At 57.7% G+C, this 56,294-nt stretch carries 56 protein-coding genes, 2 tRNA genes, 1 pseudogene and 2 riboswitches (2 of these 61 running past the window's edge); of the genes and pseudogenes, 36 read left to right on the top strand and 23 right to left on the bottom strand.

The window, feature by feature from the left end:
- Positions 1–1,510: the 3' portion of a cobyric acid synthase gene (locus H522_RS0103365; RefSeq protein WP_245577996.1), read on the top strand. It extends 227 nt beyond the left edge of the window; 1,510 of the gene's 1,737 nt are visible here — the last part of the coding sequence; the start codon falls outside the window, past its left edge; the stop codon is at positions 1,508–1,510.
- Between the two features lie 79 nt (positions 1,511–1,589).
- The gene (locus H522_RS0103360; RefSeq protein ID WP_026961224.1) at positions 1,590–3,065 is read left to right on the top strand and encodes a potassium/proton antiporter; all 1,476 of its coding nucleotides are present in this window, start codon (positions 1,590–1,592) and stop codon (positions 3,063–3,065) included.
- Between the two features lie 92 nt (positions 3,066–3,157).
- Here H522_RS0103360 and H522_RS0103355 read toward each other — a convergent pair whose 3' ends face one another.
- The gene (locus tag H522_RS0103355) at positions 3,158–4,096 is read right to left on the bottom strand and encodes a GNAT family N-acetyltransferase (protein ID WP_026961223.1); all 939 of its coding nucleotides are present in this window, start codon (positions 4,094–4,096) and stop codon (positions 3,158–3,160) included.
- Between the two features lie 705 nt (positions 4,097–4,801).
- Here H522_RS0103355 and H522_RS0103350 point away from each other — a divergent pair.
- Positions 4,802–5,119 carry a hypothetical protein gene (locus H522_RS0103350; protein ID WP_026961222.1) on the top strand — a complete coding sequence of 106 codons (318 nt, stop codon included), beginning with the start codon at positions 4,802–4,804 and terminating at the stop codon, positions 5,117–5,119.
- A gap of 45 nt (positions 5,120–5,164) precedes the next feature.
- Here H522_RS0103350 and H522_RS0103345 read toward each other — a convergent pair whose 3' ends face one another.
- Positions 5,165–5,353: a hypothetical protein gene (locus H522_RS0103345; protein WP_026961221.1), complete on the bottom strand. Its 189-nt coding sequence runs from the start codon at positions 5,351–5,353 to the stop codon at positions 5,165–5,167.
- A 177-nt stretch (positions 5,354–5,530) separates the two neighbouring features.
- Positions 5,531–5,734 carry a hypothetical protein gene (locus H522_RS17315; RefSeq protein WP_035452345.1) on the bottom strand — a complete coding sequence of 68 codons (204 nt, stop codon included), beginning with the start codon at positions 5,732–5,734 and terminating at the stop codon, positions 5,531–5,533.
- 155 nt (positions 5,735–5,889) lie between these two features.
- Between H522_RS17315 and H522_RS0103335 the strand changes: the two genes are divergently transcribed.
- From H522_RS0103335 to H522_RS0103325, 4 genes are all read left to right on the top strand, one after another.
- Positions 5,890–6,489 carry a DedA family protein gene (locus H522_RS0103335; protein ID WP_026961220.1) on the top strand — a complete coding sequence of 200 codons (600 nt, stop codon included), beginning with the start codon at positions 5,890–5,892 and terminating at the stop codon, positions 6,487–6,489.
- Positions 6,490–6,614: 125 nt separating this feature from the next.
- Complete coding sequence (locus H522_RS20915; protein ID WP_081411827.1) at positions 6,615–6,830, top strand: PhzF family phenazine biosynthesis protein; 216 nt, start codon at positions 6,615–6,617, stop codon at positions 6,828–6,830.
- A gap of 88 nt (positions 6,831–6,918) precedes the next feature.
- The gene (locus H522_RS21805) at positions 6,919–7,059 is read left to right on the top strand and encodes a hypothetical protein (RefSeq protein WP_169726623.1); all 141 of its coding nucleotides are present in this window, start codon (positions 6,919–6,921) and stop codon (positions 7,057–7,059) included.
- A gap of 219 nt (positions 7,060–7,278) precedes the next feature.
- Entirely contained in the window at positions 7,279–8,679 is a 1,401-nt protein-coding gene (locus tag H522_RS0103325; RefSeq protein ID WP_211230638.1) for a cobyrinic acid a,c-diamide synthase CobB, read from the top strand.
- 140 nt (positions 8,680–8,819) lie between these two features.
- On the opposite strand, the gene H522_RS0103320 is transcribed toward H522_RS0103325, so the two are convergent.
- Positions 8,820–9,692: a MetQ/NlpA family ABC transporter substrate-binding protein gene (locus tag H522_RS0103320; RefSeq protein ID WP_026961218.1), complete on the bottom strand. Its 873-nt coding sequence runs from the start codon at positions 9,690–9,692 to the stop codon at positions 8,820–8,822.
- Positions 9,693–9,818: 126 nt separating this feature from the next.
- Positions 9,819–9,916, bottom strand: a riboswitch (SAM riboswitch).
- A 155-nt stretch (positions 9,917–10,071) separates the two neighbouring features.
- Positions 10,072–10,183: riboswitch (SAM riboswitch) on the top strand.
- A 79-nt stretch (positions 10,184–10,262) separates the two neighbouring features.
- Between H522_RS0103320 and H522_RS17305 the strand changes: the two genes are divergently transcribed.
- Positions 10,263–11,393, top strand: a complete 1,131-nt coding sequence (locus H522_RS17305) for a methionine ABC transporter ATP-binding protein (RefSeq protein WP_081411841.1) — start codon at positions 10,263–10,265, stop codon at positions 11,391–11,393.
- Positions 11,390–12,046, top strand: a complete 657-nt coding sequence (locus tag H522_RS0103310; RefSeq protein WP_026961217.1) for a methionine ABC transporter permease — start codon at positions 11,390–11,392, stop codon at positions 12,044–12,046. The genes H522_RS17305 and H522_RS0103310 overlap by 4 nt, the downstream gene beginning before the upstream one ends.
- 183 nt (positions 12,047–12,229) lie before the next feature.
- Here the strand turns inward: H522_RS0103310 and H522_RS20295 are convergent, their stop codons facing one another.
- Positions 12,230–12,985, bottom strand: coding sequence for a L,D-transpeptidase (locus tag H522_RS20295; protein WP_051343774.1), 756 nt, complete (start codon positions 12,983–12,985; stop codon positions 12,230–12,232).
- 187 nt (positions 12,986–13,172) lie between these two features.
- On the opposite strand from H522_RS20295, the gene H522_RS21400 reads away from it, so the two are divergent.
- The 4 genes from H522_RS21400 to H522_RS20290 all read left to right on the top strand — a co-directional run bounded on the left by H522_RS21400 (position 13,173) and on the right by H522_RS20290 (position 18,270).
- On the top strand, positions 13,173–13,349 hold the full coding sequence (locus tag H522_RS21400) for a hypothetical protein (RefSeq protein ID WP_155836154.1): 177 nt from the start codon (positions 13,173–13,175) through the stop codon (positions 13,347–13,349).
- Between the two features lie 211 nt (positions 13,350–13,560).
- On the top strand, positions 13,561–13,995 hold the full coding sequence (locus H522_RS0103295) for a DUF1284 domain-containing protein (protein ID WP_026961216.1): 435 nt from the start codon (positions 13,561–13,563) through the stop codon (positions 13,993–13,995).
- 92 nt (positions 13,996–14,087) lie between these two features.
- Positions 14,088–15,140, top strand: coding sequence for a thioredoxin domain-containing protein (locus H522_RS17295; RefSeq protein WP_051343772.1), 1,053 nt, complete (start codon positions 14,088–14,090; stop codon positions 15,138–15,140).
- Positions 15,141–15,657: 517 nt separating this feature from the next.
- A complete protein-coding gene (locus tag H522_RS20290) occupies positions 15,658–18,270 on the top strand; it encodes a peptidoglycan-binding protein (RefSeq protein WP_155836152.1) in 2,613 nt (870 codons plus the stop codon).
- 146 nt (positions 18,271–18,416) lie between these two features.
- On the opposite strand, the gene H522_RS0103280 is transcribed toward H522_RS20290, so the two are convergent.
- A complete protein-coding gene (locus tag H522_RS0103280) occupies positions 18,417–19,325 on the bottom strand; it encodes a 1,4-dihydroxy-2-naphthoate polyprenyltransferase (protein ID WP_026961215.1) in 909 nt (302 codons plus the stop codon).
- A gap of 215 nt (positions 19,326–19,540) precedes the next feature.
- Here H522_RS0103280 and menB point away from each other — a divergent pair, with 215 nt between their 5' ends.
- From menB to H522_RS17275, 6 genes are all read left to right on the top strand, one after another.
- Positions 19,541–20,359 (top strand): 1,4-dihydroxy-2-naphthoyl-CoA synthase, encoded by an 819-nt coding sequence (gene menB, locus H522_RS0103275; protein ID WP_026961214.1) that lies wholly within the window; start codon positions 19,541–19,543, stop codon positions 20,357–20,359.
- A 168-nt stretch (positions 20,360–20,527) separates the two neighbouring features.
- On the top strand, positions 20,528–22,015 hold the full coding sequence (locus tag H522_RS0103270; RefSeq protein ID WP_035452341.1) for an o-succinylbenzoate--CoA ligase: 1,488 nt from the start codon (positions 20,528–20,530) through the stop codon (positions 22,013–22,015).
- Positions 21,997–23,400, top strand: coding sequence for an isochorismate synthase (locus tag H522_RS17285; RefSeq protein WP_081411826.1), 1,404 nt, complete (start codon positions 21,997–21,999; stop codon positions 23,398–23,400). Before H522_RS0103270 ends, H522_RS17285 begins: the two co-directional genes overlap by 19 nt.
- Entirely contained in the window at positions 23,397–25,175 is a 1,779-nt protein-coding gene (gene menD, locus H522_RS17280) for a 2-succinyl-5-enolpyruvyl-6-hydroxy-3-cyclohexene-1-carboxylic-acid synthase (RefSeq protein WP_051343766.1), read from the top strand. The genes H522_RS17285 and menD overlap by 4 nt, the downstream gene beginning before the upstream one ends.
- Complete coding sequence (gene menH / locus H522_RS0103255) at positions 25,172–26,017, top strand: 2-succinyl-6-hydroxy-2,4-cyclohexadiene-1-carboxylate synthase (RefSeq protein ID WP_026961212.1); 846 nt, start codon at positions 25,172–25,174, stop codon at positions 26,015–26,017. The genes menD and menH overlap by 4 nt, the downstream gene beginning before the upstream one ends.
- 96 nt (positions 26,018–26,113) lie before the next feature.
- A complete protein-coding gene (locus H522_RS17275; protein ID WP_051343764.1) occupies positions 26,114–26,647 on the top strand; it encodes a TlpA family protein disulfide reductase in 534 nt (177 codons plus the stop codon).
- Between the two features lie 92 nt (positions 26,648–26,739).
- On the opposite strand, the gene H522_RS0103245 is transcribed toward H522_RS17275, so the two are convergent.
- The gene (locus tag H522_RS0103245; RefSeq protein ID WP_026961211.1) at positions 26,740–27,396 is read right to left on the bottom strand and encodes a sulfocyanin-like copper-binding protein; all 657 of its coding nucleotides are present in this window, start codon (positions 27,394–27,396) and stop codon (positions 26,740–26,742) included.
- Positions 27,397–27,663: 267 nt separating this feature from the next.
- Here H522_RS0103245 and H522_RS17270 point away from each other — a divergent pair, with 267 nt between their 5' ends.
- The 4 genes from H522_RS17270 to H522_RS17265 are packed head-to-tail and all read left to right on the top strand — an operon-like array spanning position 27,664 to position 31,265.
- Complete coding sequence (locus H522_RS17270) at positions 27,664–28,827, top strand: MGDG synthase family glycosyltransferase (protein WP_051343762.1); 1,164 nt, start codon at positions 27,664–27,666, stop codon at positions 28,825–28,827.
- 5 nt (positions 28,828–28,832) lie between these two features.
- Positions 28,833–29,543 carry a polysaccharide deacetylase family protein gene (locus H522_RS0103235; RefSeq protein WP_035452338.1) on the top strand — a complete coding sequence of 237 codons (711 nt, stop codon included), beginning with the start codon at positions 28,833–28,835 and terminating at the stop codon, positions 29,541–29,543.
- Positions 29,543–30,151: a YkoP family protein gene (locus H522_RS0103230; protein WP_026961209.1), complete on the top strand. Its 609-nt coding sequence runs from the start codon at positions 29,543–29,545 to the stop codon at positions 30,149–30,151. Before H522_RS0103235 ends, H522_RS0103230 begins: the two co-directional genes overlap by 1 nt.
- Positions 30,152–30,161: 10 nt before the next feature.
- Positions 30,162–31,265: an MGDG synthase family glycosyltransferase gene (locus tag H522_RS17265; protein ID WP_051343760.1), complete on the top strand. Its 1,104-nt coding sequence runs from the start codon at positions 30,162–30,164 to the stop codon at positions 31,263–31,265.
- Positions 31,266–31,268: 3 nt separating this feature from the next.
- On the opposite strand, the gene H522_RS0103220 is transcribed toward H522_RS17265, so the two are convergent.
- The 6 genes from H522_RS0103220 to H522_RS0103195 form a co-directional block, all read right to left on the bottom strand.
- Entirely contained in the window at positions 31,269–31,757 is a 489-nt protein-coding gene (locus tag H522_RS0103220) for a flavin reductase family protein (protein WP_035452336.1), read from the bottom strand.
- 112 nt (positions 31,758–31,869) lie between these two features.
- Positions 31,870–32,529 carry a CoA transferase subunit B gene (locus H522_RS0103215; RefSeq protein ID WP_026961207.1) on the bottom strand — a complete coding sequence of 220 codons (660 nt, stop codon included), beginning with the start codon at positions 32,527–32,529 and terminating at the stop codon, positions 31,870–31,872.
- 50 nt (positions 32,530–32,579) lie between these two features.
- Complete coding sequence (locus tag H522_RS0103210; RefSeq protein WP_026961206.1) at positions 32,580–33,281, bottom strand: CoA transferase subunit A; 702 nt, start codon at positions 33,279–33,281, stop codon at positions 32,580–32,582.
- 478 nt (positions 33,282–33,759) lie between these two features.
- Positions 33,760–34,959: a 5-(carboxyamino)imidazole ribonucleotide synthase gene (purK, locus tag H522_RS0103205; protein ID WP_026961205.1), complete on the bottom strand. Its 1,200-nt coding sequence runs from the start codon at positions 34,957–34,959 to the stop codon at positions 33,760–33,762.
- Complete coding sequence (gene purE / locus H522_RS0103200; RefSeq protein ID WP_035452412.1) at positions 34,949–35,416, bottom strand: 5-(carboxyamino)imidazole ribonucleotide mutase; 468 nt, start codon at positions 35,414–35,416, stop codon at positions 34,949–34,951. Before purE ends, purK begins: the two co-directional genes overlap by 11 nt.
- Positions 35,417–35,603: 187 nt before the next feature.
- Positions 35,604–35,798, bottom strand: coding sequence for a hypothetical protein (locus H522_RS0103195; RefSeq protein WP_026961203.1), 195 nt, complete (start codon positions 35,796–35,798; stop codon positions 35,604–35,606).
- Between the two features lie 309 nt (positions 35,799–36,107).
- Here H522_RS0103195 and H522_RS0103190 point away from each other — a divergent pair, with 309 nt between their 5' ends.
- On the top strand, positions 36,108–37,604 hold the full coding sequence (locus H522_RS0103190; protein ID WP_026961202.1) for an MDR family MFS transporter: 1,497 nt from the start codon (positions 36,108–36,110) through the stop codon (positions 37,602–37,604).
- Positions 37,605–37,823: 219 nt separating this feature from the next.
- A complete protein-coding gene (locus H522_RS0103185) occupies positions 37,824–38,108 on the top strand; it encodes a hypothetical protein (RefSeq protein WP_026961201.1) in 285 nt (94 codons plus the stop codon).
- Positions 38,109–38,201: 93 nt separating this feature from the next.
- Here H522_RS0103185 and H522_RS0103180 read toward each other — a convergent pair.
- The 3 genes from H522_RS0103180 to H522_RS0103165 all read right to left on the bottom strand — a co-directional run bounded on the left by H522_RS0103180 (position 38,202) and on the right by H522_RS0103165 (position 39,737).
- A tRNA-Leu gene (locus tag H522_RS0103180) sits at positions 38,202–38,288 on the bottom strand.
- A gap of 387 nt (positions 38,289–38,675) precedes the next feature.
- Positions 38,676–38,762: transfer RNA gene (locus H522_RS0103170), tRNA-Leu, on the bottom strand.
- A 123-nt stretch (positions 38,763–38,885) separates the two neighbouring features.
- Complete coding sequence (locus H522_RS0103165; protein ID WP_026961200.1) at positions 38,886–39,737, bottom strand: bifunctional 5,10-methylenetetrahydrofolate dehydrogenase/5,10-methenyltetrahydrofolate cyclohydrolase; 852 nt, start codon at positions 39,735–39,737, stop codon at positions 38,886–38,888.
- Between the two features lie 233 nt (positions 39,738–39,970).
- Here H522_RS0103165 and H522_RS0103160 point away from each other — a divergent pair, with 233 nt between their 5' ends.
- The 5 genes and pseudogenes from H522_RS0103160 to dapF all read left to right on the top strand — a co-directional run bounded on the left by H522_RS0103160 (position 39,971) and on the right by dapF (position 42,790).
- Positions 39,971–40,735: a beta-ketoacyl-ACP reductase gene (locus tag H522_RS0103160; protein ID WP_026961199.1), complete on the top strand. Its 765-nt coding sequence runs from the start codon at positions 39,971–39,973 to the stop codon at positions 40,733–40,735.
- Positions 40,736–40,800: 65 nt separating this feature from the next.
- Positions 40,801–40,938: pseudogene (locus H522_RS20910) on the top strand (SDR family NAD(P)-dependent oxidoreductase); the annotation flags it as partial.
- A 37-nt stretch (positions 40,939–40,975) separates the two neighbouring features.
- Entirely contained in the window at positions 40,976–41,413 is a 438-nt protein-coding gene (locus H522_RS0103150; RefSeq protein ID WP_026961198.1) for a MaoC family dehydratase N-terminal domain-containing protein, read from the top strand.
- Between the two features lie 13 nt (positions 41,414–41,426).
- Positions 41,427–41,846, top strand: a complete 420-nt coding sequence (locus H522_RS0103145) for a MaoC/PaaZ C-terminal domain-containing protein (RefSeq protein WP_026961197.1) — start codon at positions 41,427–41,429, stop codon at positions 41,844–41,846.
- Between the two features lie 65 nt (positions 41,847–41,911).
- Positions 41,912–42,790: a diaminopimelate epimerase gene (gene dapF / locus H522_RS0103140; RefSeq protein ID WP_026961196.1), complete on the top strand. Its 879-nt coding sequence runs from the start codon at positions 41,912–41,914 to the stop codon at positions 42,788–42,790.
- 41 nt (positions 42,791–42,831) lie between these two features.
- On the opposite strand, the gene H522_RS0103135 is transcribed toward dapF, so the two are convergent.
- Positions 42,832–43,521 (bottom strand): hypothetical protein, encoded by a 690-nt coding sequence (locus tag H522_RS0103135; RefSeq protein ID WP_026961195.1) that lies wholly within the window; start codon positions 43,519–43,521, stop codon positions 42,832–42,834.
- A 93-nt stretch (positions 43,522–43,614) separates the two neighbouring features.
- On the opposite strand from H522_RS0103135, the gene H522_RS0103130 reads away from it, so the two are divergent.
- Entirely contained in the window at positions 43,615–43,869 is a 255-nt protein-coding gene (locus H522_RS0103130) for a hypothetical protein (RefSeq protein WP_026961194.1), read from the top strand.
- 56 nt (positions 43,870–43,925) lie between these two features.
- Here H522_RS0103130 and H522_RS0103125 read toward each other — a convergent pair whose 3' ends face one another.
- A complete protein-coding gene (locus H522_RS0103125; protein WP_026961193.1) occupies positions 43,926–44,786 on the bottom strand; it encodes an MBL fold metallo-hydrolase in 861 nt (286 codons plus the stop codon).
- A 230-nt stretch (positions 44,787–45,016) separates the two neighbouring features.
- Between H522_RS0103125 and H522_RS0103120 the strand changes: the two genes are divergently transcribed.
- The 5 genes from H522_RS0103120 (at position 45,017) to H522_RS0103095 (ending at position 52,141) form a co-directional block, all read left to right on the top strand.
- Positions 45,017–45,817 carry an HAD-IIA family hydrolase gene (locus H522_RS0103120; RefSeq protein ID WP_026961192.1) on the top strand — a complete coding sequence of 267 codons (801 nt, stop codon included), beginning with the start codon at positions 45,017–45,019 and terminating at the stop codon, positions 45,815–45,817.
- A 240-nt stretch (positions 45,818–46,057) separates the two neighbouring features.
- Complete coding sequence (gene nrdR / locus H522_RS0103115; protein WP_026961191.1) at positions 46,058–46,582, top strand: transcriptional regulator NrdR; 525 nt, start codon at positions 46,058–46,060, stop codon at positions 46,580–46,582.
- Between the two features lie 31 nt (positions 46,583–46,613).
- Entirely contained in the window at positions 46,614–49,829 is a 3,216-nt protein-coding gene (locus H522_RS0103110; protein WP_026961190.1) for an adenosylcobalamin-dependent ribonucleoside-diphosphate reductase, read from the top strand.
- 225 nt (positions 49,830–50,054) lie between these two features.
- Positions 50,055–50,588 carry a YceI family protein gene (locus H522_RS0103105; RefSeq protein ID WP_026961189.1) on the top strand — a complete coding sequence of 178 codons (534 nt, stop codon included), beginning with the start codon at positions 50,055–50,057 and terminating at the stop codon, positions 50,586–50,588.
- Positions 50,589–50,881: 293 nt separating this feature from the next.
- Entirely contained in the window at positions 50,882–52,141 is a 1,260-nt protein-coding gene (locus tag H522_RS0103095) for a beta-ketoacyl-[acyl-carrier-protein] synthase family protein (protein WP_026961188.1), read from the top strand.
- A 181-nt stretch (positions 52,142–52,322) separates the two neighbouring features.
- Here H522_RS0103095 and H522_RS0103090 read toward each other — a convergent pair whose 3' ends face one another.
- From H522_RS0103090 to H522_RS0103070, 5 genes are all read right to left on the bottom strand, one after another.
- Positions 52,323–53,069: an SDR family NAD(P)-dependent oxidoreductase gene (locus H522_RS0103090; RefSeq protein ID WP_026961187.1), complete on the bottom strand. Its 747-nt coding sequence runs from the start codon at positions 53,067–53,069 to the stop codon at positions 52,323–52,325.
- Positions 53,069–53,929 carry a CoA-transferase gene (locus tag H522_RS0103085; RefSeq protein WP_026961186.1) on the bottom strand — a complete coding sequence of 287 codons (861 nt, stop codon included), beginning with the start codon at positions 53,927–53,929 and terminating at the stop codon, positions 53,069–53,071. The genes H522_RS0103090 and H522_RS0103085 overlap by 1 nt, the downstream gene beginning before the upstream one ends.
- 31 nt (positions 53,930–53,960) lie before the next feature.
- Positions 53,961–54,824 carry a CoA transferase subunit A gene (locus H522_RS0103080; RefSeq protein WP_211230637.1) on the bottom strand — a complete coding sequence of 288 codons (864 nt, stop codon included), beginning with the start codon at positions 54,822–54,824 and terminating at the stop codon, positions 53,961–53,963.
- Positions 54,825–54,942: 118 nt separating this feature from the next.
- Positions 54,943–55,740 (bottom strand): SDR family oxidoreductase, encoded by a 798-nt coding sequence (locus tag H522_RS0103075; RefSeq protein WP_026961184.1) that lies wholly within the window; start codon positions 55,738–55,740, stop codon positions 54,943–54,945.
- Positions 55,737–56,294, bottom strand: the 3' portion of a protein-coding gene (locus H522_RS0103070) for an SDR family oxidoreductase (protein WP_026961183.1). Its footprint extends 234 nt past the window's final position; the window shows 558 of its 792 coding nt (coding positions 235–792); its start codon lies beyond the right edge, outside the window; it ends in the stop codon at positions 55,737–55,739. The genes H522_RS0103075 and H522_RS0103070 overlap by 4 nt, the downstream gene beginning before the upstream one ends.

The following is a 56,294-nucleotide window of genomic DNA, read 5'->3' as shown; positions in this document are numbered from 1 at the left end:
CAACGTCGGCAAGAGTGTATTGGCGACGGCGCTGTGTCGGATTTTGCGTCAGGACGGTTGGGACGTGGCTCCCTTCAAGGCGCAGAACATGGCGCTCAACTCGGCGGTCACCCCGTCTGGGCGGGAAATCGGCAGGGCGCAGGCGGTTCAGGCCGAGGCGTGCGGCATCCCAGCCAACGAACACATGAACCCGGTGTTACTCAAGCCGACCGGAAGCCAGGCCAGCCAAATTGTCCTGCAGGGACAGGTCTATGGCTCGGTAAGCGCCCGGGCGTACTTCACGGATGAGAAAACCGCCTTGTGGCAAGCCGTAGAGGAGAGCTATGCGTACCTGGCCGAGCGCCACCAGGTGATTGTCATTGAGGGCGCGGGGAGTCCGGTGGAAGTCAATCTCAAGTCGCGCGACATCGCAAACTTTCGCACCGCCGCCATGGCGGATGCGGATGTGCTGTTGGTGGCGGATATTGATCGCGGCGGCGTCTTTGCCGCGATTGTCGGGACACTACAGCTGCTCGACCCGTCCGAGCGTGCGCGGGTGAAGGGCATCCTTATCAACCGTTTCCGCGGCAACCCTGGTTTATTTGAAGAGGGGGTGCGCTGGTTGGAACAACACACCGGCATCCCGGTCGTCGGCGTTATCCCTTACATCGAAGACCTCACCATTGATGAAGAGGATTCGGTGTCCTTGACTTCACCCCGCTATCGCAGCCAGACGGGAGATGACTCCACGGATGGGGTCAGGCGTGTACGGGTGGCCATCATCCAGCTTCCACACATCGCGAATTTTACGGACTTTGACCCCTTGTTTCTCGAACCGCAGGTGGAGGTGTGCTATTGCCGACACGCATCGGAATTGGCGGATGCGGCGGCGGTGGTGTTACCTGGAACGAAGAGCACGCTATTGGATTTGGCTTGGCTCCGCGAGCAGGGGTTCTTCTCGGCGCTTCGGCGTCATGTCGAGGCGGGCGGATGGCTGCTGGGGATTTGCGGTGGATTTCAAATGCTGGGGACGCAAGTGGCCGATCCGCACCGCATCGAGGGTGGTACGGTTTGTGAGCCGGGACTCGGCGTACTCCCCATGACGACACAAATCGGACAAAGCAAGCGGACCGTGCAGGTGTCCGGGGAATTGTTGGGGCGGTTTGCCGGCATTCGGGTGCGCGGGTATGAGATTCATATGGGTCAAAGCCAGGTGGACGACGAAGCGAACCAGACTCGGGATGGGGCGGTGCGGCCGTTTGCCCAGACGTGGGTTCGAGACGATGCGCATCGCAAGGAGGAAGGTTGCATCACACTGGATGGGCGTGTGATTGGCACGTATTTGCACGGCATCCTGCACAACGACGAGTTTCGGCGGGCATGGCTGCGCGAAATCTGCGCTGCTCAGGGTATCCCATACACCCCTGCCTCGGTCACGGTCGACGAGGCGCGGGAGGCGGCGCTGAATCGGCTGGCCGCGGTGGTGCGGAGACACATTCGTATGGACTTGATTTATCAATGTTTACGGTAAACATCGGGACTTGCCGTTGTAGACGTAATTGGACAATCTAGACGTGGTGTGGCGTTCACTGCCTTTGAGGAGGTGGAATATGGAAGTCGGATTACTTGTTTTGGCATTGGTTCTGGTTGCAGGCGTATGTTCAGCCCGCGTGAACGCGCGCATCGGGTTTCCCGCGTTGATTGGCTTCGTGTTGATTGGGGTCCTCATCGGTCCGCATGGATTCGACATTGCCCCGCGGATTAGCGCACACCTCGCTCAGTACCTCGGTTATGTCGCACTGATTCTCATCTTGTTTGAGGGGGGTCTGCACACCTCGTGGAACCGTATCCGTAATGCTTGGGCTCCGTCCCTCTCGCTGGCGACACTGGGCGTGATCATCAGCTCGGCCATTATGACCGTACTGGCCGCAGGCTTGCTCCATCTGCCGTTTTATGCCGCCGCCTTGGTGGGGGTTGCGGTCAGTTCGACCGACGCCGCCTCTGTGTTTTCGATTCTTGGCGGGGCGGCACTCCGGCGCCGTTTGGTCGATATCCTGGAGGTGGAATCGGGTACGAACGACCCGATGGCGTTCTTTCTCACCATCATCCTGATTCAATGGGCGGAAAGCGGCATCGGATCGGTCGGTCAGGCGACCTTGCACGTCATCGTCCTGTTCAGTTTGCAGATGCTGGTGGGCTTAGCGGCTGGCATTGCGATGGGGTATGTGGGCTCGTTCGTCAACCAGCGCATCAAACTGGATACGGGTGGGCTCTATCCGACCTTGTCCTTAGCGTTTGCCTTGCTGGCCTTCGCGGTGGCCGATTTGGCCCACGGCAGCGGTTTTTTAGCCGTCTACGCGGCGTCTGTCTGGATGGCCAATCACCGTTTGGAGCACCGTTACAGCATCCTCCGCTTCCACGAAGGCGTATCGTGGACCATGCACATCCTGATGTTTGTCGTTTTGGGCCTGCAGCTTCATCCAGCGGGTGTGGCGCACATTGTCCTGCCTGGATTGGGTCTGGCGGTCGGGGCGCTGTTTGTGGCAAGGCCCACCGCAGTCTGGTTGTCCACGCTCGGCATGGGGCTCGATTGGCGGGAAAAGGTGTTCCTCAGTTGGGCTGGCCTGCGCGGAGCGGTGCCCATTGTCCTCATCTTGACCGCGATGCTGGCGCCGGTCTATACTCCGGAAACGATGTTCGATGCGGTCTTCTTTGTCGTACTAGCATCCACCTTGGTGCAGGGCTTGACGGTGGTTCCGTTTGCTAAGCGCCTGGATTTGTTCGATCCGTCTCCCTCCGAAGGTCTGTTTGAGCTCGTCGCCATCGCCCGTGAGAACGCGATTGTACTGCCGGTAGAGATTACGCCGGATTCCCAGCTGGTGAACAAGAAGATGGTCGAGGTTCCATTTCCACCGAACACCCTCTGCTATGCCGTCGTTCGGGGAGAGAGCGTGCTTGTTCCGCGTGGGGCGACCCGCCTTAAGGCGAACGACCATCTGTTGATCCTCTCCGACAGGCACCACGTTCCGGATTTGCGGCGTTTGTTCGAGCAGGAATACGTGGGTAATCCCCAATTTCTCCCGTAATCACCGCGACAACATGTCCCAACGCGCAACCCTTTGTGCAACGGGTGTTTTGCATCCGTATATGTTTGCCGCAGAAGCTCCAGGCTGCCCGCCTAGCCGAGGGCGGGATCGAGCAATCCGTAGAGCAGGTGCCGCTGTCCGGGTAAGGGAGTGCCATGCCAGGTCATCAAGGGCGAGTGCATGACTAGTTGCCACCCAGTCTGTTCAAGCGCGTGTCGGAACGCCGTTTGACTACCGGGCACGTCGATGCGGAGCACCCCATGGGTCACGCGCTGAACCGCACTCAGCAGGGCCAAGGCCTCGGGCAGGGAGGCGGCGATGAGCGGGCCAACGGCCAGGGCGCCTGGTTTGGCTGTGACGAGTGCGACTCCGGAGAGCCTGCCGTCGGGAGCGAAGGAACCGAGGGCCGTCTGCGACCGCGTCGGTGTGGAATCAGGGGTTGCCTCTATGGACGAGATATACAGGCGCGACCGATTCGCGCCGACTGCGATACGGTCGAGGTCGACCAAGTCGGTCCACTGTTCCTCACGAAGACAGACACAGCGAGTCGTGTGGCGTGCGTGGTCCGCATGGGGTGCGGTACCGAGCCGGTGACGGGCGGTAGACCCAGCCCCGTTCTCCGTGACCTTCTCCAGACGCAGCTGGTATCGATACACCGTATCCAGCGTTTCAAACCCGAGGGATTGATAGAGCGGGTAGCCGGCCGCCGTGGAGACCAGCGATATACACTGGGTATGGTCTCGTACCCGTTCCAGGCATGCAGAGACCAAACGCCGACCAATCCCCTGCCTTTGTACGTCCGGATCGACCATGACCATACCCAGGGAGGCCCAGGCTTCATCGTAATGGAAGACGGCTGCGGTCGCCAGGAGTTGGGTGTTGCGGCGAAGGCCAATCACCCAGCCCGCCTGGAGCAGGGAGACGGTTTGTTGACGGCGGAACGCCCATCCCAAGCGAGCTGCCAGGGACTCCACGGCCGGAGCTGCAGTCACATTCAGAAGTTCCCAATCGTCGCTGGGCATAATCGGCATCGTATCCTTTTCTCCCCTTGGTCGGTATCGTCGAGCTTCATTCTATCACGAAACCCCGCATGGATTTTCTCATAGGTTCCCCGTCAGTCCTTACAGCCAGGCATAAGGCGTGGGCGTTTCGTGAACATTGTACTTGTTACAGGGATGCGGCCCGATTTTATCACGGTGGATGGGGGTGAGGGTGGAACCGGGAATTTCCGGCTGAGTTCCGACCTGACTACGTGGTCTACAAAGACGTGCGGGGGAAGGGGTGGACGCTGGATGAAGTTGCGGACGAGGCGTTTGCGACGACGGGCCGCTAAGGGGTAGGCTGTCTAACGGCCCGTTCTGTTTCCGGCACCTCGTTTAAGGACGCCAGTAGAGGGAGTGGTCATGGAGGCTTATGGGCGCAAACGGAATATGCGGGCGTTGTGCTGGCGTAGGGGGAGGGGGTGGTGGTGCAAAGAGTCCGCGGCGCTTCGCTCCTTGGTGAGCAATCTTCACCAGCTCACGTACCTTTTCGTCTTGTGCCACATGGAAAGCGAGTGACCCCAATTTGATGAAGGTGTCCAGTTTCATCTCTATCCACCTTTCTCGGTCGATCTGAACACCAAGCACAAGAGGTGTATATCATCAACGGTATTCATCTGTGGGATGCAGGGTTGTTGGCAAATGTCCAATAGGGGGTGCCAACAGACCGGGATCAAACAAGGAGGCGGCGTACTGATGCAGGCGCAGGACCCACAGGAAGTGTTGGAGAAATTGGTCCATTTTGAGTTCAAGGATTTCGTGGACACGGATTTCGAAGGCAGAGAAAGGGTAGAGGAGGTGCCTCGACAAGGGTACCTTCTGTATAATGGGCATCGCAAAGATTTCGGTTTTGGGGCCTTTCGCACGTCGGACTCGTATACCATTGAGGCCGATGTATTGAACCGGATTCGCGAGGAGCATCCCGAATTTTTGTCGTATATCGAGGAAACCGGCGGTTTCCTCATCGGCGGCAGGTGGTGTCCGGTGGACCAGGCGGGACGGGTGCGCCACTAGCGCACCCGTGTTTTGCCGATACCATAGCTGCCTAGCCGCAGCCATTTAGCGGGGGCTTTCATCGTATTCGTCCCAGACCAGTTTGGTGACCGGCGTGTAATTCCCGCGCACCACTTCTTCTCGTGTGGCGTCCGCTTCTAAAGCGTCCGTATCTCCTGGGGCCATCGAAGGCTTGGATGGCCGGGGTTTCTTGGTGTCGCCATCGGATCGACGAGTATTCGGTGATTCCTTCATAATTTCCGGGTGTCCACTTGTTCTAGAACAGGGACGTATGGGTCTTAGCATGGCGGATCACAGACTGTCTCATGCAAATGGGGTCTGCACAGCCGCGACGTGAGTCTGCCCTGCGACATCGGCAGCACCTCCGGCTCAACGGTTTTTGAAATGAAAGTAAGTGACCGTGTCACCGATTTATTCAAACATGTGATTTTGTTGCTTGGCCGTCGCTTGCGCCTGTTGCATTGCCTGCTGGGCTTGTTGCAGCCGCTGCTGAGCCTGTTGGAGTTGTTGCGGATTGGTGTTTTGCTGGGCCTGCTGGACAGCTTGTTGGGCCTGTTGAACCGCCTGTTGTAGCTGCTGTAGTTGCTGTTGCTGCTGTGCGCTGAGTTGTGGCATCTGAATCCCTCCTTTGGTTTGTGCGGCATGAACCTCATGCCACCCTTAGCATGGGTGAAGAATCGAGAATTATCCGCTCAGGTATGGCCTATCCGTTTTCGCGTCAGACTGATAAGGGCTTTGCATCCAAGCGATAAAATTTCAGGAGAGTTCACGTGCACATTGATATTCAAGGCTGGTTGCACCAGTACGGCTATTTCGGGGTCTTTTTCATCTTATTATTCGAGCCGATTGGCATCCCTTTTCCCGCCGAAACGACACTTACTGTCGCTGGCATCGAGTGGACCCACGGGGTATTTCGTCTGTTGCCGCTATGGACGTCGGCGGCGGCAGGGAATATTGTCGGGTCAAGTGTAGCGTACGGGCTTGGCCGTTACCTGGGTCGGCCGGTCATTTTACGTTATGGTCGTTATGTCGGCATCACCCAAGACCGTTTGAATGCAGCTGGAGAGCAATTCAACCGGTATCAAGGATGGATTGTGCTTGGTTCGAAGTTTCTTGCCGGTATTCGGGTCTTGGTTCCGTATGTAGCGGGGATTGAGCGAATGTCCATGCCCCGATTCAGTATGTATAACGTGCTGGGGGCGTGCATTTGGTCCGGCGTGTTTATCATCCTTGGGCGGACTCTGGGCCTTGAGTGGGCACGGTATCATGTATGGGTTGACCGGCATTTATACCTGGTGTTGGTCGTCGCTGGGGTGTTAGTCATCTGCTTTATCGGGTGGCGGGTGTATCGACGAACGGCCTCCCGCTGATCTTTCTAATTTTAAGATGGTGCTGCATACTATACCTACCCGATGGAATCATTGTGAGAGTTGTGCCCATGTTCTGTCGATAGCCAACGAATTGAGAATCCAGGCAGGCTCGTCTCTGTCAATCCTTGGGGGCCGCGACCATCCACCTGTTTTGTTTTGACCCCATACTGGCGGGTTCACACGTGCATACAAGGGACTTTGCCCCGGCTGTCGGTGTCCTCGAAGACCCGCACACCGGGACAGCTAACGGGGCTCTCGGGGCATACCTAGGTCATCTGGGGCTTTTGCGTCCAGGTGTCTATTCGTTTGAACAAGGGTGGACCCTTGTGATTTCAGGGTGATTTCGGGCGATCAGGCCGTGTGATTTGTCCTTACTCCATCATCCCTCCATACATACCATACATCATCTCTAAAGAGGGGGTGTGTGCGTTGTACGGAGTCTTTGGAGGGTACACCCGTTGGGCGGTTGTGTTTCTGATTATCTTCGTGTTGTTCTTCCTCTTGGTCCCAGGCGCCTACGGTGCCTATGGCATGGATGGTGCCGCAGCGGCACCGGGAGCTATGTATTAAGACACATGGACGACAGGGCATGCCTTGGTCATCTTGGAGCGCGATCGTCGCGTTCCAGGATGCCAAACAGGCCGCAAGGGGGTTCCCGCTTGCGGCTTGCTTGGTATTAGAAAAGGCTCGGAGTAACCGTGAAGACGGCCGAACAGATTTTGCGGTGTACTCCCGTCGGGCGATAGCGATGGCGGCCGTCTGGGGGGACAAGCCCATTAAATCCGGGAGGTGGCTGCGATAAAACCACGTTTGGTCATCGCCGCGCCCTGGAGCGGCAGTGGCAAGACAACCGTAACCTTAGGCCTGATGGCGGCGCTGAAGCGGCGAGGCCTGAAGGTACAGGGCTTCAAAGTGGGGCCGGACTACATTGATACGAGTTACCATTCGACGGTTACTGGACGATCCGCGAGGAATTTAGATACCTGGATGCTCACTCGAGATTTCGTGCAGCAGACGTTTTATCGGGCTTCCCAAGACGCAGACATCTGCCTCATTGAAGGAGTGATGGGGCTATTTGACGGCGTGGTGGGGGAGTCCGACACGGGAAGTACGGCGGAGGTCGCGGCGCTCTTAGGAGCTCCGGTTCTGTTGGTGCTCGACGTCTCGCGGATGGCCCGCACCGCCGCAGCGATTGTACACGGGCTAAGAAACTTTCGCAAGGACGTGCGGATCGCCGCAGTTATTGCCAACCGGGCCGGCGGTTTTGGCCATTACGAAATCATCCGCTCGGCGGTAGAGTCGGCCTGCGGAATCCCGGTTATTGGCTGGCTGCCGGAGGATGCGGACCTTGAACTGCCAGAGCGTCACCTCGGGCTTGTTCCCGCCATGGAACGCGGAAATATTGAACCCTTGTTGGCGCATTTGGCAGATGTGATGGAGGCGCAGGTTGACCTGAATGCGCTCATTCGGATAGCTCAGTCCACGCCGGCGATGTCTGGGTTCGTTGCGGTACCGGAAGAAGACCGGGCGGCTTGTCGGTCGGATCGTGTTGTGATGGTAGTGGCCAGGGACGCGGCGTTTAACTTCTACTATGAAGACAATTTGGATATGCTTCGTCGATCCGGTGCGGAGATTCGGGAATTTCGCCCGTTGGAAGGGGAACCTGTGCCTCAGGAGGCAGATGGGTTGTACCTTGGGGGCGGTTATCCGGAGGAATTTGTGGCTCGACTGAGTCAGGCGGACGCGGTCAGAGCGAGTATTCGCAGCCGCATTCAGGAGGGGCTGCCCACCTTGGCGGAGTGCGGGGGCTATATGTATTTGAGTGAAGCCATGGTAGACGATGAAGGACACGTGTGGCCGATGGTGGGTGTTATCCCTGGTGTCGTATCCATGACCCGGCGACTCACGGCGATGGGTTATCGGGAGTTAATCGCGCGCCGAGATTGTCTGCTGCTTAAGAGCGGGGAGTCTCTACGCGGTCATGAGTTTCATTACTCGCGTATGGACTGCCACTGGCCCCGCAGTGAAGATATTTATACCGTACGGGCAGGGCAGCGCGAGTGGAGTGAAGGTTACGCCCATGGGCGCCTGTTGGCCACGTACATACACGTTCATTTTGGTTCCAATCCTGCCGTGGTGCACCGATGGCTGGATGCGTGCCGTGCCTACCGGCGTGAACGGATGACGTAGTTTGGAATAGTCAGAGGCAAGAAAAGGGGCCGCCCCAAGCAGGTCTTTGGGGCAGCCCAACACGGAGTCAAATTGCTCGTTCGACTCGATTCGGTTTGGTATGAACCTTATCGAGGACAGAACCTGATGGGGTAGTCAACTTACTTTGTCGCGATTGGTTTTCCAAATTCCGCAACCACGGAACCGTGATAGTGCTGATCAATAAACTTCTTCACGCTCGGGGAGTTAAGGGCCTTGTCTAGCTTTTCAATGGCTGGATTATTTTGTTCCCCGTCCCGGACGACGACCACGTTCGCATAGGTCTTGGCCGCCTTGGAGTCGGCCTTTTCCACAGCCAAGGCGTCCGAAACCTGATATCCGGCCTGAATGGCGTAGTTGCCGTTAATGACCGCATAGTTGACATCCTTTACGACGCGGGGGATGGCCGCTGCATCCAGTTCCTCAATCTTGAGGTGATGCGGATTCGAGACAATGTCTTGCGGGGTCTCCGCCAGACTGTTCGGGTCCTTCAACTTGAGAAGTCCATTATCCGCCAACAACAGCAATGCCCGTCCCTCATTCGTCGTATCGTTGGGAACCGCGACGGTGGCCCCGTCCGGGATGGCTTTGAGCGACTTGCTCTTGCCCGGATACAGGCCCAGGGGCTCAAAGTGCACCATGACTGTGGGCACCAGGTGGGTATGGTTTTTCTCGTTGTATTGCTGCAAATACGGAACGTGCTGGAAGTAGTTCGCGTCCAGCTGACCGGAAGCCAGTGCGCGATTAGGCTGGACATAGTCATTAAATTCTACGACCTTTAGGTCCACGCCCTCTTTCGCCAAAATGGGCTTCACGTAGTTCAAGATCTCGGCATGCGGGACCGGCGTGGCACCCACTTTCAGAACCGTCTCTTGCTTTCCAGAACCGGCAGTTTGGTTCCCTGACGCGGAATTGGGATTGCCACCGCAGCCTGCAACCAAGGCTGCGCCTACGCCTAGAGCGGCAGTGAAGCGAAGGATGTTGCGAGTTTTCATAGGAATCTCCTCCTAGCAATCGATTCTCTCTGTCTGTTGCGTCCGGACACAACGTGTGACCCCGTTGGTGTTCCTCACTTCGGCACAAAAAAACCTCTTTTCCAAGCGAAAAGAGGCGGTGTGCACCTCTTATCTCTCGGAATCATCCGCAGGAGTTAGCACCGTGCACGTGGCCGGTTGCCGGGCATCATAGGGCCAGTCCCTCCGCCTACTCTGGATAAGAGTTTAGACAGATGCAGTTTGCAAATCCTTTTATACTTGACGCATCCATGCTTGTCAACCATCAAAATCTTAGCTTGTCAAATGGTGCGGATCTTACTAGAATAGAGACTCGAGCCGTCATCGGACAGTGCTTGACGTGAAAATTCACGGACTATGATTCTCATCGAGAGTGGTTGAGGGACGGGCCCGATGAAACCCGGCAACCGAGTTCGACTCGGTGCCAATTCCTGCGCAGATTGTACCGGATTAAAGTCTGCGAGAGATGAGAAGTGTGTGCGCAACCGGCGCGCCCTTCTCGGGGCGCGTTTTTTGCTGCGGGCATCTGAGCACGGGGAGGGAACCGCGACGATAGAGTTGCACGGCATTCGCAAGGATTATGGTTCTCCCAAGCGGCCCGTTGTGGCCTTGGATGAAATTGACCTAGAGGTCAAAGCGGGAGAAATCTTCGGATTGATTGGTTATTCGGGCGCAGGCAAGAGCACCCTTTTGCGCTGCATCAACCTGTTGGAGCGGCCGACGGCGGGGGAGGTCTGGGTCGATGGGCAAGAGTTGACCCGGATGAACAAACGTCAACTCCAGGCGGTTCGACGGCAAATCGGGATGATATTCCAACACTTTCATCTGCTCTCCTCGGCGACCGTAGCGGAGAACGTGGCGTTTCCGCTGCGGCTGGCAGGGGTCCGTGGGGACGCGGAACGCAACCGAGTCGAGGAGTTGTTAGCCTGGGTCGGTTTGAACGATCACGCCCACAAATACCCATCCGAGCTTTCCGGCGGCCAGAAACAGCGCGTGGCCATCGCGCGGGCGCTCGCCACACGCCCGAAGATCTTGCTCTGTGACGAGGCCACTTCCGCACTGGATCCGGAGACGACGCGGCAAATCTTAGAACTCATTCTGCGCGTCAACCGGGAATTGGGGGTCACCGTGGTCGTGGTGACGCATGAAATGGCCGTGGTTCGGCAGCTGTGTGACCGCGTGGCGGTGATGGATGACGGTCGCATTGTGGAGAGCGGATCGGTCGTGGAGACGTTCTTGTCACCCCAGCATCCATTGACAAAGCGCCTATTGGCTGTGGATGGAGAGGGTGAACTGGGTGGCGAGTTGTTGGCGGTCGGCGCGAGTGCGTCCGTACCGGGGCCAGGTCAGCGCCTGCGGGTGGTGTTCAGCGGCGATGCTGTGTATCGTCCCATCCTGGCTGAGGTCGCGGCCCAAACCCAAGGTCGCTTCAGCATCCTGCAAGGAACCGTGGATGCGATTAAGGATGTACCCTATGGGCGGCTGCTTGTTCATTGGTACGGGGATGAATTGGCGGTGGCAGAAGCTGTGGCCGCATTGGAGGAGCGCGGATGCCGGGTGGACATCCTGACTGGGCCACAAAGCGGCGAGTATGTCCACGCCAGGCGCGGTGTCGATCCGTCAGCGGCTCGGAATCAAGCAACAGTTTCGACCTATCCAACGGCAGGAGGGGATGAGGGATGAGTGGCATCGCGTGGCCGGAAATCCTGCAAGCAACCTGGCAAACACTCTACATGGTGGGCGTTTCGACATTTTTAGCTGTGGTCTTGGGGCTGCCAATGGGCGTGTTTTTGGTCTTGTTCTCAACGCGAACCTTGATTCCTACCCGTTGGGCATATCAGGCGTTGGCGGTCGTCGTCAACATCGTGCGGTCTGTACCGTTCATCATCCTACTCATTGCCATCATTCCGTTGACAGAATGGATTGTGGGCACCTCCATCGGTGTGAACGCCGCCATCGTACCGCTTACGGTGGGAGCGGCGCCGTTTTACGCTCGGGTGGCCGAAACGGCGCTGCGCGAGGTCGACTCGGGTGTGATTGAAGCGGCGCAAGCGATGGGGGCCTCCGTCTGGCAGATTGTTTTCCGTGTACTGCTCCCGGAAGCGCGCCCAGGCTTGATTGCCGGGATCACAATTACCGCGGTTACTTTGGTCAGTTATTCGGCCATGTCCGGCGTCATTGGGGGAGGCGGTCTTGGCGATCTCGCTGTGCGTTACGGGTATGAGCGGTTTGAGACGGGGGTTATGCTGGTTACGACGGCGATTCTCGTCGTCATCGTGCAATTCATGCAGATGTTGGGAGACAGGTTGGTAAGGCATTACGCTCGTCGCGCCTAAATGACCTTTAAGCTAAGGCCAAGCCTGAGAGGTACCTTACCTTTGCCCGGACTTGTTATGCGGTCGTGGGCATGACCTTTGCGGCTTGGCCTTGATTCCATCCTTACTTCATCAATAGTTCAAAATACACAGAACCCTCACCGTGTTGCGTGAAATCCCGCCTGTCAACGTGAACCTTGGTGGTCAGTCGTGGATGACCACTTTCGTTCCAGTCGGGATGTGCTCATAGACCCATTTTGCATCCGGGACGGTAAGGTGAATGCATCCATGGGAGTCTTCCCGGCCCAGCTTCTCGGCGTCTTTTAGGATGACGTGCCCGTTCTTGTCCATTGGCATGCTGTGAAACAGATACTGTCCGTGGTTCATCCACGACACCCAGTACTTGGCCCCTTCGTGAAAGCGTGGCGTGTAAAACCAGGTTCCGCGTTCCGGCTGCACGTAAAACGTTCCACGTGGGGTATAGGTAGCCTTGCTTCCGTCGATTCCAGAAGAAATGACCATGGTGTAGAGCGTTTTTTGACCGGACTTGATGTACATCCGTTGCTTGGAAATGGAAACGTCAATCCAAACCGCTTCATTCGGATGCAAGTGGGGATAGGGTCCACCAGAAGGCTTGTCCCATCGGACGACCGGCTTTTGTACCGCCTTTTCCGGAAGCGATTTGGTTGCTGTGGTCGAGGCGGATGACGAAGCCTCAGGTGCAGTGGGCGATGCATGTGCAGCGTCTGCTCCATCCGGCGAACGCGGTGGGAACGACTGGTGGACTGGGACATTCTGGCCGCCCGCCGCATGGCCATAAGTCTCCCCGCTTTGTGCGGCGGAGCTACTGTTTCTATCGGTCTGGCTCAAAGTCCCTGTGGATTCCGTGGAGCCACAGGCGGTGAGGAGTCCGCCGGACACCAAGATGGCCACGGCGAGACGGAAGAAGGCAGATTGCATGAATGTCTCTCCTTGTCTCATGGCTCCTCTCAGTATACGGGATTCTCTGTTGTAAGCCAATCCGTTTCGACAAGTTTCGATGCTTTAACGATATCTGAGGTGGGTAGCGTGGACCAAACCCGGGCCGACTGGTATATCCCAGTGGGGAGATCCGTACGCTACAAGGGAGATCAAGGGGGGCACCTGTGTGGATTCGTTGCATGAATTGATTGAATCTCTCAACGATGAGGAACGTGATCTTGTTCGCCGTTTTATTCTTCGCTTGCGCGCCGGCGAAATCGATTACAGTGGACTTAGGAACAGCCTTTATACCGGGGAGTTTCCGGATTTAATTGGCGGCTTCTGGCCGAAAGACGGTGTTTAAGGTTCGGGGCCGGCCAACCATTTTAGGGGTGAACCGTTGCCGCAGGTGCGTTATGCTTGGCATAATCGTTTCGTTGGCTGAGTATAGGCCGTATACGGGCGATGCGGGTGGCGGATCGGCATAGGAGAGGTAGCCCAGTTTTGGCATAGCCGAGTAGTCTGCCCCATTCGCCTGCAGTCGGTCGACGTGGACGTGAGGGGGAGTAGAAGGAGTGTCGACTTGGGCACGGCGCCCCATCCGACTGCGCGGGCATCACTTATTATGTCTGCTCGGGTACCGGGGCATGGGCTACTCGGATGCGTACGTCGCGAACATGACGAAGGTACACCGTCAACTGCGGCGGCACAGGCAAACGTTAATACAAATTGTCCGCGGACCCGACGACTTGTGTAGATGGTTTCCAGACAACCAACCCTATCATTGTGACGGATGCACGGTCTACGAGCGGGATGATCAGGTTTTGGAGTTTTTAGACTTACACCCAGGCAAGGTTTTGCCCTGGTCGGAAGTTGAGGCCAGAGTGGCCAGGTCTTTACATGCTCACGATATTCCTAGGTTGTGTGCCACTTGTCCCTGGCTTGCCTATGGCGTGTGCGAGGAGGGAATTGAGCGGATACGAATGGGCAAGGGGCTGTGGGAGGTCTAGGACTGCGATGCCCACGGAGCATCAACAATGTGACCGGGATTTACCTCCGGTTTTGGAGGAGTCGGCGCCGCATTTATGGTTGCTCTGAATCAATGGAAGCGGGGTTTCTTTACGCCGTATCTGAAGGAGGAAACTTTGCCCGCCGCAGCATTCCCAACCTTCTTCAGTGTCCCGAGGAGCAGCTTAACGAGCTGTGGGCACGGCCCGAATCTGACGCGGCGAAGACGGTGCGCGGCTGGAACGAAACCCTCCGACAGGCACGCGAAGAGCGCGTACGGCCGGATCGGGACGATAAAATCCTCACCGCGTGGAACGGGCTGATGATGGCCGCCCTGGCCAAGGCGGCGCGCGTGTTTGACAACGGTACATTCCTGGGCGCGGCGCAACGGGCCTTGCTGTTTTTGGAGCAGTATTCGGTAGACGAGGCCGGGCGCCTGTGTGCTCGTTTTCGCGACGGCGAGCGCGGTCAAGTGGGCTACGTGGATGACTACGCGTTTTTCATCTGGGCGTTGTTGGAGTTGTACGACGCCACGTGGGACCCCATCTACTTGAAGAAGGCCGTGCATTGGCAAAGACAAATGATGCAACGGCTTTGGGATCCGGACCAGGGAGGGTTTTTCTTATATGGCCGAGATGCGGAAGCCCTCATTATGCGTCCGAAGGAAATCTACGACGGAGCGACTCCGTCTGGCAACTCAGTGGCGGCACTTAACCTCTTCCGACTTGGCCGGCTGTTGGCTGATGAAGAGTGGATAGCGGCCGGGCGGAAATTTTTAGAGGCCTTTGCAGGGGAGGTCACCCGATATCCGGCCGGGTACACGTTTTACACCATGGCGTTTCAGTATGCAAGCCAACCAAGTCGAGAGATCGTCATCTTGACCGATGCACCGGATGTATCCGCAGGTAAAGTCGGAAGCGAAGAGGCTCGGTTATTGCGGGAGCTGAAAACTCGATTTCTCCCAGATACGGTGGTTTTGATACGACCGCTTCACGCCCTCGGGCCATGGGAGAACCTGGCCCCCTATCTGGCCGACTATAAGCCGATAGAAGGCAAACCCACGTTCTACCTGTGCCAAAATTACGCCTGTCAAGCCCCTACGACGGACGTCAACCAGGTTATCCAGGCTCTCGACAGGAGGGAGTGACGCGACCTTGTCACGTTGAATCTTCCTCGGCCACGTCTGAGCCTTAGTCGTGCCTGAGGCGGTCTTGCTACAGCATGCAAGGCCGTGCTCAGGCACGGTTTCTTCAATCACCCTCATGCCTGAAAAACAGCTATAGGCGAGCATTTTCATCTTTCGGATGGTGTCGATCCGGCGGCATGGGGGTTAGTCTCGTTTTCCGATCCGCAAAGTTTGGTTTATCTGACCAATCCAGCGAGATTTTTTGTTGAACTGGATAGGAAATCCGCAAATCTTGTAGAACTCTTATCTTCATCGCGCCTCACATACATAGATCTCTTATCTCATCCGTATTGGCACTGCTAGAAACGGTTCGTTGTCCGCATGCTGTGGCATGTCGGGATGAAGGGTCTCGTCTTATGCATGTTTGGTAACGGCGGGGGTGCGATGGGCTCGTAGCGGCGGTAGCTTCTTCCGGGGAAAAGGGACGACTTGTCAGGGTTGGGCAACGCCGATTGTCCAACAAGGGGGTAAGGTTGATTTGAATCGTAGATTATTTATGGCAATTTGGACAGCGGCGGGCCTGTTCGGATCGGCCGGGGTGGCAGCGGTGACCCCGACGACCGCCTATGCGTCTTCAAGCCAAGCAACCCTCCGTATGGGTGCTCATGGCGCCTCGGTTTCCGATTTGCAGCGCAAACTGAATTCCCTCGGATACGCGTGCGGAAAGGTCGACGGGGTTTTTGGATTGAAAACCCTGGCCGCCGTGAAGAAGTTTCAAGAGGCTCACCACCTTATCGTAGACGGGATTGTGGGTCCAAAAACTTGGACCGTGTTGGACGGGACCAAGGGCTCCTCGCATTCTACTCCTGTGAGCCACTCCAGTCGTACGTCCTCCAAATCATCTTCGAAAGCGCCGGCAAATCGCTCCTCGGGGACGTCGGCGAGCGTGAAAATCGCGTCGACGCCAACCCTGCGCACAGGCAGCAGTGGGGCGTCTGTAAAGACCTTGCAAACGGCGTTGAACCAGTTGGGGTTTGCGTGCGGGAAAGCGGACGGCGTATTCGGGAGCCGCACGGCGAGTGCTGTACGAGCTTTTCAAAAGAAGCATCACTTGACCGCTGACGGCATTGTCGGCAGCAAAACGTGGGCGGCGCTGAAGGCGGCGCTCAAGTCTGCGGATACGCCGGCATCGCGCGGAGGCTCGCCGCCGACCAAGGTGACCCAGCCCAACACGGCGCCGTCAAAGCCACAAAAACCGAGCGGATCGAGTGGCTCGAGTGGGACGGGAAAATCAAGCGGCAGCTCGAACCAGGTGATGTTGCAATATAACGACAAGGGTCCACTCGTCAAACAGGCGCAGCAACAGTTAATCAAGCTGGGTTACCTGCCGGCGAACGGGGTCGATGGAGATTTCGGACCGCAGACCTTGGCCGCGGTCAAGGCATTTCAACGTGCCAATCACCTGGGCGCGGACGGTGTTATCGGGCCGCAGACGTGGGGTGTACTGTTCTCTGGTCACGCTGTGAAGGCGAGCAAGCCGACGAATCCGGCGCCGAAACCGACTCAGAAGACTCGATACGTGCTTTATTCTTCAGATCAGAATGGAAATCTTGTCTCTCAATCGTTTACGGATCGGACGAGTGCGGATGCAGCCTACGATACGCTGAACGCGCAGGCGGTGCGGAATCATACCGAAGGCGGTTATGTGGTCGATCTTGCGACCAAGGCCATCGTCGATATGCCGAAACGGTATTACTTTGAACAGGACGGTCAATGGTATGCGTATGTCAATGGCTACACGTATTGGGAGGCCAGCAAGGCCCCGTCCTGGGCGAAGAGTGGTGCGCTTTATTATGCGACGGACGGTGCGCATTCTCTCCATCACTACGCGGACTATTACCTTTTGAGTGACCACACCAGCCAACAAGGTTCCGTGCGTATTTACAGTGGACAACAGATGGGGACTTGGGAAAGTCCGTTTCGAACCGTCGACCTGCGTTCGAACGCGTCCGTCACGGCAGGTCAGATAGACAACTGGTTGAAGACTCGCGGCTATGCGCTGCAGGGGCTCGGGAGTTCCATGTTGGATGCGCAGAAAGGATATGGCGTTAACGCGATTTATCTCATGGCGCACGCGGTCGAAGAGAGTGCGGGCGGACGGAGTTCCATTGCATTGGCCAAAAACAATATTTATGGGTACGGGGCTTACGACAGCGACCCGGGGAATCTAGCCGGTGTATTTCCATCGGAGGATTACGCCATTCACTATCAAGCCTATACGGTACGCTTGAGTTACTTAGAATCTCCGACGATTACCGGCTTATCTTCAAGTCATTACATCTCTCCGAATTTGGATGGAATGAATCAGAGTTATGCGAGCGATCACGATTGGTCCCCGAACATTGCGGCGATTGTCGACGATTTTACGACGGATGAGCACGTGCATTTTGCGGCCAATACCAATGTTCCTTCGGCATCATTCGTGAAGGAGCAGGGAGAACCGGAGTACGTCTTCAGCGGCGCCAGGGCACAGTGGGCTGTCACCAACCTGAACAGGACTCTCCAACAGGGAATATCGGGTAACGATGTACGCGTCCTACAGGCGCTGTTGATGATGCAGCATTATGATGTTGGGGGTACAGGTAGTCAAGGGACGGACGGCGTCTTTGGCCCCGCGACAGCCGGTGCCTTGCAGAAGTTTCAACAGAATTACAATAAAAATCACGATTCTGTACAACTGCGCACGGACGGTATCTGTGATGCGGCCACCTGGAAAGCACTCATGTCTCCTTATTCGACTGTCAATGTTCAAGCGATGCGGATCGGTTTTGCGGGTGGACAGGTCACGGACGAGTTGAAGGTGAATGGGTATTGGATTGATGCCCGTGCTCTGCACCTGCTAAACGTGTATCGTGTCGTGCCTACGGTGAATCCGTCGGATACGAAAGACTACGCGAACCTGGCCAACATTGGCAACGGGCTGCACGCGGGCGACTGGGTGGTGGCAACGAGCCAAACCTCAAGTCAAGTGCAATATTGCGTCCAACAGTACAATTCGAGTGCAAAATCGAATCAGGCCGTGACAAAGCAAACCACGATTAATTCACACTATAAACTGGTTCCGTACGACAGTTCGCCGTCCACGTGGTGAGCCACCCCATCACCATTTTGGCGACCGGATCGGTCAGTAGTCAATCGCGTTGGTATCCAAAAATGAAGGGGCTGTCCCAAACCCGTCGTGAGACGGGGGACAGCCCTTCCGAATGTATTCTATTCAAGCGAGCATGCACCTGCTTACTACCGTACCGGTATCCACACCGAAACTAACAGCCCAACGAACATCAACGCGCCGAAGCGCAGGAGCTGCATGGACGTTCCTTTAAACGCGAGCTGCATTTGCTGGGCGTCGCTGCTCTGAAACCAACGACGCACCACGGAATATGCCGATGGTACGGTGAGGAGGACCAGCAGCGCCCAAGGGGTCAGTTGTCCAATGGCAATCAACGCGAGGACAATCAGGTAGGTGATTGCATAGACCACCGCGAACAGGATACGTCCACCGGCTTTGCCCAGCAGGATGGCAATGGTGCGACGTCCGCCCGCAATGTCATGGTCCAAGTCGCGAATGTTGTTCCCAAGCAGCAGTGCGCCAATCAACAATCCAATGGGCAGTGAGGCAATCGTGGCTCGCGCTGTGATCTCGTCCGTTTGAATGTAGTAGGCTAACAGAACAATCACTGGACCCATCGCCACGGATGCAGCCAACTCCCCGAACGGGGTATAAGCCAACGGCTTGGGACCTCCCGAATAAAAATACGCGACGCCAATGCAGGCAGCGCCAACCACTGCAATCCACCATGTGGTCATCATACAAATATAGACGCCGAGACCGGTGGCGATGAGAATGAATAGCCACGCTAACCCCAATACGGTGCGTGGGCGCACTCCGTCACGGACGATGGCGCCCGCAATGCCGACCATCTCTTTTGAGTCCAAGCCGCGGCGAAAATCAAAGTACTCATTGAACATGTTGGTCGCCGCTTGAATCAGCAGACACGCCAGGAAGAAACTGATAAACAGGGAGGTATGGAAGCTGGCCTTTGTCAGCGCCAAACCCGTTCCCACCAGGACAGGGACGACAGACGCCATCAGGGTAAACGGCCGGGCCAGCCGCCAACCAATATCCAACCGTTGTTTCCAGGTCATCTGGGTTACCACCTGCCTCTCTGGAAGAATGCCGTAAGTAGAACTCCAGTCGTCCGAATGCCAGGAGTGGATACGATTCCAGTCGAAATCATAGCAGACCGCGCCACATGGCGGCAACGGGAGGTTGCGGTTGGTTTGGGTGTGTACAGGTCGAGTGTTATACTGAAAGAGATGTGAACCGGGTCGTCGCTAAGCCATTGGAGGAGGAGCATCTCATGACCTTGAAATGGGAAATTGTTAAACCATACGAAGACATTATTTATGAACGGGCGGAAGGGATTGCGCGCGTCACCATCAACCGTCCCGAGGTACATAACGCGTTTCGGCCGGAAACGGTCAAGGAGATGATTGACGCGTTCAATCACATCCGGGATGACGAGACAACAGGGGTTGTCCTGCTGCGCGGCGCCGGCGACAAGGCATTTTGTTCGGGGGGTGACCAGCGTCACCGTGGCCATGGCGGCTACGTTGGTGAGGACAATGTGCCGCGCCTGAATGTGCTGGATTTGCAGCGGCAGATTCGGGCCCTGCCGAAACCCGTGATTGCGGTGGTCGCCGGGTACGCGATTGGCGGTGGGCACGTTCTGCACGTGTGCTGCGACCTGACCATCGCGGCGGACAACGCGATTTTTGGACAAGCTGGTCCCCGCGTAGGCAGTTTCGATGCCGGGTACGGATCGGCCCTGCTGGGACGCATTGTCGGTCACAAGAAGGCTAAAGAGATTTGGTTCCTCTGCCGTCAATATAATGCCCAAGAGGCCTTGGAGATGGGGCTGGTCAACACGGTGGTACCGTTGGATCAGCTCGAAGAGGAATCGATTAAATGGGCCAAGGAAATCTTGGAGAAGAGTCCGATTGCCATTCGTTTCCTGAAGATGGCCTTCAACGCCGATACGGATGGCTTGGCTGGTCTGCAGATGCTCGCCGGCGATGCGACGATGCTGTACTACATGACCGATGAGGCGAAGGAAGGCAGCCGGGCGTTCGTGGAGAAGCGCAAGCCGAACTTTAAGCAGTTCCGTCGCCTTCCATAATATCTAGTGGAGCCCCGAGACGAATTCCACAGGTGCGGTGTACTGAGCGAATGGCGATTTACAAAATGGGGCGGCGTTCCGACGCGAGCGTTGGATCGCCGCTTCCTTGTGTGGATGTCCTAAGCAACATGCACGGGACAGTCAACTTACCAATGGGAGATGAAGTTCATGACGGCGGGCGCGGACGTATTGCTGCCCGATTGGCTGGGGCGGCGCGTGTCGAGCGGAGCCGAGCGGACGGCGCTCAAGACGCAGGAGCGCACCTGGTCATACCAAGAACTCTACGAAGCGGCTACACAAATGGCGGGGGCCTTGCAGCGCCGTGGTGTGGATAAGGGTGAACGGGTAGCCTTGATTGCCTTTAATGGAGAATGGTTTGCCCTTGCTGTGCACGCGCTCATGCAGGCCGAGGCCGTATTGGTCCCCATCAATTGGCGCTTAACCGCCGCAGAAATCGCGTGGCAGATCCAGGATGCGGGTGTACGCTGGATTTTGTGCGATGAGGCGGGGATGGATTTAGCCCAGCAGGTAGGGCGCCTGCAGACAACCGCGACGGACGTAGTGCTGCTAACGGATCTGGCACGAGAAAAGGCTCGGCCTTTGGCACGGACGGAAATCCATACTCAGGACGTACATGCCATCATTTATACTTCGGGTACTACGGGACAACCGAAGGGGGCGATGATCACCTACGGCAATCACTGGTGGTCCGCGATGGGATCCGCCCTGCAGCTTGGGCTCTCGGAGGCGGACCGGTGGCTGGTGCCGATGCCGCTGTTTCATGTCGGCGGGCTGGCCGTCCTCATGCGCAGTCTCATCTATGGAACCACGGCCGTGGTGCACGATAAATTCGACGTGGACGCGGTGCACCAGGCCATCGATGACGAGGGGGTTACCCTTTTGTCGGTGGTGCCGACGATGCTCCGGCGCATGGTCGATGCCCGCGGTGATGTTCCGTACCCGCCCAGCCTGCGTTGCATTCTTCTTGGCGGCAGTGGTGCGCCGCGGCCGCTTCTTGAGCGGGCCTTGGCCCTGGGCGCCCCGGTGGCCCAGAGTTACGGGCTGACGGAAGCAAACACCCAAGTCTGCACGTTGCGTCCGGAAGATGCCTTGCGCAAACTGGGGTCGTCCGGGAAACCCCTGATGCCGACGGAAATTGCGATTGAGGTCGACGGACGTCGGGCCAAACCTCGAGAGGAAGGGGAAATCATTGTCCGCGGACCCACGGTCATGGCCGGGTACCTCAATCGCCCCGACGCCACACGGGAGACGATTGTTGATGGGTGGCTGCATACAGGTGACATCGGGTACGTGGATGAAGACGGTTATTTGTTTGTATTGGACCGGCGCAAGGACCTGATTGTCAGCGGCGGCGAGAACATTTATCCGGCTGAGGTGGAATCGGTTCTGCTTCGTCATCCGGCGGTTGAGGACGTGGCGGTGGTCGGCGTGGCGGATGCCTACTGGGGTCAGTCCCCGGTCGCTTGTGTCGTTCTCTCCGGCAGCGTCGAAGATGAAGACCTCATCCAGTTCTGTCGCCAATCCTTGGCTGGCTATAAAATTCCGCGGCGAATCGAGCGCGTGGCGGAGTTGCCGCGAAACGCTTCGGGGAAACTGCTGCGAAGAAAACTGCGGGAATGGCTGGAAGCAAAATGACGATTCAACAGATTGTGGCGCGGTTGACGGAGGACATTCAAACGGCGCGATGCCATCAGCCGGATTCCGGTTGGTACGCGGCCACCTGTACGGGGGGATGGGAGTGGGACGTATTCTTGGCCCGCTTCGGGCAGGTTTCGCTTCCGGAGGCGGATTTTCTCTTCATGAAACCCCAAGCCCAGTTTGGGCTGCTGGGCTTCGGCCGCACGGTCCGCGTGCGCGCAGACGGCGCTACACGGTTTGCGGGGCTCCGTTCCTCACTGCGGAGAGTGATCCAGGATTTGGGCTTCACGGTCGATGCTCGGCCACGTTGGTTGGGCGGCTTCTCCTTCGCCCCGGGTCCGCATGGAGCACCTTGGCGGGAATGGCCAGACTGTGAATTCCGCCTGCCCCGATGGCTCGTAGAACGGTCCGGGGAGAGGGTGTGGTTGACCTTGACCCTGACGGCGGAAGAGGCGTCTCGTTTCGATTTGGAGCATCAACTGGCTCGGGAACTCAGCCGGTGGCTGGAGAACGACAGGCCAGTCCAGCCCGTGTACCTGGCGGGCGGTCCAGAGAGTCGAGTCATCTGGGATGAGGACGACGCCTTGGCCAAGTGGCAGGCGGCCGTCTCCCAGACCGCTCTGGAGATCCAGAGCGGCGAGTACCAAAAGGCGGTATTGGCCCGATCCGTTCGCGTTCAAGGCGGAGCTGTAAAGCTGGCTTTGGTCATCGAGCGGCTTTCGGCTATGTACCCCGAGGCTTATGTGTTCGCGGTTCGGCAGGGAAGCGAATGGTTTGTTGGAGCCACTCCGGAACGCCTGGTCTCGGTACGGGAACGTCAGGTGCACATCGATGGGCTGGCCGGGACCACCTCACGTGGCGAGACCGAGGCCGAAGACCGGCGACTTGCGGCGGAATTGTTGGCCAGTGCCAAAAACCGACAAGAACACCGGGCGGTCGTGGACTGGATTGCAACCAGCATCGCTGACGCGGTCGCGGAAATGCAGATTCCCCGTGAACCGCAGATCCGCCGCTTGGCGAATGTTCAACATCTATATACGCCGGTGACCGGCTACCTGCGAGCGAATATGAACGTGCTTGATTTGGTGGAACGGCTTCATCCCACTCCCGCAGTGGCCGGGGTTCCAAGAACGAAGGCCTTGTCCGTGATTGCCCATCGGGAATGGTTTTCCCGCGGTTGGTACGCTGGACCGGTAGGATGGATGACCTTAGCCGGCGACGGGGAATTTGCGGTGGCGCTGCGGTCTGGTTTACTCTCTGCGTCCACCTCCACTTTGTTTGCCGGGGCTGGCATCATGGGGGATTCCGATGCGGATGCGGAATGGACGGAGACTGAGTGGAAGTTTCAGCCGATGTTGCGTGCGTTGGAGGTGAGAGAATGAGTGGCATCAATCCTGCACTGTCTGTACTCTACGAATTCATGCTTGCGCTCAGTGACGCGGGACTTCGGCACGTCGTGATTTCCCCGGGCTCACGGTCGACTCCGCTCACGATGAGCGTCGTCCGTTGCGGGCGATTTCAGGTCTGGTCACAGTTGGATGAACGGTCATCCGGATTCTTTGCCGTGGGCATCGCGCGCGCGTCGGCAGAACCAGTAGCGCTCATTTGCACTTCGGGTACGGCGGCTGGAAATTACCTTCCGGCTGTCATGGAGGCGCACACGGCCCGCTTGCCCCTGCTCGTCCTTACCGCAGACCGGCCGCCGGAGCTGCACGACGTGGGGAGCAACCAAACGGTCCGCCAGAGTGGTATGTACGGGCCGTTCGTCAAGTGGCAACACGACCTGGCCGTCCCGGACGACAACGATACCTTGCGGCGGTACCTGGCGGACACAGCGCGCCGCGCGGTCCTGGCGGCCGTTTCGCTCCCGCGCGGTCCGGTGCACTTGAACGTGCCGCTCCGGGAACCCTTAATTCCGCCCGCATGGGACGAGTTCACGTGCGGCAGGTCCCCCATTGTGCGGGCGCAGGTGTTTCCGAGCCAGCGCCTGCCCCATCCCGCAGCGCTGGAAGACATGGCCAAGTGGTTGCGTGAAAGCCAGCGACCTCTCTTGGTGCTCGGACCGATGGAACGTCCCTGGAATGTCGCCGCGCTCTGTCAGTTTGCCAAGGCACAGAAGATTCCGGTCTTGGCCGATCCCCTTTCCCAAGTCCGCACCGCAAGCGGCGAGACAACCATTTGCCACTACGATGTGTTTCTTCGCGATGATACGATTGCCACAGCCCTGGACGCGGATTTCGTGCTGCGCATGGGCCAGACGCCGACCTCCAAATCGTTGGGGAGATACCTGACCCGTCATGCGAATACCAACTCGGTGGTGATCGACGAATCCCCGGTTTGGCGCGATCCGTTCTTCACTGGTGCCATGGCTATCGAAACGGATGTCGATCCGTTCGTACAGGCCCTGCTGGAGCATACGGCGGCGGGTGATGAAGCCGTTCCCACGCGGGTGTCGTGGTTGAATGCGTGGCGCACCCTGGATGCGGCATGCGGAGATACCTTGTTTCGCGCGATCGAGAGCCAGTGGCAGGAAGCGTCCGCGCTGCTCGCACTGGTGGACGCGGTGCCAGACGGATCGACCATTGTGGTGGGCAACAGCATGCCCATCCGCGACTTGGATGCGTTCTTTCCCGGTGGGGATAAGTCGCTTCGGTTTTTGGCCAACCGTGGTGTGAGCGGCATTGACGGGGTGGTTTCCACCGCAGTGGGCGCTGCAGCAGCCGGGAAAGGAATGACCGCTCTTTGCATTGGCGATGTCTCGTTTTATCATGATTTAAATGGTCTGTTGGCTGTCGGGCGGCATAGGCTGGACCTTTTTGTGCTCGTTATCCATAATGATGGGGGCGGTATTTTTTCGTTTTTGCCCCAAGCCGGTCATTTGGATACATTTGAACATTTCCGTACCCCGCATGGGCTCGATTTTGCGGAGGCGGTCCGGATGTACGGCGGTCATTGGGATACGGTAGACAACCCCGAGGCACTGCGGGAGGCGGTCGCGAGGCACCTGCGTCAGGGTGGGCTCACGGTGGTCGAAGCGCGCTTTGATGCGGATGAAAACCATCGCGTGCACGAAGATGCCATCACCGCAGCGGTCACCAAGGCACGGACCGTGGCCGCAGCGTTGGGGATGTACCCGCGCGAGGGGGGAGGCGTATGACCACCCAGGCCCTCTCCGTTCGTGGTGTGACCTATCATGTGGAAGAAGTGGGGGAAGGCAAGCCCCTGCTGTTGCTGCATGGGTTTACCGGCAGCGGGCGGGTGTGGCAACCGTTTGTCTCCGCGTGGCCAGGGTGGCGCCTAGTAATGGTGGATTTGCTCGGGCATGGGCATACACAGGTGGTGCCGCCTAGCCGGTGCACCATGGAGCACCAGGTGCAAGACCTCCTTTACGTGATGGATGCACTCGGACATTCCCGGTTTGCCTGCCTCGGCTATTCGATGGGGGGGCGCGTGGCTTTGGCGTTAGCGGTGACGCGGCCGCATCGGCTCCTGGGGCTTATCCTAGAAAGCAGCTCCCCCGGACTCGCAGCGTTCGCGGAGCGTTCGCAGCGGAGACAGACAGACGAGGAACTAGCTTCGTTCATCGAGCAGCAAGGAATCGAGGCGTTTGTACAACGCTGGGAATCCATTCCACTATTTTCCACGCAGAGGCGGCTGGATGCGGGGGTATTGGCCCGGCAACGATCCGTTCGGCTAGCGCAGGCGACTGCAGGCCTAGCTGCCAGCTTGCGCGGGATGGGAACCGGATGCCAATGCTCGTATTGGCCGCAGCTGGGGCGGCTCCGGATGCCGACGCGGCTTATCGTCGGGGCATGGGACACCAAGTATCGAGCGATTGCCGAGGCAATGCGAACGCGAAACCCGGCTTTGAACGTCGAGGTTGTAAACGGGGCAGGGCACACGGTGCACCTGGAGCAGCCCACCGCCTTTGCAGAGTCGGTGCGTGGTTTTCTCGCCGAAGTGGCGGAATCAGCCGTGAGCATGACGGATTGGCCGTGAGAGTTTGGGATTGGTACGGTGGAATCCGTGACGGGATGGGCCAGGGAGGTAACTGGATTATCCAGGGGGTCAAATGTCGATGAGGGGGATGGTGGCATGAACGTACGTCAAGCCGTTGCCTGGTGCGGTGCTCTAGTCGGAATCACAATCCTCGTAGGGTGTGGTCCCGCAAACGCCGCGCCCAGGCCTGGCCACGCTGCGCCATCCTTCACCTTAGGGACCCTAGATGACCCCAATCGGACCGTATCGTTGGCGGATCTCCTCAAGCATGGCGAGCCAGTGGTCATCAACGCCTGGGCGTCCTGGTGCCCACCGTGTGCGGCGGAGACGCCGCGGCTTGTGCAGATGGCAGAGCAGTATCGGGGCCGCATTCAGTTGGTCGGGATAAACATGACGGCTGACGACAAGCTGGCAAGCGCCCGCAGCTTCGCCAAGAAATATCACATTCCATACCTGTTGCTGGCCGACACGGATGGCGCGTTTGCTAAGGCCTATCAAATTGAAGGTTCCCCCACGACGTTTCTGGTTGACCATAACGGCCAAGTCGTATGGATGAAAACGGGCGAATTAAATGGCCAGGACCTTCGCCATATGGTTAAGTTGGCGTTGACCGATGGCCAAAGTTCCTGACCCACAAGTTCTTGACCCACGTCCCCTGTATGCATTCCCATGAGGGCCGTTGACATTCCGCCCGGCGCCTCCTTGTTCAGAGACTCAGTTGGCTACGAGGCCTTTTGTGTCCCTTTATCCGTAGTGATGGTTGGGGACGACAGGTTGTTCGAAACGTCGAATTCGTCCCACATACCCATGGATGCGTGTCCTGGAATCCCACAGACCATGGCGTATTTACCCGCCTTGTCGGCCTTGAACTGGAACGCGACTGGGGGATGGCTCGAAGTGATACCCGTTTGAAAGCCGGGCATGAGAGAATGGGAGAACGCGGCGGGAAACGTCGTCCCCTGACGATGACTCCAGTCCGTAAAGCCCACACTGTGTTGAATGTTTGAGGTATCGCTGAACTTGACCTTGACCGTCCAGCCCGTGGGCACGGCGATTTTCAGAGCGCCTTTGCTGTACCCGTTAAACGCCATGTCTTGATCCGTCGTGATGTTGAGATCGATGGTCTTGGCGGCTTTGTCCAGTTTGGCGATGGGAGCCGTTTGCCCGGCGCCGGACTGGGATGAAGGACTGCTGGGCGAAGTGCCTCCACCCTTGTTCGCGTTGGTGGTCGCAACCGAAACGGCCAACTTGGGGTTTTGCGCGAGGTTACGATGCGTCACGTCGTTCGGAAGACCGAAAAACCCGACCACCCAAAACGCGATGGCCACGAGAGCGCCGATAGCGACGACCGTTAAGCCTGCAGGTGATAGTTGCTTCATGCTCAACCCCCATTCACGGAACAAACGGTGTTGGTTGAATCGTCCGTACCTTCTCAGTTTATTATACGTTTCACAGGTCGGCAATAGGGGCCTAGGGGCGTGTTGGACACGATATGTTCGAATGACTGAGGAGTTGGCGTGAGGCGGATCGTATATCGTGGGTGGTGGTGATATACTTGTTTTGGTACTTGTGTACATGTATCTTCCGCTGTGCAGTTTGCCTGCGGAAATCCGTACGACTCTTATGACGCAGCGAGGATGATTGCAGTGAGAGTCTTGCTCATGAGCGCCTCTTTTGGCGACGGGCACATACAAGCGGCCAATGCGGTCGGGGAAGCCTTGCGTCGTCGTGGGGCGACCGTGAAGCTTGTCGATTACACCGAATGGCTGAATCCGGCCCTGCGGTCGTTTGCGAAATTCAGTCTGATTCAGGGTGTCCAGTTAGCTCCGGCGCTTTATGAAGCCTTTTATAGGTCCATGTCGAGGTTGGATCCCGATTCGTCGTTACAGCGCCGCATTAACCGTTTGGGGATGGCGAAATTTAAGCGCTGCCTTAAGGCGTATGCGCCGGATGTCGTCGTCAGCACATTTCCGACCCCCAACGGTGTGATGGCCCAGCTGCGCGAGCAGGGATTCACAAGCATTCCGATTGTTGGGGTCTTGACGGATTACACTGCCCATGGGCAGTGGGTTCAAGAGCATACCGACCTCTATTTTGTCGCCACGGAAACGGTTGGGCAGGAGCTGCACGCGTTAGGTGTGCCGATGGAGCGCATTGTCGTGAGCGGTATGCCAATACGGTCTCGCTTTGAACAGGCGGGAAGCCGACAGTCGGCGGCACGCCGTCGGGAGCTTCGCAGCGCGGAAAGACTGGACCCTGAGAGACCGCTTGTTCTTTTGATGGGCGGCGGTGCGGGATTGGTGGCGGACGTGTCCGATTGGAAGGAGGTCATGCAGGCCAGCGACCTGCAGTTTGTCGTGATTTGCGGCCGCAACGACAAACTATACCGACGCCTGCACGGGTTGCACGGGGAGCGGATTCGCGTGCTCGGCTATACTACGGAAGTGGAACGGTGGATGGCCATGGCAGACGTGGTGGTAACCAAGCCGGGTGGCATCACCGTCGCCGAGGCGTTGGCGATGGAACTGCCGATGTTGTTGTACCATCCCATTCCCGGCCAAGAGGTCTGTAACGGGCAGTACGTGGTCGATCTCGGGGCTGCCCGATGGATTAAGGACATTCAGGGCGCAGCCGAGGAACTCAACCGTCTTGCGGCCCATCCGGAGTCGTTGGCCGCCATGCGGGCGGCGGCCCGGGCGGCTTATCGACGGGGCGCGGCGGGGCGTATCGCCGATACGCTGATTCATACCTTCGCGGACAAGCCGCTCCATCCGTTACCGATGGTCGGGGACTCCGGTGGTTGGGAGTGAGCGAAGTGTGGCGATGGGGTTGCCTGATTCTCTTGCTGTTGCTCTGCCTGTATTCCCTGATTCCGAACTTGTTGACCCGGGGGTTTCGGTTGTGGGCCATTCGTCAGGGGCCAACGCGGCGCGAACTGGCCCTGACGTTCGACGACGGTCCAGACCCGAAATACACGGACCGTCTGCTCGATGCTTTGCGGGACGCCGAGATTCGAGCCACGTTTTTCGTCATTGGCCGAAAAGCGTTAGCGCATCCAGACTTAGTGTTGCGCATGTTGGCCGACGGGCATCAGGTGGAGATACACGGCTGGACCCATTCCTTTGTGCCGCTGCTCCCACCCGCAGCCGCCGTCCGGCAATTCCGGAAAACGACCGCGGCCCTTGTGCAGAGGTTCGGCATACGTCCCCGGTTCTATCGGCCAACCTGGGGCGCGTTGAACCTGGTTACGTTATTGACGGCCCCACGCACACACCGCTTGGTGACGTGGTCCATTATGGTGGGTGACTGGCGGGTTCAGCGACCCGGACAGGTGCTCGAGCGCATTGTAAACCGGCTACACCCAGGAGCCATCATCGTCCTGCACGACAGCGATGAGACGTTGGGCGCCGAGACGGGGGCCCCTGAACAGGTGATTGCCCTCATACCCGAGTTGGGCCGACGCGCCCGAGAAGCCGGGTATTCGTTTCGCACGCTCAATGAGTGGTACGGAAAGGAGGGGCGTTGATGGACGCCAAAGGACGATTCTGGGACCTTTGGGAAGCTGGATTTCGAAAATTGTTTAAGGTCCAGCCGATCCGCCCCGACGTGGAAGATTTATTCTATCTATCGAAGACTCATTATTTAGGTAAACCGTTTGAGATTGACGGGGTACGCGTCGTCCGCGGACAGCCGGTCGTTGAGTTGCACGTGAACAATACCCTGGTCGCCCGTGTGTTGAGAGAGGAAAAAAACATCTTGGCTTCTACGGTCAAGCTGTTGCAACTGGCGCGTAAGTCTTTGCCGGCGCTGGCTGAGCGGGTGGCGCATCCGGAATTTGCGGACGTACAGGTTCTCTACGGAATTACGTTCATCCATCGGGGGATTGAGCGGTTGGGGTTCGAGGCCTTGCCGATTCGCAACCGGGTTCTGGCTCCGCTCACCCGTTGGTATCTGCGTCAGGTCCTGCGGGCGTTCAATCCGGACGCGAATCGGCTGCTAGAGGCGCACCCGGACGCGTTTGTACCGAAACTCGTGGCGACGAGCAAAAAACGATTGATTCTGATGCATGGGAAACCGGGTGTTGATGCGCAGTCCATCAAGGCTGCGTCCGACGATAAACCGAATCGAACGTGAGGTGTCGAGGGTGAAGGCTTTACTCTTGACCGCGCACATCGGGGATGGCCACCATCAGGTGGCACGCGCCTTGCACGACGCATTCACCGCCCGCGGTGTCGAAACCGTTGTCTTGGACATTTATCGCGAGACCAGCCCACGGATTGCCAAACTGAACGAACGAACGTATGAGTGGACCACTCGGTTTGCACCTCATATGTATGGCATGAGTTATCGGGTGACCGCTCGCTTTGGACCGGATCACACGTTTTGGAAAATGCTATCGGCCTTTTCACGGCAAATGGTGCTCCAACAGTTGGAGGAGCAAAAACCGGACATTGTGCTACAGCTGTTTCCAGACCATGCGCTGGCGTCCTTATCCGCAAGCCGCTGGCGTCCGTATATCGGCGAGGTCATTACAGACTTCACGGTGCATGGTCGGTGGTTCCATCACAACATTGATACATACTTCATCGCGAATGCATCTCTTGCGGGTGGGATGGAAGAGTTTTTGCAGCCTGGCCAGGAGTTGGTGGTTTCCGGGATTCCTATCCGACAACAGTTTCTGTTCTGTCGGACACAGAGTCGGCTTCGGGCTGAGCGGCCGTATATTCTGTATGCCACGGGGGGGCGGGGTGTGTTTCCCCATCTCTTGACCGCGTTACGGTGGACGGGGCGGTTGTTTCCGGATCACGCGGTGTACGTGATGTGCGGCCGGAATTCCAAGATGTACCAGCAGGTGGCGCGTTGGTCAGAGGAGTGGCCGCACATTCACCCGCTGCCGTTTGTCGAGCATGTCGCCGATTGGCTGCAAGGAGCCGACTTTTCCGTGGTGAAATCGGGCGGGGTGACGGTCTCTGAATGCTTGGCCTCAACGTGTCCCATGTTGATTTTCCGGCCACAGCCTGGCCAGGAATCGGATAATGCGGAATTCTTAAGCCGACACGGCGCGGCCAAGACGGTTGCATCGCCGGCGGAGTTTGTCCGGGCGTTGCGGGTTTTACGACAACCTGGGACGCGCGAACAGATGCGTGCGGCATGCCAGCGGTTGGCGCGACCCGACGCCGCGTGGGCGGTCGTCGAGCACGCCTTGCAGCAGGCGGAACGAAAACGAGCGATGGCCGTATCCAGGTGAAGTCTACATAATCGGAGTCGACGCGAGTTGGCGGTATTGGCTTGTAAAATAGAGGAGCGGTTGGGCATCCCGGTGGACGTCTCCACGCTCCACCTGGCCAATCAGGATAAAGTGGTCTCCTGCTGGAATCTCCTGAACCAGCGAGCATTCCAGATGAGCGAGCACACCGTCCAATACAGGCGCGCCGTACAGCCCGCTTTGGTATGTCAGACCGGCCAACTTATCTGTCCCCTGGCTGGCAAAACGCTTGGATAAGTCCGCTTGGTCTTCCGTCAGGATGTGGACTGCAAAGCCTCCGCTCTTCCGAACCAGATCCAGAGCGGTCGATGTGTTATTAATGCAAACGAGGATGTAAGGGGGATTCAGGGAAACCGAACAGAAGGCCGATACGGTTAGACCGGTGGCCAGTATTCCATCGGACATGGTCACAACGGTAACACCGCTGGCAAAGCGAGCCAAGACGCGGCGAAACGTATCCGGTTGAACTGACATTCTGGCTGACCTCCTCTGGCGCAATACGCCGCGCAGCAGATACGCAGATGTGCAGGAATCTGCCATCCATGAAGGCCATTGTATCATAGAATACAGGGAAATCACCGGATCGTCAGATGGCGATGGGACGAACGCCTTCTGGCGCGACGGCGAGGGGTGCACCGGTTTTTGCCACGATTTCGTCTACTGAATGGCCAGGGGCAATCTCTCGCAAGAACAAGCCGCAGTCTTTGACATCAATCACGGCCAGGTCGGTGATGATACGCTGGACCACTCGCTGTCCGGTCAAGGGAAGACGGCATTGACGCAGGATTTTCGGTTCGCCTTGTTTATTACAGTGTTCCATCGTGACGATGACTCGTTTCGCCCCATGCACTAAGTCCATCGCACCGCCCATGCCTTTCACCATTTTTCCTGGGATCATCCAATTGGCTAAGTCACCGCGTTCCGACACTTCCATTGCGCCGAGGATGGCAACATCGATGTGACCGCCGCGAATCATGGCGAAGGATTCGGCGCTGTCGAAGAAACAAGCGCCTTTACGAATAGTGATCGTCTCCTTGCCCGCATTAATCAGATCCGGGTCTTCCTCGCCAGGGGCCGAATAAGGGCCGATGCCAAGCAACCCGTTCTCGGAGTGTAAAATCACCTCAATGTCCGCGGGGATGTAGTTGGCGACCAAAGTCGGCATGCCGATGCCGAGATTGACATAGTCGCCATCCCTTAACTCGGCGGCGGCACGTCTGACAATCTGATTGCGGGTGAGTGCCATTGACGTCTCCTCCTGTTCTTGACCAGTTTCTATCCGTACGCTGCGTAGCGTCATGTACCACTTGCGCGAACGGTGCGCCGTTCAATCCGTTTTTCATAGCGAGCGCCAACGACGATGCGCTGCACGTAGATGCTGGGGGTGTGTATCGCGTCCGGATCCAGCTCACCGGGCGCTACGAGCTCCTCGACTTCGACAATGGTGACGCGCCCGGCGGCAGCCATTAACGGATTGAAGTTCCGGGCCGTTTTGCGGTAGATCACATTGCCCAAGGTATCGGCTTTCCAACCTTTAATCAGCGCAAAGTCTCCGATAATCGCGCGTTCCAACACGTATTCTCGGCCAGCAAACGTACGCGTCTCTTTCCCTTCGGCCACGGGAGTACCGACACCGGTAGGGGTGTAGAAGGCGGGGATGCCGGCTCCTCCGGCCCGGATGCGCTCGGCGAGCGTACCTTGGGGGACCAGCTCCACTTCTAAATCTCCTTGGAGAAACTGGCGCTCAAAGGTCTTGTTTTCGCCCACATAGGAGGAGACCATCTTTCGGATCTGGCGGGTTTGCAACAACAAGCCGAGTCCCCAGTCATCCACGCCGCAGTTGTTGCTCACGCAGGTGAGGCCTTTTGTGCCCTGATTACGTAGCGCTTCAATCAGGTTTTCGGGGATACCCACCAAGCCAAACCCACCGACGAGCAAGGTAGCTCCGTCTGGAATATCACGGACAGCATCCGCGGCGGAAGCGTACAGTTTATTCAAAATCCGCTCCTCCCCTCGGAAAACTCACGACTCACGTTCATTACCGCATAGGGAGCGATTTTTTGCAAGCGGTTTCAGACATGGACTATCGGTGGGAGAGAGTGCGGGGATGAGTGAAGACAGATCCTTTGGAAAAAAACAATCGCGGCCCAATGGGGCCGCGGAGAGGGTAGGCGATATCTCCAAAAATCAGGCGAGAGCGTGCAAGGACACATACCCTGCCGTACCGATGACAAGTACGAACGAACAGACCACGGTGATTTTTTCTGCAACCCTCCAAAAACGCTCGAATGTGACTAAAGGATTGTCGGGTTCGCGGTTGCCTTTCACTCGCTACACCTCGCTGTTTCGTTTCCTACTCTCAGTGTAGCACGGCAGCCGTGTCGATATATCGCAAAGTGTGCGGGGAATGTGACGATATTCCGTCGACTGAATGCGGGTGTCCGGGAAGGGGAGTTCGAACCCCTTTCCGAAACTCTTAGTCGGAATTTCCGACCTCTAAGCTTTCATGTGGCCAAACCTCCAGGTGGCGGAGCGCCCGTATGGCCTCCGGCAACGGCGCGAGGACGTTGAGATGACCCATTTTCCGCTTGGGTTTCGCCTCATGTTTTCCGTACAGATGAATTTTGATGTCCGGACCGACGTTGGGCAATGCTTTGAGGAGGGGAGCTACGTGTTCACCTAAAACATTGACCATAACGACGGGGGTGGTCAGCCTTGCGTTGGCCAAAGGCAGGTTGCAAATCGCCCGCAAATGTTGCTCAAACTGCGATACCGTACACGCGTCGTCCGTGTAATGCCCGGAATTGTGGGGGCGTGGCGCGAGTTCGTTGATGTAGAGTTGGTCGTCCTCCGTCAAGAACATTTCGACCGCCAAGAGGCCGACCATTTGCAATCCCGTAGCGACTTTTTCTGCCAAGCGTTGTGCTTCTGCCGCTTTTGTTTCCGGGATGCGCGCCGGCAGAATTGACAGATGCAAGATGTGTTCGCGGTGAATGTTTTCAGCCACTGGAAATGATTGGATTTGACCGCGCAGGCTCCGTGCGACAATGACCGATAATTCTTTCGTGAATGAAATGTACTTCTCGGCTACCAAGGGCTCGTCCTCATCTTGAAGATGATGCCGTACTGCGTGTTCCGCTTCCTGCCAAATGTGGTCCAACTCGGACTGACTGCGACACAGCCACTGACCCTTCCCGTCGTATCCCCCGGTAGAGGTTTTGAGTACGTAGGGATAGCCCAAGGTCTCCCCAGCCTGTTTCAGGTCTTCGCGGCTGCGTACCGGCAGGTAAGGGGCGACCTGGGCGCCGCAGGCTTCAATGGCTCGTTTTTCGCGGACTCGGTGCTGGGTTATCCGTAGTAATTGACTGCCTTGTGGCACGAACGCTTCGCGTTCTAGGAGGGCGGCCACGCCTGCATCCACGTTCTCAAATTCGTACGTGATGACATCACTGAGTTCTGCCAGTTGCCGTGCCGCTATAAGGTCCGAATACGAGGCGACAATCTGCCGGTCGCTCACCTGACCGGCTGGAGCGTCTTCGGTTGGATCGAGCGAAACAAATCGGTATCCCATACGTCGGCCCGCAATTGCAATCATTCGGCCCAACTGGCCGCCGCCTAAAATCCCGACTGTACTCCCGGGCAAAATGACTGGGGGGTGCTGCGGATTATTGCTCACCCGGATCCCCTCCTGTCAAGACTTCCTGTTCGATCCGTCGCCTGCGTTCGATAAACCGCTGCCGTACGCTCGGCTGTAGAAGGCCCAGAATCTGAACAGCCAGTAAGCCGGCGTTGACGGCCCCTGCCTTCCCGATGGCTACGGTTGCGACTGGCACCCCGCCGGGCATTTGCACAATCGACAACAGGGAGTCTAAACCGGACAGGCTGGAAGTTTGTACTGGAACCCCGATGACCGGTAGCGTTGTTTTTGCCGCGACCATGCCCGGCAAGTGAGCCGCCCCGCCGGCGCCGGCGACAATTACCTTTAGACCGCGTCCTTCCGCCGATGCCGCGTATTCGAACATCCAGTCGGGAGTACGGTGGGCGGAGACGACCTTTTTTTCATAGGGAATGTCGAATTCGTCGAGAATTTGACACGTATGCTGCATGGTTTGCCAATCCGAGTGGCTACCCATGATGACACCGACCAAAGGTTGCACAACGTTCCCCTCCCCGTTATTTCACGCCGGGCGCTGAGAAAGCCTGTGGCTGTGCCGAGCAGGCTTGTCCCTGCGCCAAACAATACTTACATCTTAACAACGGCGGGACGTATTGGCCAGTGAGAGGGTGTATCCCGACTCGGAACTTCGTTGGCTGATACGGTCATTCGTCGGCCTCGTTCGACACCCCTTCGAACCGGTTTTCATGTTTGCCGTCCGCCGGCGCCTGTCTGGGTTCTGCGGCTAAATCCCCACCCTTAACCTCATATCGCCGAACATTGCGCTGATACTCCTTCACAAACTCACGCTCATCGAAGTTTCGCATGCGGTAACCCGGGACTCGCTGTGATTCACGCATGGGCTGGTCCTCCTTCCAAGGTCAGTATGACGATTTTTCCACCCTGTTATGAGAAACTCTACCGATGTTGTCCGGATTGCAAATGGGTGCAAGATTTGGTTTAGTAGGGGATAGATTTACATGGGCACGGGGCAGGCCGCTGGTCGACGAAGGCTTTACGCAGGCTCCCGAGACATGCGGTCACGGCCAGGATACGGATTGTCACGATGGGGATACACATATCCGTTTGACGGTGTGTGCTGGACGGAAGTGGCCCAGGTCCAGCATAATAAGGAAATAATGTCTAATATAATGGATGGAGTGGGACGAGTGCAACATCGACAACGAGAAACGAATCGTTCCATGGTCACCCTTGCCATGTTGGTGGCCATTCTGCTGGTGGCTATTGACGTGACGGTGGTCAGTACGGCGATGCCGAAAATTGTCGAGGACCTAAGCGGTCTGAGCATGACCAGCTGGGTATTCGCTGTGTATACTTTGACAACTTGTGTCACAACACCAATTTATGGGAAATTAGCGGACTTGTTTGGCCGCAAAATGGTCTTTTCCGTGGGCGTGATTCTGTTTGTGCTTGGTTCTATGCTGTCCGGGGCTTCGCAAACGATGACACAGCTGATTTGGTTTCGGGCGTTCCAAGGTATCGGAGCAGGGGCGGTCATGCCCGTCACGTTTACCATTATTGGCGATTTATTTCCGGGCGAAAAACGAGCGCGTATGCAGGGACTGTTTTCTTCGGTTTGGGGCATAGCCGGGCTGTTGGGGCCGCTGGTTGGCGGACTCTTCGTGGATAAAATCAGCTGGCGTTGGATCTTTTATATTAACCTGCCGGTTGGATTGGTGTCGCTTGTCCTTGTCTGGCTGTTCCTGCATGAATCGTTCAGTCGGAAAGAGCAGCAGATTGACTATGGGGGAGCCGTTTTATTTACGCTGGGCATCACCGCCTTGCTGTATGCCCTGTTAGGGGCTGGCCAATGGTTCACATGGGGGTCCTGGGAGGCCATCGGGCTATTTTTGCTTTCAGCCGTGAGCCTTGCCGCCTTTCTCGTGGTCGAGACCAGGGTTAGTCAGCCATTGGTGCCGCTTACGTTGTTTCGGATTCCGGTCATTGCGGTCTCCAACGTGATTGGTTTTTTGGCCAGCTGTGTACTTATCGGTACCAACGTGTATCTTCCCATGTGGATACAGATGATTCTTGGCCATTCCGCGACAAGTTCCGGTCTCACCTTGATGCCGATGTCCATTGCTTGGCCGATTGGTGCAACCGTGGCCGGACGCTACATGTATCGGATTGGATCGAAAGCGACGACTGTGTTTGGCGGTATATTGATTGCCGCCGGAAGCGCTTGGTTATTGGCCATCTCGTTATCTTCCCCGTATTGGTACTTCGTCGGGGTCATGATTGTGATTGGCTTGGGGATGGGATACGCGATGACACCGACAACCGTACTGATTCAATCAGCCGTAGGCTGGCGCATGCGCGGAGCCGCAACGGCCTCCAACACGTTTGTTCGTTCATTGGGGCAGACGGTGGGAATTGCCGCTTTCGGCACGTGGTTCAACAACTCACTCAGCGCCTATGCGACGGCTCACGGATTGAAGTGGCACGGGAACGTGGCGTCGATGCTATCGGGAGCGCAAGCGGCCCAGATTCCCCAAGGTGTTCTGCACCTGTATGATGAGGCATTAGCGCATAGTATGCACAACATTTTTATGGTGTTATTTGTCATCGCGCTTGCAAACCTTGTGACAACCTTCATCTTACCGTCCCATAAAAAAGTCCTCGAGCAGCAGTCGCAAGTGGGTTGATCCGTACGTTTTTTGGGCCGGATGCGGGGAGAGCTTACGTGTCCTGCGAGGACAGTTCATCCGCCTATCCGCTCCAGCCTATGCCTCCCTCGGTTCTGACCATACAGATAGAACCAGGGGGTGGAAGAACGCGAGCATACCCGGTTTGCTGTGGCAGAAACTTACATCCGTTTCGGTGACAAAGCTGTCCTAGGGACATGTGGAAGGAGGATTTGTTCGGTGGGGGACGGAAAGAAAGGTGAGAATCAAGGGAGCAGGACAGACTCGAATCGTCGTGACACAGAACCGGAAACGTTCGGGGACAGCACCTCGAGTCCGTCAGAGCAACGCCTGCACGTCCAGCTGGCTCCTTGGTTTGAGGAATTGGTTTCTGGAACTTCAGACCTGATTGACCGTTGCATGCAGCAAGGCATGCCACCCGAGTTTGCTTTTCAAATCGCGGCTGACGTCCTGCGGCGAGGGTTGGAGACGGCAGCCCAGATCCAGTGGTCCAATCGCGCATGATCAAAATACCTTGTCTCAGAGCATGGTCGGTGTCACGAGAACAAGAAAAATAGAAGCCAAGGGATACGAAGCATCCATCCCTTGGCTTTTTTTTGGTGCGGTCGAGAGGACTTGAACCTCCACGAGCTTGCGCCCACAAGAACCTGAATCTTGCGCGTCTGCCAATTCCGCCACGACCGCATAGATTGAATTGCATTCGCGTGAGTACGAACGGTCTTTATTATAACACGAAATAACAGGGATTCAAGTGCCGATTGGGCCTCGTACATCATCTGAACGAATACGCAACGATAAGCGCATAAACGCTGGCTGAATTATGGTTGAGACCGATGCCACCGCGCCGACCGAGCTGGCATTGACCATTGTCGATCTCACCGGTACGATTGTGGAAAAGCTTTCGTAAGGGTGTGCATGTCGACAGAAACTGGCGCAGAGGTTTCTCCGCGCCAGTTTCTGCTTCGAAGGGTAACCTGAAGCGTGGGTAAGGTGGGGACGTCATGCTCATCTATCGCTAGGTAACCAAAAGGCCTGTAAACAAAAAACTGCACTCATAAGTGCAGTTTGTGTTGGTGCGGTCGAGAGGACTTGAACCTCCACGAGCTTGCGCCCACAAGAACCTGAATCTTGCGCGTCTGCCAATTCCGCCACGACCGCGTATTCTCTTTTGTTCCGCTTAGCGCGGCGACAAAAGGAATTATAGCAGGCGCGGAATAGTTTTGCAAGCCCCATTTTCGCAAAGTCCAGCGGTGCGTTGCGCTCTGAATTTGCTTGTCTTCGTCATACCGTGGACAACGATGCCTGCTCGGCAGCATGGACGGTGTGTTGGAGCAACGTCGCGATGGTCACCGGACCCACGCCGCCGGGCACCGGTGTAATGGCTCCGGCGCGGGGTAGGCAGGAATCGAAATCGACATCGCCAATATTCCCTTCGTTGTAACCCGCGTCAATGACCACTGCGCCCGGTTTAAGCCAGCTTCCCTGCACGTATCGGGGCCGCCCAACGGCCGCAATCAGGATGTCCGCTTGGCGAACGAGATCGGCCACTTGCTCGGTCTTGGAATGGCAGATGGTCACCGTGCAGTCGCGGTTCAACAGCATCGCCGCGACCGGTTTGCCTAGGATGGCGCTTCGTCCGAGGACGACGGCGTGTTTCCCGCGCAACGGGATGTGATAAAAGTCCAAGATGTGCAGGATACCCTCGGGTGTGCACGACCGGTGTCCGGGACGGTCGAACGCGGTCAGTCCGAATCCAGCGCTGGTCACGCCGTCCACGTCCTTATCAAGGCGAATGGCATCAAACGCGGCTCGTTCGTCAATCCCTGCGGGAACTGGGTGTTGCAACAGGATGCCGTGGACAGACGGATCGTCATTTAGGTCATGGATGGTACGGATGAGGGTTTCGGTATCGGTGCTGCTGGGCAGGTGAATCGGGCGCGATGTCAGCCCGAGTCTACGACAGGCGTTGCCTTTCATGCGTACATACGTGGCGGAAGCCGGATCGTCCCCGACCAAGATGGTGGCCAGGCAGGGGGTCACGCCGTTGTTCTTTAAGGTTTCCAGTCGCCGACGGATGTCTTCATGAATTTGATTCACCACCGGCTTGCCGTAAAGAATGGTGGGTTCGGACACGTATCTCCACTCCTTATTCGAGGTTGTCTGGAAAGGGGTCAGAGCGTCGCACCGATCTCCTTTCCGGACACCTACTTTTTCCGTCATAAGACCCGCTGTCCGCTATCCTACCGGATTGTCACAAAAATCGCCAGAGCAACGGTTGACAGCGCTTTCCTTTCTTCGCTACGATCAGAACATGGATAGTTTGTAATACCGTTTCAATTATGAAATAAAGATTTGGAGGTATGGCTATGGGGCGTTTGCAGGATCGGGTTGCGGTGGTTACCGGGGCGGCTCGCGGCATTGGCGCGGCCACAGCCAAGCGGCTGGCGGCCGATGGGGCCAAGGTGGCTGTGTTGGATGTACGGGAGGATGCCTGTGAAGATACGGTGAAAGCGATTGTGGAGGCTGGGGGGCAGGCTTTGGCGATTGGCTGCGATGTGACGAACGCGGCGGCCGTGGAGCACGCGATGGAGACCGCCGTGAACACGTTTGGCCGGTTGGACATTCTTGTCAACAATGCAGGAGTGATTCGTGACAATCTGCTGTTTCGGATGAGCGAGGATGATTGGGACACGGTGATGAACGTGCATCTCAAGGGCACCTTTCTGTGCAGCAAGGCGGCTCAACGCTATATGGTCGAGCAGCGCTACGGCAAGATTGTCAATACCAGCAGCACATCGGCTTTGGGCAACCGCGGTCAGGCCAACTATTCGGCGGCGAAAGCGGGGCTACAAGGATTCACGCGTACGTTGGCCATCGAACTTGGACCGTTTAACATCAACGTAAACGCAGTGGCACCGGGGTTTATCGTCACTGATATGACGCGAGCGACTGCCGAGCGCGTCGGCATGACGTTTGAAGATTTCGAGCGTGCCGCCGTAGAGCGGATTCCGCTGCGCAGAGCCGGGAAGCCGGAAGACGTGGCCAACGTGATTGCGTTCCTGGTGAGCGATGAGGCGAGCTATGTTTCTGGACAGGTCATTTACATCAACGGGGCACGTCCGCAAGGCTGACTTCGAAAGGGCAGCGAAGGCAGCGGCAGGTTCTATGACACGGCAATGCCGGGGTGGACGGCGTGATGGTATTGGATTTGTTTCGCTTGGATGGAAAGGTGGCCCTGATTACAGGCGGCGGGCGCGGACTGGGGGCGCAGATTGCCCAGGGCTACGCAGAAGCAGGGGCGAAGCTCGTCCGATGTTCGCGGAAGCTGGAGGCTTGATGAAGGGGTTATCGCATAGCTGGGAGGAATGGACATGACGGCACCGGATTTACGGGCATTCATCGGCAGGTCTTCCGCACCAGTGCGGAATGAAGTCGAGAAAGGGGCCATCCGCAAGTTCGCGCAGGCCATCGGATCGACCAATCCGTTATACCTCGACGAGGAATACGCGGCAAGCAGCCGCTTTGGCCGCTTGGTGGCTCCCCCGACGTTCAGTCGGACATTTGACTACGGGACCATTCCAGACCTCGATTTTCCACGGGCTGGCTTAATTCATGGGGAGCAAGCGTATGAGTATTTCCTGCCGATTCTGGCTGGGGATGTGCTGTACTGTTCCATGGAATTGGCTGACGTCGTGGAGAAGCAAGGAAAATCAGGAAGGATGACGTTCGTTGTCTTTCGGCATCAGGTGGTCAATGACCGGGGCGAGCTGGTGCAAAGGTCCAAATCCACGGTGATTCGCAGGGGGTAGGAGGGATACGCGCGTGGCAACGGAGTTTTCGATTGGCCAAACTATCGGCCCAGTGAGCATGCCCCCGGTGACCAAGATTCAGTTGGTCAAGTACTCCGGCGCTTCTGGGGACTTCAACCCGATTCATACGGTGGAGGAATACGCGCGGGAAGCGGGCCTGGGCGGTGTCATCGCCCACGGCATGCTGACTATGGCGTTTGTCGGGGAAATGCTGACCCAGGCCATCGGGGAAACGGGGGACTTGCTGCGTTTTTCCGTGCGCTTCACCGATATGGTGCGGCCGGGGGATGTTGTGACTTGCCAGGGACGGATTGAGAAGGTCGCGATCGAAGAGAAATGGCAAGTGATTGACTGCGAGGTCTGGGCCGATGTCGCCGAAGGGCGATGCGTGGTTCGAGGAAACGCCCAATTTCGTGTACCGATGCTTGTCTGATTCGGTCCTGTGCCGACTCCAATGCGCTATACTGAAATTGCATCGTGGTTTGGGGGGCACAGCCAATGCGCTTTACGAAAATGCACGCTCTGGGCAACAATTACATTTACGTGGATGCGTTTCAGGAGCCGCTCAAGGATTCGGAGCTACCGATGCTGGCGCGAGCCGTCAGCGATGTGCGGCGGGGCATCGGGTCGGACGGGCTTATCGTCATCGGCCCAAGCCAAACGGCCGCAGTGCGCATGCGGATCTTCAACGCGGACGGATCTGAAGCAGAAACGTGTGGAAACGGCCTGCGCTGCGTGGCAAAGTACGTGTACGAACATGGGTATACCGATTCGGAGGAGTTTCCCATCGAGGTAAAGACGGGTGTGGTGTGGGCAGCTGTACATCGGTCCGTCGGCCGCGTGGAGCGCGTCACCATCGACATGGGGGAGGCCAGCTTCGGCGCGTCGGCGGTCGGTTTTACGGGTATCACGGATGCGGAGGATCCGTACCGCGGCCGCGTGCAAACCCCGGCTGGGGAGTTTGTCGGGAGTTTCGTCTCCATGGGCAATCCGCACTTTGTGATTCGTTGCGCCGACGCGACGGCCGCGCCGGTGGCGGAGGCGGGGCCGTACATTGAGCGCCACCCAGATTTCCCGCAGCGAATCAATGTCGAATTTGTCAGCCCGCGCGGTCGGGATGAGCTGGACTTTCGCGTATGGGAGCGCGGGTCTGGCATTACGTACGCCTGCGGAACGGGAGCCTGTGCGAGCGTGGCAGCCGGCGTACGCGAGGGCTGGCTTGCGAGTTGCGTGCGTGTCCACCTGCTCGGCGGCGACCTGGACATTGAGGTGCAGGACGGTCGGGTATGGATGACGGGCGAGGCGGTGGAGGTCATGTCCGGGGAATTCGTCTGGCCGCAGGCCTCTGAAGCAGTGGAGGTTCATCCCGCCATTTAGATACGTGTCCGGACATCCCTTTAAGTTCAGGACGATTAAGTTCAGGACAACCGCTGCGTGCGCGCCACCAGCACGACAAAAAAACCAACAACCGACAAGGCAACCAGCACAGTGGCGGCACCGACGACAAGCACAAACAGCGTCAGTGCCGTCGCGCCCATCCACAGCAGGATTCCGCCTGTCAGACCCAACCGGCGTCGTTGCCGCCGGACGAAAATCATGTCATACCCCACGCCGACCAACCACACGGCGAAGGCACTCACCACAATGAATCCCAGTGAGCCTATCCACGGCATCCATTTCCCCAGCACTTCACAAACGGCATACGGGAAGGAGAGCGACAGCAGGGTTGTCTCCAGGTTCAGAAGTTTCAATCGGAGACCAGCGGTGTGAAAGACATTGACGGCCAGCGTATGGTGAATGAGCGTATACAGACGTACCATCCCGTACCCGGTGGGCATGGTGAGCAGGGCGGCCGTAACGTAGGCCAAATTGGCGATGTCTGGGCCAACCCAGGGAGCGGACAGGAGGTGACGAACGGTCGTCGTCGGCCAGCCTGGATCTGCCAGCCAAGTTGCCAGTGCCAATAGAGTCACGGACCAGGCGGTGGCCCAACGACAGCGGCGGACCGCCGCTGCCAGCGGCAGGGATAAGGTATCAATGACGGTGCGAGGTCGGCGGGCCATCCGGAAGCAGGTTGACCAAAAGTCCCAGCAGGCCGAGCTTGGCATCACAAATCCCTCCCCTCCAATAGGGATCGATGAAACGAGTCGCCCTCCTCTTGGTTCTGGCATAATCTAAGCTAAGAGTGAGGGGGCGGGTAGATGGCCGTTTTCATTGCCTTCGGCGGCATCAAAATCGCTGCGCAAAGCAATAATTCCGGCGTTTGGTTTGGTCAGAACCTGCAAAATGGCTGGGACTCCCATTCGGTGACGAAACTAGCCAGCGCGTTCAACATGGGGGATTGGAACGTTACTCCATCCATGTTCAACCTGTATATCGATCCGGATTGGTTGGATTCTCCGGTCTTTGATCCGGACATGAAAGCGAATGGGAACCTCAATCTCCAAGGTCTCTAGGCGGCCTGGTGCCGGCGCTGCCGGCAACGGATGGACGGATACACAGACACTGGGGCCTAGCGACAGGCCTGGTAGTAAAATTTCCCCTCGCGCCATATCAGCCGTGCCTGCCGCTTCTCCATCAGGTGTTGCAGATGGGCTTTGAGTGTACGTATGGCCACGGTCTGTGCGCCTTGGGCCAGACTGGGGCCGTAAATCTGGTCTCTTAGTTCTGCCACCGTGTACGGGCGCTGCTGGATGAAGGAGAGGATCTCCTGCTCGCGACGGAGGCGGCGTTGTTTCGTCGCCTCGGCGGCCGCTCGGGCGTCCGGTAGGATGTCCCCGTGCCCCGGCCCAGCGAGCAGACCGTCATTCGCGGCGACGGCGTCAAGCGTCCGCAGGTAGTCCTCCATATGTCCGTCTGGTGGGCCAACCCAGACGGTTCCGATTCCAGAGAGGTTATCCCCGACGAGGAGGATGCAGTCTTGCGGAATCTTGACGTGGAGGTGGCCGTGGGTGTGTCCGGGCGCATGCATCACTTCGACGGCGATGCCCGCCAGGTCAAACGCCGTCGGCGGGGCGTGTACGGAAAGCGGGGACAGACCCAGTCGCCGACAAGCCGGTCTGGCATCAACGGGATGTATGTATATCGGGGCCTGCCAAACGGCGGCCAGCTTAGGCAGACCGGCGACGTGGTCGATATGGTGATGCGTGGCGAGGAGCTCCAGATGGGCGACGCCTATTTTCTTCAGAAATGTGGACAGCCAGTTCAGATGTTCCGGGTTATCCGTCCCGACATCAATCACCAGGCCTCTGTTCCTGTTGGTAACGAGGTATGTATTGGTGTGATCTAGCGGCGGGAGCGTGGGTGTGGGAAAGGGGATCTGCCAGACATGATCCGTCACGTGCTGCGGAGTCCATGCGTACTCGGCCTGCATAAAGCGCCCTCCTACCTATCATCCGGTGCGTGTTCAGATGCGCACTTGTAAGGACCTGGCGTCACGATTGTATCTCCTTTTGATTCTACCGCAAACTGTAGGCCGCTTTCACGGTCCAGACACACACTCTCCATCCACTGCCCATAGCGTCGTGGCGTGAAGTAGAGTAAAGTACTCTGGTAGCCAGGCAACCGAGTTTGCAGACAGGGCATGACGGAGGTGGATGACCGATGCCGACGAAACTGCTGGAGCACGCCTGGCAAGCGGCGTTAATTGATTTGGACGGAACCTTATACCGGGGCGACGCGGTCATTCCGGGGGCGGCGGAGTTTGTTCAGCGATTGCGTGACCGGGGAATTCAGCCGGTCTTTCTCACCAACAATTCGGTCCGAACCCCGCGGCAGACGGCAGAGAAACTGAAGGGCATGGGGATTGGTGCCCATGCTGAAGAAGTGGTGACATCCAGTGAGGCTAGCGCAGCCTTTGTAAAGCGGCGGATTGGCAAGGGACGCGTAGGATTCCTTGGTGCGGCTGGAGTGACGGAGGCGCTGGAGGCGGTCGGGTTGGTTGCGGTAGGTCTGCGCGGGTGGCCCGAAACGCAGCTGCCGCAGGTCGACGCCCTTGTGCTTGGACTGGATACGCAAGCACGGTATTTGGACTACGCGGCATTTGCGATGCTTGCGATGGATTTGGGCTGGTTTGTCTTGACCAATCCGGATGTTCGTCTACCGGTTGGGCACGGGTTCTATCCGGGAAACGGCGCGGTTGGCCGCTTAATTGCGGAAGCGAGCGGGGTCGAGCCGGTGGTTGTCGGGAAACCTGCCCCCGAGTTCATTGACTACGCCTTATCGAGGTACGGACTGTCGCGCAGCGCGACGTTCATTGTCGGAGACAATCTGCGTACCGATATTGCAGCCGGACGCGCATGCGGTCTGACCACGGTTTGGGTACAAAGCGGGGTTCAGTACCCAGCTGACGAGATGGATGTTTATCCGGAATATACATTTCCATCGGTCGCTGAAATCGATTAGAGGCCGTCTAGATGATAGAGTTGTCCGCAAACGGGCGAGTTCAGAAAAAATCTCGCGGCGAATGGCGATATCTGAAGGAATGGGCAGCGGGCGGACTTTTCTTTCGCTTGCCTGCCATATATATAGTGGGTATAATCGTTGTTGTCTGGTCAATGTGCACTAGATATAGGGTTCAAACCGGGATGCTTATGTAAACCAACGCATAGGCAACCGATGCGCGGTCGACGGGAGGGAGACGGGGTGCGGTGTCCATACTGCGGCAGTGACAATTCACGCGTCATCGAATCGCGGGCTGGCGAGGATGGGAGTATCATTCGCAGGCGCCGTGAGTGCAGCAATCCGTCTTGCGGGCGGCGGTTCACCACGTACGAGCGCGTGGAACAGCGTCCGTTGATGGTCATTAAGAAGGACGCAAAGCGGGAGGAATTTTCAGCGGACAAGCTCTACCGGGGACTGATGAAGGCGTGCGAAAAACGCCCGATTCCTGCCGATGCCGTGGAGGACGTGGTGCACCGAATTGAGCGCAGCCTGCGGTTGGAATACGAGCGGGAGGTGCCGTCTTCCGTCATTGGCGAGCGGGTGATGGAGGAACTGCGCCAACTGGACGGCGTGGCCTATGTTCGCTTTGCCAGTGTGTATCGGGAGTTTCGCGATGTGGAAACGTTGGCGCAAGAGGTGCTTGGACTCTTGAGCGATGCATCCAGACGCCAGGCAAGCAGAGCGGAACGGGAGAAGTTGGAGAACCGGAGCCCTGAAAATCTTTAATTGAATCATACATAACGTGGGGGTTGAACACATGAGTCGCACGGTTGAACAAAGCATGCTGCCGTTTACGGCAGAAGACGCCCTGAGTTCCACCGGGGAACGGATTGTCGCCGACCGTTACCTTTTGAAAGATGTGACGAAACAATCTCTCCGTCCCGGCGCCTTGGTGGTGGCCGTGCTCGATAAAAAGCGCGCCTATCACGAGTTGGCGCGGGTCGTGGAAGTGCATGAGGAGGAACACACAGTCACCGTCGAGTTGAAAGACGGGGTGCGGGAAACTCTGCCCTTTCACCAAGTGGATGTCCTGATGGAGACCGCGCCGCGGCAAATGTGGCGCCGCGTGGCCCGCGGAGCCGCGGCGGTGACGAACAACCCGGCCTACTGGGAGGAGAGGTTTTATCAACTGCAGAGCCGCTGGCGCTATGTCCCAGGGGGCCGCGTCAATGCCTCGTTAGGGTCGGGGATGCAAACCACCAGCTATAACTGTTTCGTCATTCCCAGTGTCGGACCGACCCTGCGCGACTACGCCGAATCCTTCGGGCAGACGCTGGAAATTCAGGCGCGCAGCGGTGGCGTGGGGATGAACCTTTCTCGTATTCCCCCACAGGGCACCGTCGTCCCTGTGTCGTCCGAGCCGCGTAACCAGTACCTCAACCTGGTGTTGGATGTTTGGCATGCAGACCTGCCGGAATTCCTGGAGGCGGAGTACCCGCACAGCACGAAGGTGGTGCGGGTCAACCGCAGCTTTTTGCGAGCGGTCGAGGAAGACGCAGAGTGGCAGTTTGTCTTTCCCGATACCAGTGTGGAACACTACGACGACTTGTGGAACGGGCGGATTGAGGATTGGCTAGCCGAGGGCCGGCCGGTCACGCGGTCCGAGCCCGTATCGGCAAAGGAGCTATATGAAAAGATTTTGTCCAGTGGCGCGGTGGTCCTCTCGGATGTGATTGGCACGATTCTCTACCCGGGCGATCAACGGAGCACTATTGCCAGCACGCTCGCGGATATGTGGGAACGGATGCAAGAAGGCAAAACGGTATCCATCATCCTGTCCTCCCTGCGGCCGCGGTACAGCTATGTCCGCGGGGTCAACGGCAGAAGTTCCGGCGCATACTCCTGGGGGCAGTTGTACGATAAGGGCAATCAGGTATTCGGCGATGGCTTTGGTCCGGTCGGCGTGGGCGAAATCATGAGCGTCGGTTGCCAATTAACACTTCAGGGCGGATCGCGCCGAGGGGCCCTGATGCTGATTTTGAGCGATCGCCATGCGGACATTCTGAAGTTCATCCGCTGTAAACAGGTCGACGGGGTCATCACGGGGGCCAACATTTCGGTGGGCGTTTCGGAGCGGTTCATGGCCGCCAAGGAGGCGGATGAGCCCTGGCCGATTGGCTTCGTGCGCGCGGAAGACGTCACCGAGTTTGACGGTGACTTTGACAAGTGGGAGCAGAGCGGGCGTGAATTTGTCACGTATGATACGCTCACGGCTCGCGAGCTGTGGGATGAATTGGTGACCTCTGCCTGGAAATCGGCCGAGCCGGGCGTCGTGTTTTTGGGCCGGGCGAATAAGATGTCCAATTCCTGGTACTATAACCCGTTGGTGGCGACGAATCCGTGCGGTGAGCAACCTCTGCCGGCATACGGCATCTGCAACCTTGGCGCCGTGGTCCTAAGCAAGTTCGCCTGCGGTTTCGAGGACTCGGGCGAGGTCTGCGAGTTTACGGACAAGGACAAAGAAGCGGCCGTGCGCGAGCAGCTTGAAAAGCACTTTGACAAGGAGAAGGCGGAGTTTTTCCTCCATCACATCCGCTGGGAGGAGTTGGAGGACGTCGTCCGATCCGGTTTGCGCTTCCAGGACGCGGTGATTGACGCGACCTACTACCCGTTTGAAGAGAACCGTCGGAATCAGATGAGCGAGCGGCGCGTCGGCCTCGGCATCATGGGGTTGCATGACCTGCTCCTCTACTGCGGGGTGCGCTACGGATCGGACGAATCGGTGCGGCTCATCGACGTCCTGCTTGGCTTTATGGCGGAATGGTGTTACCTGGAATCGGTCGAGCTGGCCAAGGAAAACGGGCCGTTTGAGCGGTTTGACGCAGAAAAGTTTCTGCAATCGGGTTACATGCGCCAGATGGCGGCGGAACGTCCGCACGTGGCGGAGGCGGTGCGCAAGTACGGCGTGCGCAACGTGACCACGATGACGATTGCACCCACGGGTACCACCGGCACCATGGTCGGCTGTTCCACCGGGTGTGAGCCATATTACGCTTGGTCGTACTTCCGTAACTCGCGTCTGGGCATGTTCGAGGAGAACGCGGCCATCGTGCAGGAGTATTTCGATACCCATCCAGGGGAGGAACAGTTGCCGGAGTACTTTGTCACGGCGATGGACCTGACGCCCGAGGAGCACGTCCGCGTGCAGGCCGCGCTGCAGAAGTGGATTGACAGCTCCATTTCGAAAACCTGCAACGCGCCGAATTCGTATACAGTGGAGGACACCAAGCGCCTGTATGACCTGGCCTATGAGCTGGGGTGCAAAGGGGTGACCATCTACCGCGATGGGTCACGTTCAGAACAGGTGCTGTCCTTGAAGAGCGAGGAGCGCTCCGAGAGTGCGGATCAGGCAGAGGATTTGTCCCATTCCGACAGCGAAGAGGCAGCGCGTAAGGCGAACGCCGGGCAGCCGACGAGTGCCCGTTCGGCTGGGGCTGGATACGTGAAGCGCCGCCGCCCGGATGTGTTGTATGGCGCGACGTACAAAAAAGAAACTCCGCTTGGCAAAGCGTACATCACGATTAATGACGATCCGGATGAACATGTAGCCTTGGAGATCTTCGTGAACATCGGCAAGGCCGGAAGTGACGTGTATGCGGCCAACGAAGCCTTGGGGCGGGCCATCACGTTGTACTTGCGGGATTCCAACAATCCGAATAAAGAAGCGGAACTCGTGAAGCATTTTTCCGGCATCGGGGGTTTCAATTCGGTCGGGTTTGGCGACCAGCGCATCACGTCGGTGCCCGATGCGATTGCCAAAGCATTGATTGAACATGCGGAGACGTTCCCTATGCGGCGCAGTGGCTTTGCAGAATGGGCGTCTGGACAAGAGACGGCGACGGCGGAGACGGAGCCGGCATCGCTACGCTCTTACAGCGTGGCCAAGGACCTCTGTCCGAACTGCCACCAGCTGTCCTTGGTGCGCACAGGTGGGTGCTACGAATGCGAGGCGTGCGGTTACAGCAAGTGTTAAGGGCGGAAAGGAGTCGTCCGGCATCAGGTATCTGAGAATACGGTTCTGATTACCGGCAGTGCGTGCGATGTGGCAAGGGTTTTTAGGACGGAATCCGGATTTTCAGAAGACGACAAAATCGTCTTGACAGCGGGGCAGCAGCCATGCATACTAAAGATGCGACATAGCTTTACATAGTTAAGCTGATTGCATCAAGTAAGTTGTGTTGGATAAGGAGGTTTTCCCATGGCCCTGCGAAAGTGGGACGTTGATGTAGCGCACAGCAGCATCGACTTCTCGGTTCGTCACATGATGGTATCCAAGGTGAAAGGGACGTTTCATCAGTTTTCGGCCGAAATCACGGCGGATCCAGAAGACCTGACGACCGCGAATATTCGGTTCGAGATTGACGTGAACAGCATCGACACGCGCAATGAGGATCGCGATAAACACCTGCGGTCCGCCGATTTCTTCGATGTCGAGAAGTATCCAAAAATCACGTTTCAGTCCACGCGTATTATCAAGAAGAGCGACGGCGAGTATGAAGTCACCGGCGACCTGACCATCCGCGGTACGACTCGTCCGGAGACCTTCCTGGTTACCTACGAGGGGCAAGGAAAGGACCCGTGGGGGAACCTGAAGGTCGGGTTTAGTGGGCATGGTTCCATTAACCGCGAAGAGTATGGACTGAAGTATAATGCGGCGTTGGAGACCGGCGGTGTCCTGATTGGCAATGAGGTTCAGGTCTCCATTGAAATCGAGGCCGGGAGTCAGGCATAAACTTGGGGCAGGATTAATCCAGCGTGCACGTAGCTGTGTGTAGCTGCGAAGAAGGGAGGGCCAATGGCCCTCCTTTTTTGTTGGGGAATGAGCGGAAAACCAGTGTTCCTGGACAAAGGGGCGCTCGCCGGACGGGCACCGTTCGTCGCTCCGCAGTATATCGCCTGGCTGGACCCGCCAATGTCTGCAGATGGTGTATAATGTAGACGTTGTGCACGGATTATGACGCTGTGCGTGATTTTCGCGACGTCGATTACGAATTGACGGTTCATCATTGTAAGGGGAGTTATACGTTGACATCATCGGCAAGAATTGTGGTTACGGGATTGGGGGCTGTGACGCCGCACGGCGTCGGCGTTGACGTTTTCTGGCGCGGTATCATCGAAAATCGGTCCGCTGTTCGGGCCACAGAGGACCCGGTTTTGCAGCCGTGGGCGCCGGTTGTGGCCAATGTGCCGGACTTTAATCCATCCGACTTTCTCGCCCGCAAGACGGTTCGGGATACGGCTCGCTTTAGCCAGATGGCTTTGGTCGCCGCTATGGAGGCGGTACGGGATGCAGGTCTTGCCGCCGAGGAAGGCTGGAATCCGCAAACTCGTGCGGATCGAACGGGGATTTTTATGGGCACCAGCTTTGGGTCCATTCGCAATATGGATGACGCAGCGACCGATTTAGCGAAAGACGCCCACGCACGCGTGGAGCCGCGGCTGGTTTCGAAGTCGATTCCAAACGCGGCGGGAAGTTCTGTGGCGATTCATTTCGATATTGAAGGACCCGTACTTACGTATACGACCGCCTGCGCCTCCTCCGCAAACTCCATCGGGGAGGCGGCAACTTGGCTGCAAAGCGGGCGCTTGGATGTGGCATTGGCCGGAGGCAGCGACTGCCTGTTTGCTTCGACGTTGTTAGCTGGGCTGCGGGCTTCCGGTGCGCTTGTCAGCCACGGACCGGAGGACCTGTCGACCTGGTCCAGGCCGTTTGATGTAGACCGATCCGGCATGGTCATGGGCGAAGGGGCTGCGGTGTTGGTTCTTGAGCCCTTGGAACGTGCGCTGGCGCGTGGCGCTCGCATCTATGCAGAGTTGGTTGGCTATGGGACCTCCAATGACGCGTTTCATCAGATTGCCCCACATCCGGAAGGCACTGGCGCGGTAGCCGCGATGAAGATGGCCCTCGCACAAGCAGGCATCAAGCCCTCGGAGGTCGATTACATCAACGCTCATGCCACTTCGACTAAGGCCGGCGATACGGCGGAAATCAAAGCCTTGACGCAGTTGTTTGGGGAGTCTTTGGACCACATCCCCGTCAGTTCCATCAAGGGTTCCATCGGGCACCTGCTGGGCGCGGCCGGTGGCGTCGAAAGCTTGGCCTGTGTGAAGGCCATTGAGACTGGCTGGTTGCCGCCGAATCTCCACTGTGAGAACCCGGAAGAGGGAACGCCGAAGAATTTGGTGCACGAGGCGCGTCCGCAGGCGATTCGTTTCGCCTTGAGCAATTCTTTCGGTTTTGGCGGCCAAAACGGCGTCCTGTTGTGGAAACGATACGAGGCATAAGACGACCTCAACACGGACTCTTATTGCAACTTACATAGGACCCATGGGACGAACACTGTGTCGCTCGCATGATAAAGAAGGGGCTGTCCCAGAACCCATCATAAGCTGAGGGAGGGACAGCCCTTTCGTATCCGGATGTTGTGGTTATCGCCGGTTCCATTCGCTGCCAGGAGTAGGGCTCCTAGACCATGGTCAGCCCGCCCGAGACGGAGAGTACCTGGCCGGTTATTTGCGCGGCCGCGTCGCTGGCCAGAAAAACGACCGCTTCCGCCACGTCCCTGGGTTCGGCAATTTGCCGCAAAGGGATGCGCCGAATCATTTTGTCAATCAATTTTTGCGCGTCCTCTGCCTCGCTGTTCATCTCCAAGATACGCGTGCGTGTCGGACCTGGCGACACGCAGTTGACGCGAATGTGATGGCGCGCGACCTCTTGGGCAATCGATTTGGAGAACGCGACTACGCCGCCTTTGCTGGCTGCGTAGACCGCTTCCCCTGCCATCCCCACACGCCCAGCGTCGGAGACCACATTGACAATGCTGCCGGTCTCGGCTGCCACCATGTCCCGCAAGACCGCATGAGTGGTGTAAATCACTCCCCACAGGTTCGTGTCGACCACCCGCCGCCAATAGCTTGACTCCTCGTCGAGAAAGCGGGACGTCAACGTATATCCCGCATTGTTGACCAGGATGCTGAGGGGCCCAAACGAAGACGTGAGCTCGGCGTACGCCTGGCGTACTCGCTCTTCGTTCCCGACATCCACCGCCTGCCCGAAGACGCGGCCGTTTAGGGCTGACACAGCCTTGTTGACACTGTCCTCGTGCAGAGCCCAAATCGCCACCTCATAACCGCGTTCCAAGAACAATTCCGCCGTCGCCAACCCGATGCCCTGAGCGCCGCCGGTGATGAGCACCCGCTTTCCGTTTGCCATCAGCCGATTCTCCCCAAGCGCGGCCAGGCTGCATGCAGGGCTTGCCGCTCCCGTTCATAAATGGTGACAAAGCGTTCGGCAGCTTCTGGGCCAGAAAGGAGTTCAAGCTTACGAACTTCGAGGGGATCGGCCTTCCGAATGATGTCGATGTCCTCTTGGCTGGGCGGCTCCGTCACCGGGATGCTGGTTGGTGCATAGAGCTCAAAGCCACTCTTCTCCTGGACTTCCTCCAGGGTGACTCCGGGATGCAGGGAACGAATGGCCATGGTTCCACCTGGTCCGGTGAAGTCAAACACCCCTAAGTCGGTCACGAGCACGGTCGGCGAACCGTGCGGCCCGAGCAGGGCGTCTCGTTCCGGCCCCGTGCCGGCGCCGCTGCGGAAATCGACCTGCTCGACAATGGTGCGCTTGCTGTGGTTGAGGACGTAGTAGAAGATCTGCGATAGATGGCTGGTATCTTCCGGAATTCCGCGCGATCCCACCATGGCGACCTTGGGTGTTTGCCAGTCGCCGATGACGCTGATATTGGTGTTGCCATGTCGATCAATCTGGGCTGGGTTAATCCAAATGCGAAAGTGATCTGTGAAGATGGCGTCGAAGATTTCCTCCATGGTAAGCGGAATCCCCCGCTGCGCGTCGGTGAGGAATTGCCCCAAGCTGAGGGTGGGCATCGGGGTAACTTCCATGCCGGACTCAGGCGTCGCCAACACCGCCAGGTCGGGGGCGTAACGGGCCTTTGCCAGGAGCGCAGACAGGGCCCCAAAGGCGGTCACGGAACTGACCATGACTTCGCCGCTGAATTGGCGAGCCATCGTGGTGATGAGAAACTCGTCGAGCGCGTACGTCTCATCCAGTGGCATACGGATTCTCCTTTCCGTGTGTGTCGTTCTGTCAGACTTTCAACCGCGCGACTAAGGCCTCGACGCCCCCTTGTCGCTCCAGGTAACGGGATTGATCCGTATAGATGTAGTGTTCGGCGTACTCGCGCCAGGCGTCCTCGTTGGCGGAGTACTTCAAGTAATCTTGCAGATGACGCAGATCCGCACGGTAATCAGGCGCGCAGCCGGTTGGGTGGGCGCCCCATGGTAGCTCCACCACACCCGTGGTGTGCACACGCAGGACCTGTACGTCACGTCCATAACGCTGCAGTTCGTCCGAGGAGATAATCCGCTCACAAGACATGTATGTACGTCTGGCCGCTTTCGCGCACAGGACGTCCACATGCCCGTCGCCGAGAATCACGCCGTTTCCCTTGGCATCCGCGTAATTGACGTGAATCAAGGCCACGTCTGGTTTCAGGGCGGGCACAGCCACCAGCTCTTCCCCGTGGAACGGGTCTTTGAAGCGGCGAAAGGAGTGGTTGACCGACAACACATCGGTGGCCAGCCCGGCGTGTGTGGGGAGGAAGGGAACGCGCTTGATGGTCGCGTCGAGACCGGCCATGACCGTGTATTCGGTCCACTCTTCGAAGCGGGCCGTTCCTTTTTGACGGGCGCGGCGGAAGTGCGGGGCAAGTCCGAGCACTTCAAAACCCACGAATGCGTAAATCACTTCGGCGACGGAACCGGTACCTAATAAAAGGTCGACGTCCGGCCCGCCGACATCGACGATGAGGCGGAGGTCTTTGACCGAGCTTCGCGCGAGCGCCCGGATGAGCGCCATGGGCTTGCGCGAGAGGGAAGAGCCGCCGATGGCCACGGTCGATCCGTTCGGAATGTCGGCGATGACTTGGTCAACCGTCATCCGCTTGTCCAATAGTGGTCACCTTCCTTAGCATTGTTGGTTTTTGTAGAGGTTGTGTGAACCTCCATTTTCGTTGGCTGGCAACGGCCGCCCGGGCTTGCGTTGGGCGGCCACTCCGGTGATGCATTCGTTACGGACGCAGGTCTTTGGTGGTTTCAAACGGGCCGGAGGTATGGGTGAGCCCGCCGTCGACGCGAATCACCTGGCCGGTGATAAAGCGTGACAGGTCGCTGGCCAGAAAGACGGCCACATCGGCGACGTCTTCGGGGGTGGCTAAGCGTCCGAGGGGGGTATGACGGCTGACTTCACGCTCAAACTCGGCGTAGGAATCCCCCATGTAAAAACGGGCCGAGTCAGTGGCGACGACACCTGGCGCAATCGCGTTGCAGGTGATGCCAAGCGGCCCCAATTCATAGGACAGATACCGGGTCAAGGCTTCCACGGCAGCCTTGGCGGATCCGATAGAGCCGTACAAAGGAAGCGTAAAGTCGGTGCCGTGTCCCGAGACCGTGATAATCCGCCCAGCTCGGCCCTGCATGAGTGGAACCGCGCGTTGCACCGCGTCGACCAGGGCGTTAATCAGGAGCTTGTACGTACGGTCGATGTGGTGAGGCTTCATCTGCAAAATTGGCTTAAAGGCCGTGGCGGCGGCGTTGGCCATGAAAATATCGAGCTGGCCAAAGGTCTCACCAACTACTTGAAACATGCGTTCGATGTCTTCACTCGACTCGAGGTTGGCTTGCACCGCGACGCTGCGTCGGCCCAGGCCCTGAATCTCCCGGACGACCTCTTGCGCCAAATCGGCTTGCCGGTTGTAGTGCACCACCACGTCGGCGCCGGCCTGCGCCATGGCGATCGCCGAGGCGCGGCCGATGCCCCGTGAGCTTCCGGTGATAAGAGCAACCTTTCCGTGCAACAACTCGTTCATGAAGTCAAACCCTTTCCGAGCCATTCTCCGCCATCAATGACGAAAATCTCCCCGTTGACGAAATCCGCGTAAGGCGACAGCAGATAGGTGGCGGCATTGGCGATTTCGGTGACATCCGCAAAACGTCCAACCGGGATTTTCGCCTTCAAGCGCGCTTCGTCGGCCGGATCGGCCCAGAGCGGGCGCGCCCCTTCGGTGTCGGTCGGACCCGGGCAGACCGCGTTGACTCGGATGCCGTAGTGGGCCCACTCCACGGCCAGGGTCCGCGTCATCGCCACAACCCCCGCCTTGGCCGCCACGGAGTGGACGGTGCGCGGGCCGCCTGTCCAAGCGTAGCTGGCGACAATCGACAGGATGCGGCCGCCGTTTTTCGATTCAATCATTTTTAAGCCGGCCGCGCGGGTGCAATAGAAGGTGCCGTTGAGTACAGAGCCGACGACCGCATTCCAACCGTTCACGGACAATTTCTCGCTGTCCACAATAAAGTTGCCGGCGGCCGAGTTGACCAGGATGTCGAGTCGGCCGGTCTTCTCGACGGCGGTGTTCATGAGGTG

It is taken from the genome of Alicyclobacillus herbarius DSM 13609, assembly GCF_000430585.1.
GTDB classification, from domain to species: Bacteria; Bacillota; Bacilli; order Alicyclobacillales; family Alicyclobacillaceae; genus Alicyclobacillus_G; species Alicyclobacillus_G herbarius.
The sequence above is the reverse complement of the archived record's forward strand: the minus strand, read 5'-3'. Positions and strand labels throughout refer to the sequence as shown.

What these genes read in the sequence shown, in the direction of transcription:
- H522_RS0103360 (WP_026961224.1), top strand. Translation starts at nt 1,590, where the DNA reads ATGGAAGTCGGATTACTTGTTTTGGCATTGGTTCTGGTTGCAGGCGTA.
- H522_RS0103355 (WP_026961223.1), bottom strand. Translation starts at nt 4,096, where the DNA reads ATGCCGATTATGCCCAGCGACGATTGGGAACTTCTGAATGTGACTGCA.
- H522_RS0103350 (WP_026961222.1), top strand. Translation starts at nt 4,802, where the DNA reads ATGCAGGCGCAGGACCCACAGGAAGTGTTGGAGAAATTGGTCCATTTT.
- H522_RS0103345 (WP_026961221.1), bottom strand. Translation starts at nt 5,353, where the DNA reads ATGAAGGAATCACCGAATACTCGTCGATCCGATGGCGACACCAAGAAA.
- H522_RS17315 (WP_035452345.1), bottom strand. Translation starts at nt 5,734, where the DNA reads ATGCCACAACTCAGCGCACAGCAGCAACAGCAACTACAGCAGCTACAA.
- H522_RS0103320 (WP_026961218.1), bottom strand. Translation starts at nt 9,692, where the DNA reads ATGAAAACTCGCAACATCCTTCGCTTCACTGCCGCTCTAGGCGTAGGC.
- H522_RS0103310 (WP_026961217.1), top strand. Translation starts at nt 11,390, where the DNA reads ATGAGTGGCATCGCGTGGCCGGAAATCCTGCAAGCAACCTGGCAAACA.
- H522_RS20295 (WP_051343774.1), bottom strand. Translation starts at nt 12,985, where the DNA reads ATGCAATCTGCCTTCTTCCGTCTCGCCGTGGCCATCTTGGTGTCCGGC.
- H522_RS17295 (WP_051343772.1), top strand. Translation starts at nt 14,088, where the DNA reads ATGGAAGCGGGGTTTCTTTACGCCGTATCTGAAGGAGGAAACTTTGCC.
- H522_RS0103280 (WP_026961215.1), bottom strand. Translation starts at nt 19,325, where the DNA reads ATGACCTGGAAACAACGGTTGGATATTGGTTGGCGGCTGGCCCGGCCG.
- menB (WP_026961214.1), top strand. Translation starts at nt 19,541, where the DNA reads ATGACCTTGAAATGGGAAATTGTTAAACCATACGAAGACATTATTTAT.
- H522_RS0103270 (WP_035452341.1), top strand. Translation starts at nt 20,528, where the DNA reads ATGACGGCGGGCGCGGACGTATTGCTGCCCGATTGGCTGGGGCGGCGC.
- H522_RS17285 (WP_081411826.1), top strand. Translation starts at nt 21,997, where the DNA reads ATGGCTGGAAGCAAAATGACGATTCAACAGATTGTGGCGCGGTTGACG.
- menD (WP_051343766.1), top strand. Translation starts at nt 23,397, where the DNA reads ATGAGTGGCATCAATCCTGCACTGTCTGTACTCTACGAATTCATGCTT.
- menH (WP_026961212.1), top strand. Translation starts at nt 25,172, where the DNA reads ATGACCACCCAGGCCCTCTCCGTTCGTGGTGTGACCTATCATGTGGAA.
- H522_RS17275 (WP_051343764.1), top strand. Translation starts at nt 26,114, where the DNA reads ATGAACGTACGTCAAGCCGTTGCCTGGTGCGGTGCTCTAGTCGGAATC.
- H522_RS0103245 (WP_026961211.1), bottom strand. Translation starts at nt 27,396, where the DNA reads ATGAAGCAACTATCACCTGCAGGCTTAACGGTCGTCGCTATCGGCGCT.
- H522_RS0103230 (WP_026961209.1), top strand. Translation starts at nt 29,543, where the DNA reads ATGGACGCCAAAGGACGATTCTGGGACCTTTGGGAAGCTGGATTTCGA.
- H522_RS0103220 (WP_035452336.1), bottom strand. Translation starts at nt 31,757, where the DNA reads ATGTCAGTTCAACCGGATACGTTTCGCCGCGTCTTGGCTCGCTTTGCC.
- H522_RS0103215 (WP_026961207.1), bottom strand. Translation starts at nt 32,529, where the DNA reads ATGGCACTCACCCGCAATCAGATTGTCAGACGTGCCGCCGCCGAGTTA.
- purE (WP_035452412.1), bottom strand. Translation starts at nt 35,416, where the DNA reads ATGGGTAGCCACTCGGATTGGCAAACCATGCAGCATACGTGTCAAATT.
- H522_RS0103195 (WP_026961203.1), bottom strand. Translation starts at nt 35,798, where the DNA reads ATGCGTGAATCACAGCGAGTCCCGGGTTACCGCATGCGAAACTTCGAT.
- H522_RS0103160 (WP_026961199.1), top strand. Translation starts at nt 39,971, where the DNA reads ATGGGGCGTTTGCAGGATCGGGTTGCGGTGGTTACCGGGGCGGCTCGC.
- H522_RS0103150 (WP_026961198.1), top strand. Translation starts at nt 40,976, where the DNA reads ATGACGGCACCGGATTTACGGGCATTCATCGGCAGGTCTTCCGCACCA.
- dapF (WP_026961196.1), top strand. Translation starts at nt 41,912, where the DNA reads ATGCGCTTTACGAAAATGCACGCTCTGGGCAACAATTACATTTACGTG.
- H522_RS0103135 (WP_026961195.1), bottom strand. Translation starts at nt 43,521, where the DNA reads ATGCCAAGCTCGGCCTGCTGGGACTTTTGGTCAACCTGCTTCCGGATG.
- H522_RS0103130 (WP_026961194.1), top strand. Translation starts at nt 43,615, where the DNA reads ATGGCCGTTTTCATTGCCTTCGGCGGCATCAAAATCGCTGCGCAAAGC.
- H522_RS0103125 (WP_026961193.1), bottom strand. Translation starts at nt 44,786, where the DNA reads ATGCAGGCCGAGTACGCATGGACTCCGCAGCACGTGACGGATCATGTC.
- H522_RS0103120 (WP_026961192.1), top strand. Translation starts at nt 45,017, where the DNA reads ATGCCGACGAAACTGCTGGAGCACGCCTGGCAAGCGGCGTTAATTGAT.
- H522_RS0103110 (WP_026961190.1), top strand. Translation starts at nt 46,614, where the DNA reads ATGAGTCGCACGGTTGAACAAAGCATGCTGCCGTTTACGGCAGAAGAC.
- H522_RS0103105 (WP_026961189.1), top strand. Translation starts at nt 50,055, where the DNA reads ATGGCCCTGCGAAAGTGGGACGTTGATGTAGCGCACAGCAGCATCGAC.
- H522_RS0103090 (WP_026961187.1), bottom strand. Translation starts at nt 53,069, where the DNA reads ATGGCAAACGGAAAGCGGGTGCTCATCACCGGCGGCGCTCAGGGCATC.
- H522_RS0103085 (WP_026961186.1), bottom strand. Translation starts at nt 53,929, where the DNA reads ATGCCACTGGATGAGACGTACGCGCTCGACGAGTTTCTCATCACCACG.
- H522_RS0103075 (WP_026961184.1), bottom strand. Translation starts at nt 55,740, where the DNA reads ATGAACGAGTTGTTGCACGGAAAGGTTGCTCTTATCACCGGAAGCTCA.